Raw genomic sequence first — 44002 nt, forward strand, 5'->3', positions numbered from 1 at the left:
GCTATGCGTTGCGCTCTGCCGTCTCAGTGGGGTCGCATTATAGGGCGAATCGATTTTAACGCAAGCGTTTTTAAACGCTTTTTTGCATTTAATTTTTACCCCAAAGATACCCCACCCAGACACACAAGATACCCACAAAACCCTGTGGATAACTCATTTTTTTGCGCTGTTTACTAAACTATTTACCTTGCTTGTGGTAAGTTGCGGCGCATATTTACAACTCGTTCACTAGGCAACACACATGACAGATATAATAAATAGTATAAGTGGTCTCTTATGGGGTCATATTTTAGTGTACTTATTAATAGCCGCTGGGCTATTTTTTACCATACGTCTTGGTTTCATCCAATTTGTACAATTCCCACACATGATTAAAGTCATGTTTCAAAGTCGCCAAGGGTCAGATGGCGGTATTTCCTCTTTTCAAGCTTTCTGTACTTCTTTAGCCGCCCGTGTCGGTACCGGTAATATGGCAGGTGTTGCAGTCGCACTTTATTTAGGTGGTGCTGGTGCTATTTTTTGGATGTGGTTAATTGCTTTGATCGGTATGGCCACTAGTTTTGCAGAAAGCACATTGGCTCAAGCTTACAAAATACGCGATGAAGAAGGCAACTTCCGTGGAGGCCCTGCTTATTATATGGAATACGGACTTGGCAAGCGCTGGATGGGCATCGTGTTCTCACTATGTTTAATTTTAGCCTTTGGATTAGTTTTTAATGCGGTACAGTCAAACTCTATCGCTGCAGCTTTTGAAGTCGCCTTTGGTATTCCTAACTATATAGTAGGTATTGCACTTGTAATTGGTTCAGGCATCATCATATTTGGTGGCCTAAAAACAATTTCACGATTTGCTGAATTAGCAGTGCCATTTATGGCTGCTGCCTACTTAATTGTTGCACTATATATATGTGCTGTAAATTACACTGAGTTGCCTGATGTGTTTATGCATGTAATTAGAAGTGCCTTTGGTCTTGAACAGGCTGGCGCTGGTGCAATTGGTTATGGTGTTATGCAAGCAATGATCCAAGGGATCAAGCGCGGATTATTCTCAAACGAAGCGGGTATGGGTAGCGCAGCTAACGCTGCAGCAACTGCAACTCCTAACCCACCTCACCCTGCATCACAAGGCTATGTACAAATGCTAGGTGTCTTTGTAGATACCATTATAATTTGTACAGCTACCGCTGCTCTTATTTTATTATCAGAGCAATTAGTTCCAGGCTCTAATGTAACGGGTATAGCACTTACACAAGCAGCGCTTGAGGAACATGTTGGTAGCTGGGGTGCAATATTTGTTGCAGTCGCTATTTTGTTTTTTGCTTTTACATCAATTGTAGCTAATTATTCTTATGCAGAAACGAACTTATTGTTTTTAGAGCATAACCATGCATCTGGCATGCTGATCTTCAGATTATTAGTGTTAGGTATGGTGATGTTTGGTGCCCTTGGTGAATTACCATTAGTGTGGACTCTAGCTGATGTGTCTATGGGCCTAATGGCGATTGTAAACGTAATCGCGCTATTTATGCTCTCAGGAGTTGTGGTATGGCTTGCCAAAGATTACAACGCTCAACGACGTGCTGGAAAGTTACCGACGTTTGATCCAAGTAAAAACAACAAGCTTAATAAAACTATTCCGAAAGGTATTTGGCACAAATAACTTTAAAGAGATTTAAGTTAAAAACCCGGAACGGCCATGGCCATTTCGGGTTTTTTATTGTCTAGTACCAATTCACTTAATTAAGTAACCTATATTGAGCTAGATAAACCTGTTAATAGCAAAGCAAAAATTTCGATGTTTAGTTGTTCTATATGAGGAGTTTTTAACTCAACTAGCGTCTGGTTTGGCCTCTCAAAATAATTAATTATTTAAGTGGTCTATTTTGAGGCTGGAAAAACGTGTTGATAGCTAGGCAAAAAATTTGCTATTTAGTTGTTCTAAATGAGACTTTTTTAACGCAGCTAGTGACACGTTTAGCCCCGTAAAATGATTACGTATTATTGCGGATTGGTATTATATTACTAATAGCAGTACCCACCTATTGAGACCCAATTAAACACATTAGCATCATCAAGCTTCTCATATCCCTTATAAGCGATTAGTTAAACAGTTTACATCAACGCTCTTAATACATTTTGTGGCATTGTAATGGTGTTAATAGAAATAAGCTTATGCCGACTTTCACTTATGTATCAAACGAAGCACAGCCACCACTTCCATTTAAGAGCCTTGTACCACTGCTTTTATATAAATAGCTTAATATTAGTACTCTATTGTGAGGTATGAAAATCTTATCGATAGCAAAACTTAAATTTAGTATTTTGTATTTTGTATTTTGTTCTAAATGAGAGTTTTTTTCCGTAGCTAGCGTCAGGTTTGAGCTATAAAAATGATCAGTGGTAATATATTGATGGGATAAGCTTTTGAAAAAGGTGAGACTTAAAGATCTCAAACAAACGTAGTAATTTAGTGTAAGGAATAAGATGCTAGTTTGATAATGCGATTTTATAATTAATGGTTTAATAAAATAATGGTTAAACTAGAATAAACAAGGAAAGTATAAAGTGGTGCCCGAGGCCGGACTTGAACCGGCACGACTTGTTAGTCGAGGGATTTTAAATCCCTTGTGTCTACCAATTCCACCACTCGGGCATCGAGTTTGCTAATTAAAGCGTGTGGAGTAATTATTTGGAGGCGGAACCCGGAGTCGAACCGGGGTAAACGGATTTGCAATCCGGTGCATGGCCACTCTGCCATTCCGCCTAAACATATCAAATAATTTGGAGCGGCACACGAGGCTCGAACTCGTGACCTCGACCTTGGCAAGGTCGCGCTCTACCAACTGAGCTAGTGCCGCATAAAACTTTATCAGTAATTTGTACGTTGGTGCGCGACCATGTCGCGGTAAAACGTTCTGGCAACTGAGTTAGTGCCATAAAATAAGTATTTATCAAACTTTTAATTAACTTGGTCAATAATTAAAAGTGGTGCCCGAGGCCGGACTTGAACCGGCACGACTTGTTAGTCGAGGGATTTTAAATCCCTTGTGTCTACCAATTCCACCACTCGGGCATCGAGTTTGCTATTTAAAGCAAGTGGATAAAACTAATATGGAGCGGCACACGAGGCTCGAACTCGTGACCTCGACCTTGGCAAGGTCGCGCTCTACCAACTGAGCTAGTGCCGCATCATATTAATTCTAATATAATTTTTATAAGTTACATATTGGTGTATGTAACCAAACCACAAAGTGGTGCCCGAGGCCGGACTTGAACCGGCACGACTTGTTAGTCGAGGGATTTTAAATCCCTTGTGTCTACCAATTCCACCACTCGGGCATCGAGTTTGCTAATTAAAGCGTGTGGAGTGTTGATTGGAGGCGGAACCCGGAGTCGAACCGGGGTAAACGGATTTGCAATCCGGTGCATGGCCACTCTGCCATTCCGCCTCAATACTAGGTTAGCTTTAAGATAAACTGGAGCGGCACACGAGGCTCGAACTCGTGACCTCGACCTTGGCAAGGTCGCGCTCTACCAACTGAGCTAGTGCCGCTTTATGTTTATCTAGGGGGCTATGCCCTCTCAACACGGACGCATTCTACAGAGATTATTAAACGCGTCAACACAAAAAATGCTACTTTTGAACTGTTTGATTATTTTTTATCTAAAATGGTGCGTTATTAGACGTTTACAATCAATTTTTGGTCAATTCTCCCCATGCTGCAACTAAATATTGCACCATAGAACTAAGCGTTAAAAATGTGGCTATATAAAGCAAGCCATAACTTAAATACATCATCCAGCTATCGTACTGCCAAATTAAACCGATAATGGCTAACATTTGAGCTGCGGTTTTTAACTTACCCATATCGGATACAGCTACGTTACCGCGTTTCCCCTGTTCAGCCATCCATTCGCGTAGCGCCGATATAACAATTTCACGGCTAATAATAATAAGCGCGGGTATGGTCATATACAAAGATTGGTAATGCTCAGATAATGCAACCAAGGCAGCACACACCATTACTTTATCAGCAACCGGGTCTAAAAATGCACCAAAAGGCGTTGATTGCTCAAGTTTACGGGCTAAATAGCCATCAAGTATATCTGTGATCGAAGCCAGCCAAAAAATAAAGGCAGCAACAAAGAATGCCCATGAATAAGGCATATAAAATATCACCAAAAAAATGGGGATAAGAAAGAGTCTAAACGTTGTGAGTGTGTTTGGAATATTCCACATAACTACTTGGATATGTCTTTTTTTCTATATTCGCACATAGGGCTAGCCCTTGTCATGCAAATGGTTAAATATCTTCTCAGCCATGTCAGGACTGATCCCAGGAACTTTCTTTAGCTGTTCTATATTAGCAGCTTTTACGCCTTGCATGCCCCCTAAATATTTTAATAATGTTTGTCGACGCTTTGAACCAACGCCATCTATTTCTTCTAGTAACGACTGAGTGCGTTGTTTTTGCCGCTTATTACGGTGCCCTGCAATTGCAAAACGATGGGATTCATCGCGTATATGCTGGATCAAATGAAGCGCTGGTGCATCAGAATCCATAGGAATTGTTTTACGCCCGCCATCTATAAGCAAGGTTTCAAGACCCGGCTTACGGCTAGTGCCTTTTGCAACACCGACTAATAGCGGCATTTTTGTATGCGGCCAGTTTTCGAAGTATTGCTCTGCTCTACCTAATTGACCTTTACCACCATCGATAAAAATAACATCGGGAATTTTCTCCTCATCAACCAACTTGTTGTAACGTTTGTTTAGTGCAAATTCCATAGCGGCGTAATCATCACCACCGGTAATACCGGTCACGTTGTAACGACGATACTCTTTATTGTTAGGGCCTTGAGAATCAAATACAACACAACTGGCCACTGTGTTTTCACCCATGGTGTGACTGATATCAAAACATTCCATGCGATTAATATCATCAAGACGCAAAGTAGCCTTTAATTGCGCATAACGCTTGTTTATCGAGTCTTGAGTGCTTTGCTTAACCGTAATGCTATTTAATGCATTTTTATTCGCTAACTGTAAGTACTGTGCTCGCTCACCACGGGTTACCACTTTAAGCGATACCTTACGTTCACTAATTTGGGTCAAGGCTTCACCTAGTGCATCACTTTCTTCTATTTCAAATGGTAAAATGATTTCTTTAGCAATGCGCCCTGTCGCACCTGGAGCTAAATAATATTGACCTAAGAAAGAGGTTAAAATTTCTTGCTCTTGTGAGTCTTTAGGCACCTTTGGAAAATAAGTTTTACTACCCAGCACTTTATGATCGCGAATCATTAATAGATGAATCCCATTTAAACCGTTTAAATGGGCAAAGCCGACCACATCCATTTCCGCAAAATTGCCAGAGATAGATTGCTGCTCCTGCATTTTACGCAGCAACATAATTTGGTCGCGAACTTTAGCTGCAAGTTCAAAATTAAGCTGCTCACTGGCTTTTTCCATTTTAGCAATGAGATCGGCTATTACTTCATGAGATTTACCAGTTAAAAACTTGCGGACATAATCAACTTGCTGCGCGTATTCATCTTCAGAGACTTTATTTACACACGGCGCAGAGCAGCGTTTTAATTGATACTGTAAGCAAGGGCGACTACGCGCACGGTAGTAGGCATCTTCGCATTGACGTACCGGAAATATTTTTTGCATTAAGCGTAAGTTTTCTGAAACCGCCCCCGCGCTTGGAAACGGACCAAAATATTCACCTTTTACTTTTCTGCTACCACGATGAAAGGCTAAGCGAGGATGCTTATGATTAGTGAGCAGTATGTAAGGGTACGACTTATCATCACGTAACAGAATATTATAACGTGGCTGATATTTTTTAATGAGGTTGTTTTCGAGCAGTAAAGCTTCTGTCTCTGTATTAGTAAGCGTGACTTCAATATTACAAATATTACTTACTAAAACACGGGTTTTACTATCGGTTATATTACTACGAAAGTAACTACTTACCCGCTTTTTTAAACTTTTAGCTTTACCGACATAGATAACTTGGTTGTCATTATCGAGCATGCGATAAACGCCAGGCTCACTCGATAATGTTTTTAAAAACTGGACATGATCAAATTCAGACATATATACCGACTAGTAAGAGATATCTATATCAATCATTTTGTAACGTATGGCTAAATGAGTAAGCTCTACATCGCCTCCTACGTTAAGCTTTTCAAACATGCGATAGCGATAACTGTTTACTGTTTTAGAACTTAAATTTAAGCGATCAGCAATATCCTGTGCTTTTTCACCTTTGGTGATCATCAGCATAATTTGTAGTTCACGCTCGGATAGGCTTTGAAATGGGTTTTCATCGGTACGCCCGGTTACCTGCGCAAGTGCAATCTGTTGCGCTATTTCTGGAGCAATATAGCGTTGTCCTGCATGCACACAGCGTATAGCGCGAACCATTTCATCAGATCCAGCACCTTTGGTTAAAAAGCCATGAGCACCAATTTGCATGACCTTACTTGGAAATGGGTCTTCGCAATTAACAGTAAGCACAATAATTTTTACATCAGGGCAGTAACGGCAAATCTTTTTAGTTGCCTCAAGCCCGCCCATACCAGGCATGTTCATATCCATTAACACTATATTTGGCGCATGCTGACGACAAAACTGCACAGCCTCTTCGCCTGTTTTAGCTTCACCTATTACTTTAAAACCACGTATATCATCAAGAATACGTCTGATCCCTGTGCGCACAAGTTCATGGTCATCAACTAAAAGTACGTTAATCAATAGAACACCCTCACTAGCCTAATAAGATGCAAGTTAACAAAATTAATTTTCAACATTAGCATAGATACTACGAAACCATAACTAATATTATGCTTTCGTAATCGGTCTTTATGACCGATATGATTAAAAGCGCATTTACCTATAGCAGGTAAATACGCCCCAATGATTTATGCTGACGCTTTTTCACTAAAACGGTCTACCCATAAAGCAATAATACCATCGCCAGTTACATTACACGCAGTGCCGAAGCTATCTTGCGCTAGGTAAAGTGCAATCATTAGTGCCACCGCACCTTCGTTGAAACCAAGCATGCTAGTTAATAAACCTAACGCCGACATTACTGCACCACCTGGGGCGCCTGGCGCTGCAATCATCACAACACCTAACATCATAATGAATGGCAACATAGCCATTAATGAAGGTACTTCCATGCTAGGCGATAAAAACATCACAGCCATAGCACAGGTAACTATTGTAATTGTTGAACCTGATAGATGAATAGTGGCGCATAATGGCACTGTAAAGTTAGCTACATCCTCTTTAACGTTATTTGCTTTACTTGATTGCAAAGATACTGGAATGGTTGCCGCACTCGACATAGTTCCTAATGCAGTAAAGTACGCAGGTAACATATTTTTAATTAGCTCAATAGGATTACGCTTAAGTAATAGGCCTGAGGTAATGTATAAAACACTCAACCATAACCAATGCATCACTAATGCAGCAACAAGTACTACACCAAATGCTTGTAATGTATCAACAACGGTGCCTGCTACGGTCATTTCAGCAAATACACCCGCAATGTAAAACGGTAATGCCGGAATAATTACTTTTGAAAGTAAACCATCAATAATATCGCGCCCCTGATCCGACACAGTTTTTAATGTGTCTAAGCCAAGCTGGCTCATACCAATACCAAATACAAATGCTGTAACTAAAGCAGTCATTACACCCATTAATGGTGGAATTTCTAAGTCAATAAAGCTTCCTACTTCGGTCACTGCTTCAGCTTCAAATGAAATACCGCCGCTTAAAAACGGAATAACCGCTGTTACTAATAAAAACGCCAAGGTACCAGCTATAATTGTTGAGCCATACGCAAAACCCACCGTTTTTCCCAGTAGATGCCCTGATCCTTTAGGAAGCCCGGCAATCCCAGAGGCAATAAAAAATAAAATAATCAGTGGAATTGTAAAACTAATAAGCTGGCCGATAAGCTCTTTTACTGTGTATAAAAGCTCAACGCCAGTTAAGGGAATGTAGAGCCCGACTAAGATACCGGCCACAATACCGGCAATTAATTTTAAGATTAACTTCATGGTGATTACTTTATTGAATTTAGATAATGTGTTTTTACCATGTTTTGAATAGTTTGTGTCAATAAACTGTTCAACCGCAGTTCATTTGCACAATTAACCAACAAAATATAAGTGTGATGTGTTGATTTGTTTAAATAACGACTACATAAAGAAAAGATAAAGTACAAAGTTAAAAACGAACAAATGATTTCAAGTTCGCCTTTTTAATAACTAAAAAATTAACAGATTGAGTTTTTAGTTCAATCCGTTATAAGCGGAATTAATATATGTTATAGCCAAAGCTTACTTTAACTTTTTTTATCTCACAGTAAAGTAGGCTTATAAAGTTAACAGAATAGCTGTTAACGTGTTGATCAGATTGTACCTAAAGGAACATTATGTCTACTATTTTTGAAGATAACTCACTAAGCATCGGTAACACACCGTTGGTAAAACTTAACCGTGTTACAGGTGGGAATGTATACGCTAAAGTTGAATCACGTAATCCTAGCTTTAGTATCAAATGCCGTATTGGTGCATCAATGATTTGGGAAGCTGAAAAATCAGGTCAACTAACCAAAGACAAAGAACTTATAGAGCCAACATCAGGCAATACGGGTATTGCATTGGCATTTGTAGCGGCTTCTCGCGGTTACAAGCTAACGCTTACAATGCCAAACACCATGAGCTTAGAACGTCGTAAACTATTAAAGGCACTCGGTGCTAACCTAGTGCTCACAGATGGCGCTAAGGGCATGAATGGCGCTATTACTAAAGCCAAAGAAATTCAAGCAGCAGATCCAGATAAATTTATTTTGCTACAACAGTTCGAAAACCCGGCAAACCCAAAAATTCACTTTGAAACAACGGGTCCGGAAATCTTTAATGCACTCGATGGCAAAATCGATTTCTTTGTTGCAGGTGTTGGTACAGGCGGAACGATTACAGGCGTTAGTCGTTATCTTAAAAAAGAAAAAGGCTTAAATGTAAAATCAATCGCTGTAGAGCCAAGCCACTCGCCAGTTATTAGTCAAACGCTTGCTGGTGAAGAGGTAAAACCAGGACCACATAAAATACAAGGCATTGGCGCAGGCTTTATTCCTGGGAATTTAGACCTATCAATTATTGATGGCGTAGAACAAGTGTCTAATGATGAATGTATCGCAATGTGTCATGAACTAATGAAAAAAGAAGGGATCTTAGTCGGTATTTCATCGGGTGCAGCCGTGGTTGCAGCAAAACGTATTGCTGAGCGTCCTGAAAATGCAGATAAAAGCATTGTGGTTATTTTACCAAGCGCAACAGAGCGTTACTTATCAAGCCCCATGTTTGATGAAGAGTTTTCCGAGCAAGAGCTTGTTCAGTAATCGAACAACACTATTAAAAAAGGATGTTTTTTAACATCCTTTTTTATTGCTTTTTTAATAAGTTAACACCTATTTAGTCCTATCCTCTTTACATCTCCTCCATTCCATCACACACTTTATGTATGAGTAATCAACCTGACCAAATATGAAAACAATTTTAACTTCTTTTGTGCTCATTTTTAGTATTTTGATCGTTGGCTGTAATGACAATACTAAACCTAAAGAACAGTACATTGACAATGACCGTCCAGGCGATACCGCCACAGTGTATTTTGATGCGCTTTATAATCAACATAACTTGCAAAAAGCCAGTAATTTCGCAACGCCTAAGCTAGCTCGCATAATGAAATCTTACGGTACAGCAAAACAATTTGCCCGTAGTCTTATTAATTTACAATTCGATGAAGTGGTAATTGAAATTGATATGTCAAATTCAAGCCTGCGAGAACAGTACGGTAATCACGCTAAGATAAATATTGTATTTACTGGTTATTTTAATGGAAAAAAAATTGATGACTTTCGCAGTATCGAAATGCTAAAAATAAAAGGTAAATGGTACGTAGATAAAATCATCGCCGATCCTTACGGGCGCTGATCAACGTTCAATCTAAAAATATATAAAAAAGCCTTAAATTATAAGTTTAAGGCTTTTTTAGTGCTTGAGTACAATGTTAGAAATCTTCAGGTTTAAAATTATCTACCGCAATAGCCTGCATTCGTAATTTATTAGCATGATGCATAGCTTCAGCATCTAACTTAGTAAGTAACTCATGCTCAAGAGCGTACTCAATAGCTTGTTCAATATCAAAAGTTGCAGGTACCTTACCTTTTCGTTGCCACTGCTTTAAATGTTTAAATTGATTTTGCATGTCGTGCATCGCTAAAAAAGCATTTTCCATCACTCCAGTGCCTGCCTTCTCATCGATGTAGCACAAATGAGTAAGCCTGTTTCGAAACACGCCTGGTTGAGTCATGTGTTCACAAATACTTTGTGAAGTGGTATCACTTGGTTTGTGATAATGATTACCTAACGGAAACACAATGCGTTTAAGGGCAAAGTTAACCACCGGGTTAGAGAAATTTTTAAAGAAACCGTCAAATGCTTGACCTATTTCATATAATGACGTCTCTATTGCATACTTAACAAAAGGTAAATCAGCTTGTTGACGCCCTTCATCTTCAAAACGTTTTAACACGGTAGAAGCAATATACAAATGACTTAATACATCGCCTAAACGTGCCGATATCATTTCTTTGCGTTTAAGTTCACCACCTAACATCAACATTGCAACATCTGTTGTAAACGCAAGTCCTCGGCTCATTCTCCCTAACTGTTTATAGTAGGCCGCGGTTTCTCCGCACACAGGTGCTTTGGCAAAGTGGCTGCGAGTTAAACCATGCACTAAAGCCATGCTTGCATTGCCAATAGCAAACACTATGTGGTTCATCAATAGACCATCAAATTGCTCTAATGCCGCGTCATCATCTTCCATTGAAGCCGCTTCCATTTCTTTTAATACAAACGGATGACAACGAGTAGCGCCTTGGCCAAATATCATTAAATTACGAGTTAAAATATTAGCGCCCTCAACCGTAATCGAAACCGGAATACCCATATAGCCATGTGCTAAATAGTTATTAGGCCCAACCTGAATCCCTTTACCTGCATGAATGTCCATCGCATCATTCATTACTGTTCGACCCATTTCGGTCATATGGTATTTTGCAATAGCTGTTACTACTGATGGACTTAGTTTTAAATCAATAGCACCAGCTGTCATTAACCTGCACGATTCCAGCGCATAAGTTAGGCCACCAATACGTGCTAACCCTTCTTGAACCCCTTCAAATTGACCAATTGACACACCAAACTGTTGTCGAACAACAGAGTAAGCCGAAGTCATTTTAGCCGCTAAATGCCCTGTTGCAGTGCTTAGTGCCGGTAACGAAATACCACGCCCTGCACTTAAACATTCAACTAGCATGCGCCAACCTCGTCCTGCCCCTTGCTGACCACCTATAATCCAATCAAGCGGAATAAATACATCTTTACCGTACGTTGTGCCATTCATAAACGCCATATTTAGGGGGTAATGCCGCTCGCCGGTTTTAACACCTGGGTGATCGGTTGGAATGAGTGCACACGTAATGCCAAGCTCTTTTTCATCGCCTAACAACCCATCTGGATCGTACATTTTAAATGCAAGCCCTAACACAGTCGCAACTGGCGCAAGTGTGATGTAGCGTTTTGACCAATTTAAACGCAGCCCCAACACTTCCTTACCATCATGCTCGCCTTTGCACACCACACCAGAATCAGGAATACTGCCAGCATCTGAGCCAGCCTCAGGGCCCGTTAATGCAAAACAAGGCACATCGTCGCCTTTTGCAAGGCTAGGTAGCCAGCGCTCTTGTTGCTCAGTTGTTCCGTAGTGCAGTAATAACTCACCAGGACCTAAGCTATTGGGTACCATGACCGTCACGGCGGCTGTTAAGCTTTTAGTCGCAATTTTTGACACTATGGTGGAATTGGCAATAGCAGAGAATTCAAGACCCCCAAATTTTTCTGGGATGATCATTGCAAAAAACCCTTCGGTTTTTAAAAAGTCCCAAACCTCTTTAGGTAAATCTTTGTCTTTTTGTACAATTTTATAGTCATCAAGCATGGCTAATAAAGTTTCAACTTGATTATCTATAAATGCAGTTTCTTTTTCACTTAACTGTGGACGCGGATAGTTGTGTAATTTTTGCCAATCAGGATCACCACTAAATAGCTCGCCATCCCACCAAACATCGCCTGCTTCCATGGCTTCTCGCTCTGTTTGCGATAATGGCGGTAATACTTTTTTAAACATTTTAAAAGTGGGTCGAGTAATTAAATTAAGGCGGATATCTTTAATTGCAAACACCACGATCACCACAACCAGCAATATAATAAATACTGACATAAACACATTCCTTTACAGTTATAAAAACATTGATTTAATTATGACCGATCTTAATTTAAATACAATGGGCTGTCAGAGGAGTGCCACTAAATGATGAGCCGATTCTATTGTAATTAAAATATAACGATAAAGTAGAGTTACGCATTTATTACACACAGCAAAAAGCCCACAAAGTGTGGGCTTTTTACTACTTAACTGGTTTTAATTTATGCGATTAAACGCTTAATTAAAACTGAAAACGCATGTTAGCAAAGTAAGCATCGTTATCTGAGTCATCTGCGTTGTTGCCGTAACCCACTTTTAAACCAATGTTTTTATTGATGAAGTGTTGAGCACCAAAGCTGTAGTTGTCTTCTTTATCGTAAGATGCAAATACAGAAGTCGCTTTAGAGAAGTAGTAGTTTGTTTCTACGTTCCATTGGTCATCTGCTTCGTCAAGGCTTACAAATGTACCTTCTACTGTTAAGTAGTTACCTTGTTGTAAATCAACAAAGTATTTAGCAGCTACTGAACGAGAATCAAAATCATCATCTGATTCTACAGTGATACCTACGTAATCTGTATCGTTTAGCATGTGGTTGTATGCTAAAGAAAAGAATGTAACGTTATCACCATCTTTTTGATCAACAAATCTTACTTTTGCAAGTAAATCTGGGTTAAAGAAATAACCAGCAGAAAGTGTGTATGACTCGTTGTTAGAGTTGTAATCAGCATTTTGATAAGACGCACCAACAACAAAATCTTCAACGAAGTATTCACCGCCAATAGCAGTCACATCGCCAAAATCGTCATCAGCGTAGCCACCAAATACGTTGCTTTGCTTATTGATGTATTCGAATTGATCGTATGGACCTAGTGTGCTCTTTGGAGAGAAGTAGTAAGTAGAGTCCACGCTGATAGTATCGTTGTTATCAGTATCTGTGTAGTTTAAGTTACTGATTGATTGATAGCTATCTGCAGCGTGTGCAGCACTTGATAATAAAAGACCTGAAATAATAATTGCTAACTTTTTCATAATGAAACATCCCTATGTACATTGTTTTTGTACTTTAACTACATTGCTAAAGTGGGGGTATGCTAACGCCGCGAAACTGAACGAAAACTGAATCAAGCAATTGTATTTGTTAGGGAATTTGTAAGAAAGTGTTGGAGTAATTTATGTTAAAGTAATCGCAACAAACTGTAAACAATTACTTTAATTTTACACCGATTTTTGTTTGTTTCTATAATGAATACTGGCTAATTATCCTATAAACATCATTTATGTTATCACCAGCTTTAAAGTCTTTGCTGATAGGGTTTGGATCAGATCCAACCCAAATTTTCAGTTCTGCATCTAAATCAAAGTGCCCCGCACTTTCTTTGCTGAACTTAGTTATCTTAGAGTAAGCAATACTGATCATTTCCATTTTAGAACCAGTCACACCTTGTTTATCTAATAAAATTAGTCGCTTATTAGTAAAGATAAACATATCACGAACTACTTTATACGCCTTTTCAACTCGCTCACCTTCAATAAGCGTATTAGCCAATACTTTTTCTAAATCGGCATCATCCACTTCACTGGCGTTACCCATTAAACCACTAAATAATCCCATTACAGTTTCTCCTGTTTAAATATTTGATTTTCTAGAGTATGACCATTTACTAACTGCCTATACTGCCAATTATGTTGGTGGCAAAATTGCAATAGCGCGATGTCAAGTGAATCGCTAGTTGGTTGATACTCAATCACATACTCTTTATGTTGGCTCATATAAACACGACTCACACCCTCAATTGCTTGCAGTTGTTGCTCCACATTTTGATACGCTTCACTTAGCATTAAGGTATAAAAGTGCTTATCAGTATTCGCCGCTTTAGTTTGATGCTCGCTTAATATGCCTTTATCTAAATGTAGTACTTGGGAGCAAAGTCGTTCTAGTTCAGTTAAATCATGAGAGCTTAAAATAAACGTCGCTTGAGACGACAGCTCAGACACCAGCTCTCTGACCTCTCTGGCATGAATCGGATCAAGCCCTGCGGTGGCTTCATCTAACATTACAATTTGCGGTGAACCAATTAATGCTTGTGCTATGGTTACACGCTTGCGCATACCGTGAGATAAGTCCCCTGCGCGGTTTTTTGCAACCTCGCTAAGACCCACTAAATCTAATACTCGAAGTGCCTCTATTTGGCTTTGCTTGGTGCCCATACCTTGTAGCTTGGCATAAAAGCTAAGTTGTTTATCTATATTAAAACGCGGATCTAGCTGTGCATCTTGTGGTAACGCACTCACTTTATTAAATAAAGCCGCGCTACCTGGTTTATTGCCGAGTATTTCAAGCTCACCCATGCTAGGTGCGATATAGCCACACAATAAACTAAATAAAGTGGTTTTCCCTGCGCCATTAGGGCCAACTAATGCAACTGGCGCGCCTTTTTGAATCTCAAAATTCACATTATCAAGAGCCAATTTTGAGCCGTATGATTTACTTAAATTACGCCCTGTTATTAATGATTTCATAATGAGCTCCTTGCAAAAATACGTTGAGCAACTGCAAGTAACACCGCTGTTTGCACTAAAGGAATAGCCAAAGCGCTCAATAACGGTAAGTTTTGTCCAGCTAATAACTCTATTTGCACACCGGGGAATAAATAATCAAGCACACTTAATGCGGGTAGTTGCCACTCCAGTAATCCAACAATAATGCCACCGGCTGTAAAATATAAAATAGCTAATACAATTGCCAGACGAGAGGAACTCGCAAAAGTATTAATTAAGCTCATTAAGGCTACAAACGGCGAAAAAGTAACTATGAGTATTAAAAATATTGAAACAGCACGACCAAGGCCACCAGCAAGTAAGCTCGGCTCGCGAAACCCGAGCACCGCCAATGTCGCTATAAGCGTGATGCCAACTAAACAGGTTAGTACCGCTAACTGTCCTAAAAATCGACCAAAGAGTATTTCAAAGCGCGTTGAGCGTAATGATAAAAACCTTAGCGTACCGCGCTCTCTGTCACCGACGGTTTGATCACTACAAATAAATAAGCTAAAAACAGGAAAACTATACAAAGCAATAAGCCAATACATAGCAAATTCGGCTTCAGGCCAATCAAGTAACTTACTTAATCCAATAGAGCCGGAAATATCACGGGCTATTTGTTCAAAATCTGGCGAGCTGATTATGCCTACAGCTTGGCCTATGGGGTAACGTAAAATAACAAGCCACACTAGCGCAAAAGCCGCCAGTGCAATAAGTCCTCGTTTAGTTAAAAACATACGTACCAGCTCAAAACCCGCGATTTGGGTTAAGCGCCCTACGTTAATAGGTGATGGTGTTGCCATTGACTATCCTTAATGACGTTGTTCATACTTTAAAATAAGCGTTATTTAACAACACTAAGTGTAAACACGTTGAATTGCTAGCAAAAAAAAGCCTACTCAGAGGTAGGCTTTGTAACAAATAATGTAATTTAACCAATTAATAATTATAAATGTTGCTCATAAATAACTAATGCTTGCTGTAAGTCGGCAATTAAATCTTCAACATCTTCCAAACCAATATGCAAACGAATAACAGGTCCATGCTCCCACCCTGTTTGCGAGCGCAGCCCTTTCATTGATAAGTTTGCCGTTACTAAGCTCTCGAAGCCCCCCCACGAAAAGCCCATTTTGAAATGTTGTAGGCTATCTAAAAAAGCATCTATGGCGTGTTGATTACCCGCTTTCATTACAAACGAAAATAAACCATTACTACCGTCAAAATCGCGTTTAAAAAATTCATGGCCTGGGCATGTTATAAACGCAGGATGGCGAATATGATCCACCAGCTGATGTTGCTCAAGCCATTTTGCTACTTCTAGCGCGGCTTTTTCATGCTGGTTTAATCGCACGGCCATGGTACGCAAGCCTCGTAGTGCTAAATACGCATCATCGGCACTAGTGCATTGACCTAATAAGTAAGACTGCTCGCGTAACGTAGGCCAATATTTTTTATTAGCTACAGCAACGCCCATCATCACATCAGAATGGCCAACAATATATTTTGTGGCGGCTTGAATACTAATATCAACACCATGTTCAAGCGGACGATAATGCAAGCCATTGCCATAGGTGTTATCAAGCACTGTCATTACATTATGATCGTTTGCCACTTTTACCATGGCGGGAACGTCTTGAACTTCCATGGTAATTGACCCCGGAGACTCTAAAAACAACATTTTGGTATTGTCTTGAATGTACTCTTTTATGTCTGCACCAATCATTGGCGGATAATAGGTCGTACTAATACCCAACCCAGCTAATATCTTGTCGCAAAAATCACGAGTTGGCTCGTAAACAGTGTCCACTATTAAAATATGATCACCGGACTTTAAAAACGATAACAGAGTTTGGCTTATCGCTGCCGCGCCACATGAGTATAACGCACAGCCCTCACCGCCTTCGAGTTCGGTAATAGCCTCTTGCAGAGCAAAATGAGTGGTCGTCCCTCTGCGGCCATAAAACAAGGTTTTGTCGCCACGTGTTTTAGCCGCTTCTTTAAGCTCACTCACAGAATCAAATACAATCGTTGAAGCGCGCTGTATCACTGGATTAACTACGCCATGGGTGTACGCTTTTTTGCGCCCTGATGACACTAATTGGGTATTTTTATTTTTGCTCGACATGATTCATCCTTCTATCTGAGTACGCCAATATTCAATTAAATAACGCGAAATCGAATCAGCTCTAGGTAGCTTTAAATGCTCCCCCTCGTGTTGCCAATCTTTAAATTGCGCAAGTTCTTGGCGAGAAAACCATCGTGCATCTTCAAGTTCATCTTGCTCTGTGCTTATTTCATCACTGCTTGCTGTGGCAATAAAACCAAGCATAATTGATGAAGGAAACGGCCAAGGTTGAGAAGCAATATACTCTGCTTTTTCCACGGTAATGCCCGCTTCCTCTTTTACTTCTCGGATCACGGTTTGTTCAAGGGTTTCACCTGGATCGACAAACCCGGCAAGCGAGGAATACAGACCTTTTGGCCAAGTTGCTTGGCGACCCAATAAGCAGCGTTCAATCCCATCAGAAAATGTTTTAGTTACTACCATAATAACGGCTGGATCGGTACGCGGAAAAGTTTGGTGCATACAGGCTGCGTTGTCGCATAAACGTGAATGCCCCCCTTCAACTAAGTGATTTTTGGTACCACAGCGACCACAAAAACTATGAGTGGCATGCCAGTAACACAACCCACGAGCAAGCGCTGCATTTGAGCCATCTTCAAGTGCTACTTGAGTACCATATTGACGAATATCTGCAAACTTGGCATCACCAACAATCGTTGCTAATAACGACTCTTCGAGTTCAGTTACGTCTAGCGCAAATACGGCATTATCCTGTTTATTTGATCCTAAAAGAATAGCCTGCGTTAAATCTAAATGCGCCACTTGTTGGTAAGCTAAATACACCACCTCAGGGCTACTGTTAGCAAATAAGGTGTGATTGCCTTTAACTAAAAGCCATAAACTGTCTGCTGTTTTTTTTGCGTCTACCCAAGTAGGGTCTTTGCGCGCATTTGAGCCTCTGTCTAATGGCATATTACTGTAGTTAAGCATGTAATTCCTTGATACTAATTGAATCTTAAAATTACCATACTCATCCACTAAACCCAATTTATTATCGCCATAAAAAAAGCCTAAATTAGGCTTAATTAATCTATGCACCCGTTGTATTAAATACTCTCATGATCAACGCAAACATTCTGCTCAAAAATAAATCAAAAATACAATACTTATACTTTTTAAAGTAGTAGCTGTTTGTCAATTAAATGAAATTGCTCGGCACTTTGCTTAAGTACCTCTGCGGTTAATTTATCAGCACCGTATACATCACACGGAACATCATATTGATTTTTTAAATGCCCAAGTAATAATGCAAAGTCACCGTCACCCGAGAGTAAAATAACTTTATCAAGCTGCTTCCCCTGCTCTAGCATATCTATGGTTATACCCACATCCCAATCGCCTTTGGCACTGCCGTCACGGCGTTGAATAAAGGGTTTTAGTTTTACTTCAAAGCCAATAGCGCGCAAAATATTTTGAAACTGATTTTGCTTTTCATCACCTCGGTATATTGCATAAGCGAACGCACATTCTATATCGTATTGTTGCTCCATCATTCGCCAAAAGGCATTGTAATCAAAGTTTTTACCGTAGCTTTCGCGACAGGTGTAATAAATATTTTGTACATCGACAAAAATACCTACACGAGGTTTACTGCTTTGTTGTGAGGTCATTCTTATGTCCCAATGAGTAATACTTGCAATTGCGTGTTAAGTAACCTAAATTAGTTACCAAACCCAACGTAACCAAATACGGTTACATTTAACAATGTAACCAAATTTAGTTACATATAAATAATCTATCTGGATTTTTATGATTGGTGTGATCAGCGGCGATATTATTAAATCGCAAAAAATACCTAAACAACAATACGATGCCATGCTTTACCAGCTAGAGCAAAGTTTACGTGCAAATTGCAATAAAACAACATCTTGGGATATTTACCGTGGGGATGCATTTCAACTGCAACTCGATAAAAGTGAACAGTTAGTTACCACCGCTATTCTTATTTATCTACAGTTAAAATCTGCCGGCTATGAATTGCGCCAAAGCATGGCGTTGGGGCACATAGATAACCCTAGTACGAGTATAAAAACTGCTACAGGCTCTGCGTTTACTCTCTCTGGTCATGAGCTAGATAAAATGACAAACCAGCGTTTTACATTTGCTATTGCAGATCAATCGGTTGATGAGAGCTTTAAGCTAAACCTAGCGTTTGTCGATGTATTACTGTGTAAAATAACCCAAAAACAAGCAAATGCTTTGTATGTATATTTAACCCATACTAATAACAACCATGCAGCTTTAGCTAAAGAGCTCAACACTAGCCGCGAAAACGTTACTAAGCTGCTTAATCTTGCTAACTATCAGCTGATAGAACGATTTATTTCACATGCACAACAACAGCTTAGAAGCATACAGCAAGGACATGACTAATGGAATTTTCACTATTACTCGTTGCACTGATTATTGGCCACTTACTCGCTGATTTTTATTGGCAACCCATGAGTTGGGTAAACGACAGAAACACCCGTCATTTTAAAGCAAAAAAACTTTACTACCATGTATTGGTTCACGGAATTACCAGTGCAGTCGTTGTGGCACTTTGGGAATATAGTTTTGGCTGGCAACAACTAAGCAGCGTATTACTGGCGACCGGCATTATTATGATCAGTCACTACTTTATTGATATTGCGAAATCGTATTCAAATAAAGGCGTAGTGCCTTTTTTATTAGACCAAATTGCACATATCACTGTCATTATTGCGATAAGTATTTGGCTAACTGACGATCAGCAATTTGCTGACAATGTGATGGCGTTATTGTGCAACGATAAAGTGCTGTGGGTTATAGCTGGTTACCTTATTATTTTAAGTCCCAGTGCGGTATTTATAAGAATGATGTTAGAGCGTTTAACTAATCACTTTTCTAGTGATGGTAGCCTCCCCTTAGCAGGACAAAGTATTGGTATGCTTGAAAGAGTACTTATGCTGACATTTATTTTATTAGATCAGTTTGCAGGGCTTGGGTTTTTAATTGCCGCCAAATCCGTGTTTAGATTTGGCGACTTAAGTGCCAGCAAAGATAAACAACTCACTGAATATGTGATGCTAGGAACGTTACTGAGCGTTAGTGTTACTTTATTTGTAGGATTAGCAGTTAATTATTTAATCGGTTAGTAAAGCTTTAAAATAGGCATTAAAAACGCGCTACCAGTAAAAGTAAGCGCGTTTTTTATTAAAACGAACTAAACCTAATTAGTCGTTATTTGCTGGACGACGACGGCGCTGGCCATTCCCACCTACCGATTGACGCTTTGCCCAAGGATTTTGTGCATTCTCGTCTGTTTTTGCTGCAGGCTTTTTAGAGCCACCACGACGAGGGCCTGTACCATTGCCACCATTGTTAGGCTTTTTGCTATTAGGCTTGCTGCTATCTGATTTAGGCTTATTGAATGGTTGTTTTTTCTTTGGCTTTTTAGCCGGTAACGGGCGTGCATCGAGTGCGCGCTCAGCAACAGGGTTAGCCGGTTCAAAACCTTCTTCTTCAGCACGTGGAATTAGCTCGCCAATAAAGCGCTCAATGCCGTATAAATCTACTGCATCGTCAACCGTTACAAACGAAATAGCATGCCCTGATGCTCCCGCACGACCAGTTCGGCCAATACGGTGAACATAATCTTCATATACATTAGGTAAGTCGTAGTTTACAACATGCGGTAATTCAACAATGTCTAAACCACGTGCAACAATATCGGTTGCCACTAATACGCGCACTTCACCACTTTTAAAGCCCTCTAGTGCTTTAACACGCGCGCCCTGAGATTTATTGCCATGGATTGCCGCACCAACAATATCATCGCGTTCAAGTTGCTTAACTAAACGATTAGCACCGTGTTTAGTACGACTAAATACCAGTACTTGTTGCCAATCGTTGCTACGAATTAAATGGCTTAATAGGGCCGTTTTACGTGCTTTGTCTACTGCGTATACGCTTTGCGTGACACTTTTTGCGGTGGTGTTTTTAGCCGCAACAGAAATTTCAACGGGGTCGTTAATTAACCCTTTTGCCAGCGCGCGAATATCATCCGAAAACGTGGCTGAGAACATTAAGTTTTGACGCTTTTCAGGCATTTTTGCAATTAGGCGTTTAATATCATGGATAAAGCCCATGTCTAACATACGGTCAGCTTCATCTAAAACCAGCACTTCAACGCTATCAAATTTAACCGCGTTTTGATTGTGTAAATCAATTAAACGCCCTGGTGTCGCCACTAAAATATCAACCCCTTTGCGCAGGCGCTGCATTTGTGGGTTAATTTTAACACCACCGTAAACAACAAACGAACTCACGTTTGAATGCTTAGCATATTCTTCAACATTTTCACTTACTTGCAACGCAAGCTCACGGGTTGGCGTTAAAATAAGCGCACGAACATGATTACTTTTTGCTTTAGTACCCGACGATAAACGCTCAATAAGCGGCAAAGTAAAACCAGCGGTTTTACCGGTACCGGTTTGCGCTGCGGCCATTACATCGCGACGTGCAATAATTGCTGGAATAGCTTGAGCCTGAATAGGCGTTGGCGTTTCATAGCCCTTTTCTAAAACCGCATTAACTAAAGACTGTGATAAACCTAAACCATCAAAACTCATATAAACTCTCTATTTCAAATTAGGCCAAAGTGGCCAGTTGCGCGCATTATACCTTTAGTGGCTCAGAATGCATGCCATTATTTACTTTGTGCCAAATCAATAAACACAAATACTAAAAAAGCGGCTAAACAGCCGCTTTTTATTTACCTGGCATTACAAATGCTAAAAGATTATTTTACACCTAACTCACGTAAACGCTCTTGTAAGTAGCTATCTGCTGTGTAGCGATCAGATAACACCACATCTGGACGAGGGTGTAAAAATAATGGTAATGAAATACGTGATTTGGTTGTTGCTTTACCCGATGGATTAATTACACGGTGAATCGTTGATGGGAAGTAGCCACCCGATGCTTCTTGTAGCATGTCACCAATATTAATAATTAAACTACCAAAATCACATGGCACGTCTAACCAACCGCCATCGGTTTTTTGTACTTGTAAGCCTGGCTCATTTGACGCCGGTAATACGGTTAATAAGTTAATATCACCGTGCGCAGCAGCACGAATAGCACCAGGCTCTTCATCACCTGTCATTGGCGGGTAATGTAAAATACGTAACAACGTTTGCTCAGATTGGGCAATCATATCTTTTAAATCGATAGAGAACTTAGCACGCACTTCTTCAGGCGCTTCAGCCTGAACCCAGCTTAATAATGTTGCCGCAAATTCATTAGCTAAACGGTAGTACTCACGCACATCAGCTTCTAATTGTGCAGGAACACGGCCTTTAGGGTAAACATGAAAGTACTCTTTAATGTCTTTTACCGTATGGCCTTTAGCTACTTCTGATACCGACGGTGGAAAATAACCATCTTGCGTTTCTTTTGAAAATAAAAACTCATGCTTTTGCTCTGAGTTAAAAAAGTCTTGCCAATTTTCATAAATAGACTCAACTAAAGATTGCGGAATAGGATGGTTTTTTAATACGCCAAAACCAGTATTTCTCAACGATTCAACAAATTGCGCAGCCGCATCGTCCGCTTTATAATCAACTGTAGGTAATTGCATGGTACATTCCAGTAAGTAGGTTGTTAGAAGCCATTTACTAATTCGCTTAAGCCACAGGTCTACACGAAATTAGTATTACATTCAAATATAGCTTAACTACTTAATTCAAGTAATAAAGGCTGCATTTTTATGCTGTGCGAGGATAGACAAACCCCCTTGAAATTATAAGGACATATGTCCGCACTCAGTAAGCAAGCCTTCTCAGCCTTGATCAAGATCAAAATAACGCTTGTATTGAATTTTCACCCCATCGTACCAATCTCTTCCTTATCAGCGTTACACACTATATCAACTTTCTAAGGCCTCTACATGCGACAAAAAGTTTCTTTTAAAAGCGGTGAATTAGAACTCGCTGGACAACTTGAACACCCCTCTGGTGAAGTGAAATTTTATGCCTTATTTGCTCACTGTTTTACCTGCTCTAAAGATGTAGCGGCTGCAACACGAATAAGTCGCGCGCTCACTCAGCAAGGCATTGCTGTATTACGCTTTGATTTTACTGGGCTTGGTAATAGCGATGGTGACTTTGCCAACAGTAACTTTTCATCAAACATTCAAGACTTAGTGGCTGCAGCCAATCACTTAAGAACACACTTTAAAGCACCTCAGTTATTGATAGGCCACAGTTTAGGTGGTGCTGCGGTGCTGAGCACATACCCGAAGTATCGGCCATTACGACTATAGGTGCGCCATCAGATGCCCAGCATGTTACTCATAACTTTGCTGCTCATTTAGATGAAATAAACCAATTGGGTGAAGCAAAAGTGTGTTTAGCCGGGCGAGAATTTACGATTAAAAAACAATTTATAGATGACATCGCTAAATACGATAACAGCCATATAAGTAAGCTTAAGCGTGCTTTGTTAGTTATGCACTCTCCTATTGATGCCACCGTGAATATTAGTGAAGCCGAAAAAATTACGCCGCTGCTAAGCATCCAAAAAGCTTTATAAGTTTAGATAATGCCGATCACTTACTCAGCAATAAAGAAGACGCTAACTACGCAGCTGATGTTATTGCTACGTGGGCTAATCACTATGTTGAATACGATAAAACACCCTATAGTGCAAAATTAACTAACGGCAGTGTATTAGTTGAAGAAAAAGATCATAAATTCACTCAGCACGTGAGTACTAAAAACCATACATGGCTTGCTGATGAGCCTACTGATGTTGGTGGTAAAAACTTAGGCCCAGACCCTTATGATCATTTACTCGCTGGGCTTGGAGCTTGTACTGCAATGACACTTCGCATGTATGCAAGTCGCAAAGAGTTGCCGCTAGAGCACATAAAAGTAGAGCTCAACCATACCCGCAATTACAACCAAGATTGTGATGATTGTGAAAAAACCGGCAATCTAGAGGCCATCACCCGAAAAATCACCCTGATAGGTGATTTAACTGACGCTCAGCGAAATCGATTACTCGAAATAGCCGACAAATGCCCTGTGCATAAAACGCTACATAACAGCCCTTTGGTGGTTAGTGAATTAGTGGGGTAACTAAAACAAAAATAGCGCAGTAAGCCCTGCGCTATATTTAGGATTTTAATTTAAAAACTGACTGTATCGTTTAATTTTCTAAAAACGCCGCTACCTCTTTACTCATTCTATCCACCAGCCATTTAGGCCCGCCATCGTACATATCGTTGTGACGTGATATTTCTATCAACGTTTGCGTAACAGGATAAACGGTTAACTCTTGGTCGGTTAAAAGCACGTTTGCATCGGCTGGATAATCACTACCGCGCAGTGTGAGCACGCGTGTGTTTTTATTGCGTGGCAATAACATGCGGCGGTGATCGAGCGTAATTAATTGGCTTACTTCACTTGGATAAATAGCTGCATACAAGGCTGAAATATCTCCACCATTTGAGTGACCAAATAAAGTGAGTTTTGTAAAATCATACTCAGGGTATTTAACACTTAGCTCGTTGACTAAAAATTTGAGGGTTACAACACCCCGGTGCCAATTTTCCATACGAGTAGTTAGGTATGGCTGCGCACGATTAAGTGCAGGGTCACTTTTAAGTTCATGTGCTACCGCAATGCTTAAATAGCCTTGCGCATTAAATAACTTACTCGCAAAGGTGTATTCATCGTGGCTAATGCCATACCCTGCATTTACAAATACCACTGGGCATTTTAATTGCGCGCTGCACTTAAGGTGGTTAGCTGGTAGGGTAATATTTACAGGTATAGAGCGATTACGACTTTCATCAATGATTGCATCGTCTTGGGCATAACTTGATGATGCAAATAGCGTAGAACTTAAAGTCAGTGCACTTAACATTAAGCGCTTTTTTATAATTTTTAACATGCATTCCCTTGTATTACATATACATTTTTAACTAACATTAATTTTTATTATAAAGGTTAGCGCGCGCCTTTGCTAATTTGTGCGATAATAGCGATTATTGTTTTACTATTATCGCAAAAGAATCCATTCATGAAATCATATAGCAGCATTGAACAACGCATCGACATTCTCCAAAGCAGAATTGAAGCCTACCAAGAAGAAATTAAAGTGTTACAAGCCGAGCCGAAAAGTAACAATGAACGGATTATTTTTAAGTTCATTGAAACCGGCAGTACAGGTAAAACCAAAGATTTTGTGAGAGAGCTGGGAATTAAATCGCCGCGTGATAGCTTATATTCATCTGGTGATGTAACCAAACTGATTAAAGGTGGCGCTGATGATATTTCGCCAGAGCTATTGAGCATAGCCCGTGCACTTGCTAGCGCGCGCAACAAAAATGGCCCTGCTTGCTAATAGCAAATATAATAACGGATTAGCCGTAAGCTCTTGCGGCTAATCAACCAGCTCGATATCAAGTCCAGCTAATAAATTTAACGCTTCAAGCCGTTCAAACTTTGCATTACTCACATCATTGCTTGTTATATCAATATTAAATTGCGTTGCGCTAACAAAGTTTGCTTTTCTCAAATTAGTTTGATGAAACAGGCTGTCTCTAAAGTCAGTATCCGAGAAGTTGCTTTGAGCTAAGTTAGCGTGCCTAAAATCAACATCTTTGGCAAAACAGTTCGTCATTGTTAAGGCTTTTAACTGTAATTCAAAAAACGAACTATGGCTCAGCTCACACTGTTTAAAACTCACCGGTGACGTTAGCGCTAATTGCGGCCAATTTACTTGTCCCCACATTATGCTATTGAGTTTACAATTTGCAAAGCTCACCTCTTCTAGTGAGCTGTAATTCCAATTAAGCTCAGTCAAATTACAGTTAATAAACTCACACTCTATAAACCGACAGGCATTAAACTGGCTGTGACTAAAATCGCAATCAATAAACTGACATTGTTCAAACTCAATATCGCTAAAGCGCTTTGCATTTGCTGTAAAGTTTAAAAATGGCTGATCGAAATAATGACTATCTTTAAATAGCTCACTCATAAATATAAAGCACCTAAATTGGGTTATGCCAAACAAAAAACCCCTTAGGTATTTAGCCTAAGGGGTTTTGATCTAACTAAAGACTATGGTTTAACTAGCTTTATTCTGCGCTTGGTAATTCTTTCTCAACTACACTAATAGCAAGCTCTGTCAGCGAATCGCTGTTTGCTTTGCTAGGCGCATCGGTTAATAAACACGATGCTTGTGTGGTTTTAGGGAAAGCAATAACGTCACGAATGTTATCAGTACCACATAGCAACATAACTAAACGGTCTAAACCGAACGCTAAACCTGCATGCGGTGGTGTGCCGTATTTAAGTGCATCAAGTAAGAAACCAAATTTATCTTGCTGCTCTTGCGCTTCAATACCTAAAATTCTAAATGCCGCTTCTTGCATATCTGCATTGTGAATACGTACCGAGCCACCGCCCACTTCGTAGCCGTTTAATACCATATCGTAAGCATCTGAAATAGCCGCTGCTGGGTTTGCTTCAAGCTCACTGGCACTAATATCTTTTGGTGCAGTAAATGGATGGTGTACAGCGTGTAGTGTGCCTTCGTCATCTTCTTCAAACATTGGGAAGTCAACAACCCAAAGTGGTGCCCAGCTATCTAAATTAGTGATTTCTAAATCAATACCAATTTTTAAACGAAGTGCGCCCATGGCTTCATTTACGGTGTTGCGTTTATCCGCACCAAATAAAATGATATCGCCTGTTTGTGCATTAGTACGTTCAAGTAACTGCGTGATCACGTCTTCATTTAAGAATTTAGCGATTGGCGATTGCACGCCCTCAACGCCTGCATCGCGGTCATTTACTTTCATCCATGCTAAACCTTTAGCACCGTAAATACCGATAAACTTAGTGTAATCATCTAGTTGCTTACGAGAAAGTGATGCGCCACCTGGTACCGTTAGTACTGCAACACGGCCTTTTTCATCGTTTGCTGGGCCTGAGAATACTTTAAATTCTACGTCTTTTACTAAATCGGCTACATCAATAAGCTTCATTGGGTTACGTAAGTCTGGCTTATCAGAACCATATAGGCTCATTACCTCAGAGTAAGGCATAATTGGGAAATCACCTAAATCAACATTTAGTAATGACTGCCACATTTCACGGATCATTTTCTCTGTCATGCCACGTACTTGATCAGAGCTCATGAACGAGGTTTCTAAATCTATTTGAGTAAACTCAGGTTGACGGTCAGCACGTAAGTCTTCATCACGGAAACATTTAACAATTTGGTAGTAACGGTCAAAACCCGACATCATCAACAATTGCTTAAACAACTGTGGTGACTGTGGTAATGCGTAAAAGCTACCTTTATGAACACGACTCGGTACTAAGTAATCGCGAGCACCTTCAGGCGTTGCTTTAGTTAGCACTGGCGTTTCGATATCTAAAAAGCCATTTTCATCTAAAAAGCGACGTACAAAGCTGCTTGCTTTAGCACGTAATTTAATGCGGTCGCTCATTTCTAAACGACGTAAATCTAAGTAACGGTATTTTAATCGACGCTCTTCTGAGTTCACTTGGTTAAAATCAAGTGGCATAGGCTCAGAGCGGTTAATAATAGTTAAACCCGTGCCTAAAATTTCTACTTCGCCGGTTGCCATGTCTTTATTTACTTGGCTGTCTGGGCGAGCGCGTACAATCCCTTTTAACTGAACACAAAATTCTTGACGAAGTTTGTTAGCTGTTTCCATTAATCCTTCAACTTCCGGATCGAATACAACTTGTACTAAACCTTCTCTATCACGTAAATCGACAAAGATAAGTCCGCCAAGGTCACGTCGTTTGTTGATCCAGCCACATAGTTCAACTTCCTGATCTACGTGAGTTTTATTTAGCTGTCCGCAGTATATAGAGCGCATAGTTTTCCTGTCAGATAAAAGGCATATAGCGGTTAAACACCGTTGTTTTAAAAGTTTTTATAAACACCAAAATGAAAATAAAACCGCTAGCAATTCAAAATAATCAAATTAAGCCCTGCATTATACCCAAGTCGGTTGAAGATGCTAGGGCGTGTTTACCTTTCGGGGTTGAATTTACAGCGCACCGTTTTGTTATTTGTTACACTACAAGCACTTTATAACAAGGCTTTTGTTTGTATGCTTTATATTGGATGCCCGCAGTGGTCGAGCAACGCATGGAAAGGAAATTTATTTTCACGCCAGTGTAAAAATGCCGATATGCTTAGCGAATATGCGCAGCATTTTAATTCGGTAGAAGGTAATACTAGCTTTTACGCCGACCCCTCACCTGACACTGTATTACGATGGGCTGCCAGTGTACCTGATGAGTTTAAATTTACCTTTAAATTTCATCGGCGCTTTAGTCACGAACTCCAACTTACTAACGTGCAACATGAGCTAACTAATTGGCTTAATTTATTCGGCCCTCTATTTGAAAAAACAGGGCAAATAATGCTGCAATTACCTAAAGCGTTCGCGCCACAACATTTAGCTAAGCTTGCCGCTTTTATTGAGTTACTTCCTAAAGAGCTAAACTATGGGGTTGAGGTACGCCACCCTGATTTTTTCAAAAAAGGTGAGGCCGAAATCGCACTTAATCAGCTTTTAATGGCACACAATATAAATCGCATTGCTATGGATACTCGGGCGCTCTTTGCGGTAAAGCCAACCACCGAAGCGCTAATAGACGCACAACAGAAAAAGCCGCATTTACCAGTGCACGCTATTGCAACGGGCTCGCAGCCTATGGCGCGCTTTGTTATTGCTGATTTAGAAAACGATTATAAGACCTTTTATCAACCTTGGCTTAGCAAAGTAACCCAGTGGCTCGATGAGGGCAAAAGCCCCTATGTGTTTTTTCATACCGCTGATAACCGCGAAGCGCCGCTGCTGGCTCGCCAGTTTTGCCAAGATTTGGGGTATAATCACAACGTACTCAATCCATTTAGTGGCGAAAAAGAAGCCCACCAGCAAGTACTTTTTTAAAAATAAATTCAAAATACAGAGACAATAATGAGTGAATACGCACGTTACTTTACCGGCTACCCTGCCAATATCGTTGAGCAAGTATTAGGACTAATAAAAGCAGGGAAGGTAAGTGAGTATTTACTTAAAAAGTACCCGCAGGCGCATCGTATTACCAGTGACAAGTTACTGTATAGCTATGCTACTGAGCTTAAAAAGCAGTATTTAAAAAACGCCCCGCCATTTGGCCGCGCTGCGTTTAAAAAACAAGGTGATATGGTTACCAATGCGCTCGGTACCCACACGTACCGTATGCAAGGTAAAACCCGCAAGCACGATTTAGCAATAAACAGCGATTTACTGCGCGCGCCAGAGCCATTATTAAAAGCATTAGTGGTGCACGAACTCGCGCATTTTAAAGAAAAAGACCATAACAAAGGCTTTTATAAATTATGCTGCCATATGGAGCCGCAGTACCATCAGCTAGAGCTGGATTTACGGATTTTTTGTGTGGCTATTGCGATGGGTGAGAATCTTTATGATTAGGTATGTATTTATTTCTACTTTAAACCTATTAGAGTTTATAGGTGACTTAAGCTCTATCAATATTTTACTTTTAAAAAGGAATTAAAATGGTTTTAAGGCAAGTTGGCTACTTTTTAGAATTTATATTAAAGATTCAACCAATACTTTTTTAATTATCAGTACATTCGCTGTTTATCTAAGTTTTAAAATGCTTTCCAATGCAAAAGCATCAAGAGTACATGAAGAAAGAATGAAGTTAGCAGAAGTGAAAATGAATATTAGGGCTTTGTTTGAAAAAGCGATGGATAACCTCACTGATACATATGATCAACATAATATAGTTTGTATGAAATTAGAAACCTCTTTTCCTAAATTCGCTTCTTTAAATGCAGATAAACTTAAAGAAATGCTTGAAGTATCAAAAATACAAAAAAAAGAGATGGAAGAGACTTATAGAAACTATATCGAAAATGTTGAAAGTTCGATTGTTTTAGAGGACTCAATAAAGTTTCTTTTGCAACTTCAAGGTAGCTATTGTGCTTCGCCTAGGCATAATTTATCTACTGAAAAGTATTTTGATGATATGTTAAAGAGAGCTGAACATTTAGAGAAGTTTCATTCTAACAGTAGAACAGACCTTTTTAGAGATAAATGTGACTTTCACAATTAGATATTTGTTTTAAATCAAAAAACGCGATACGAAATCGCGTTTTTATAATTTACTGATAGCTACACACTGACGGCTCAAAAGCTCGTTGGGTTTCGTTTCACTCAACCCAGCCTACGTAAAAACGTTAAAGCCCTAATTCGGCCATAAAGTCGTCGTCGCTATCATCTTGCTTTGGCTGTTTTGCTTTTTCTTTATCCGCTTTTTGCTTGGCTTCGTTTGCGATAATGTCGTCTGGGTCTACAGCTTCTACAATGTCAAAATCGTGAAGTTTAATAAACTCTGTTTTATCCATCGCTAATTCTAAATAGAAGATATTTTGATTGCGAGTCGTAAACGTTACACGGCGAGCTTGCGGGCGATCCATAGTGGTATCAACCGATATTTGCACTTGCTTATTAATAGCCATCATTTTTGGCTGGTTTTGGGTAATAGAGGTATGCAGCTGTTCACGCACTTTTGACGTGAAGTCGCCCACTATTTGGTTCATCAACTCACCCATCACGTTTGAAACGTCATCAGATAAGTGACTATGTGCGATTTCGTCTTCTGGCATGCCCATATTGCGCATGTAATCGCCATAAATTTCCATCGCCGCTTGCGCCGTAAAGTTGGTAACAACTAAGCCGGTAAAGCCCCCGTCAAATAAAACAAAACAACCTATGTCTGGTCGCATACATGTGCGGGTAATTTTTTGCACCATGGCTGAATAGCTGATCTCGTTGCCGCTGGCTGATGAAAGTACACCCGTTACTGAGTGGCATAATGTTGCTAATATATCGTCGGTACTAATAACCTTACTTTTGCTCATTTAATAATCTCTTTTATACTTATTCTTCATAATTCTAGTCAAGCTACTGAATTTATCACTGACTATCCAGCATAAAATGTTAAAATAGCACTATTATTTTCAAAGAGACTGCCTTCGTGAGTATAAAAGACAGTATTTATGCCTCTGAGCAACAAGTAAAAGACTTTAGTTTTGATCAAAACGTGGTTGAAGTATTTCCCGACATGATCCAACGCTCGGTACCCGGTTACGCCACCATAGTAAGTACCATGGGAAAATTAGCTGGTGAGTATGCTCAGCCAAATTCAAATTTGTATGACCTAGGCTGCTCGTTAGGGGCGGTTACCCTAAGTATGCGCCGTAATATTCAAACTGATAGCTGTCATATTATTGCTGTAGATAACTCACAAGCCATGGTGGAGCGTTGTAAGGTCCATTTACAAGGGTTCAGATCTGATGTTCCTGTAACGGTTACATTAGGTGATATTAACGAGCTTGATATTCAAAATGCCTCAGTAGTAGCGATGAATTTTACTCTGCAGTTTATTCCACCTGCGCAGCGCAAAGCGGTACTTGAAAAAATATACGCTAATTTAAAGCCCGGTGGCGTTTTGCTATTAAGTGAAAAAATTAAAGCCGAAAACGAGCAATGTGATAACTTACTGATTGACTTGCACCACGACTTTAAACGTCATAATGGCTACTCTGAGCTAGAAATAAGCCAAAAGCGTACCGCCATTGAAAACGTAATGCGCCCCGATACACTTAGCACACATACACAACGTTTAAGCGACATTGGTTTTAGCCAAACGCAAGTGTGGTATCAATGTTTTAATTTTTGCTCAATGGTAGCAATTAAATAATTTAGAGAGTGACACATGTCTGCATGGTTTAACCAATTTTACGCTGCTATTGCACAAAGCCCACTTAGCCACTGGCTAGAAACCTTGCCTGCGCAATTAAAGCATTGGCAACAAGAGGCCAGCCATGGCGATTTGCCTCAATGGCAAAAAGTACTAAAAAACTTACCTGAGGTATCAACAAACCAAGTTGATATTGTCAGCAAAGTAGCAATAGGCGCGCCTGGCGAAATGACTGAAGGCGAAAAAAAGCAAACCACGCATTTATTAAAACGCATGATGCCTTGGCGAAAAGGTCCATTTAATGTGCACGGTATCGATATTAATACAGAATGGCGCAGTGACTGGAAATGGGATCGACTCCTACCGCATATTGAGCCATTAAAAGGCCGTACTGTATTAGATATTGGTTGTGGCTCGGGATATCACTTATGGCGTATGCGCGGTGAAGGTGCACAGTTTGTGGTGGGTATTGACCCATCTGACTTATTTTTGTGCCAGTTTCAGGCAATTAAACACTTCAACCCTGATGAAAACGTGCATTTATTACCATTAGGTGTAGAAGCCCTGCCAGAGCTTAAAGCATTTGATACGGTATTTTCGATGGGAGTACTTTATCACCGTCGCTCACCTATCGACTTTTTAGCGCAATTAAAGGCACAGCTTCGCCCTGGTGGTGAGCTAGTACTTGAAACTTTAGTTATTGAAGGCGATGAAAACACCGTTTTAGTACCGACCGACCGCTACGCAAAAATGCGTAATGTATGGTTTATTCCAAGCACTGCGGCATTAAAATTGTGGATGGAACGTGTTGGCTTTAAAGATGTGCAAATTAAAGATTGTGCTATTACAACGCTCGACGAGCAGCGTAAAACTGACTGGATGGAAAACGAATCTTTAGTTGACTTTTTAGACCCTACTGACACCAGTAAAACCATTGAAGGCTACCCTGCTCCACTTAGAGCGATACTTACAGCAAAAGCCTAATTTGTAGTATTAATTTTTATTTTCATGTTAAAAAGCGCCATTGGGCGCTTTTTTTGTTTACTAATGCAACAATTAGCGGACAAGTGTCCTTGTCTTTAAAATCAAATATAGATTTCAACTAGCCGCGCTCCTGCAATTGTTGTAAAATACGCGCGTTTCTAAGTAAGCATCAAAACAACTATTTTGAGGAAAACCTGTGAGCGAACAAAAACAGTCTCTAAGCTATAAAGACGCGGGCGTAGATATCGACGCTGGTAATGCACTTGTTGAGCGTATTAAAGGCGTAGTTAAAAAAACTCGTCGTCCTGAAGTGATGGGCGGAATTGGTGGTTTTGGCGCACTTTGCGAAATTCCTGAAGGTTATAAGCAACCTGTACTTGTAGCAGGCACTGACGGTGTTGGCACTAAGTTACGTTTAGCAATTGACCTTAAAAAGCACGATACCGTAGGTATCGACTTAGTTGCGATGTGTGTAAATGATTTAATAGTACAAGGCGCTGAACCCCTGTTTTTTCTAGATTACTATGCAACGGGTAAACTAGATGTAGACACAGCAGCCGACGTAGTAACCGGTATTGGTAAAGGTTGTGAAATTTCAGGTTGTGCCCTAATTGGTGGCGAAACAGCTGAAATGCCAGGTATGTATGATGGTGAAGACTACGACATGGCAGGCTTTTGTACCGGTGTGGTAGAAAAATCAAAAATTATTGATGGCACTAAAGTAGCCGCAGGCGATCAGCTAATTGCGCTTGCTTCTAGTGGTCCACACTCAAACGGTTTCTCACTAATTCGTAAAGTATTAGAAGTCTCTAACGCTGATACTAACCAAGTGATTGATGGCAAAACCTTAGGTGAGCACCTTTTAGAACCAACACGCATTTACGTTAAGCCATTACTTGAGTTGTTTAAGCAAGTAGATGTGCATGCGCTTTCGCATATTACTGGTGGCGGTTTTTGGGAAAATATCCCTCGTGTATTACCTGAATCTGCTAAAGCGGTTGTTAAAGGTGATAGCTGGCAGTGGCCTACTGTATTTAGTTGGTTGCAAGAAAATGGCAATATTACCACTCACGAAATGTACCGCACATTCAACTGTGGCGTAGGTATGGTGTTAGTTGTACCTGCAGATCAACTTGATAACAGCATAAACATTTTAAAAGATCTTGGCGAAAACGCATGGCACCTTGGTGAAATTCAAGATGCGGTTGCGGGCGAAGAGCAAGTTGAAATTGTAGGTGGTGCTGCGTAATGGCACCCACTCGTCTAGTAGTTTTAATCTCAGGCAGTGGCTCAAATTTACAAGCCATTATTGATGCCTGTGAAAGCGGCGAGATAAACGCTCATATTGCGGCTGTTATTAGTAATAAAGCAGACGCATATGGGTTAGAGCGTGCAAAAAGTGTAGGCATTGCTACGCAAGTACTGAGTCATAAAGAGTTTGACTCACGCGAAGCTTACGATGCCCAGTTAATGCATATAATTGACTCTTTTGAACCAAATCTAGTTGTATTAGCTGGGTTTATGCGTATTCTAACTCCTAGCTTAGTGCAAAAATATGTTGGAAAAATGTTGAACATTCATCCATCTTTGTTGCCTAAGTACCAGGGGCTGAATACCCACCAAAGAGCAATTGATGCAAAAGACGACGTTCACGGCGTTAGTGTTCACTTTGTAACTGAAGAATTAGATGGCGGACCCGTTATTCTTCAAGCTAAAGTGCCTGTATTAGCAAACGATACAGCAGACACGCTCGCTAAACGTGTGCATGCGCAAGAGCACATAATTTATCCTTTGGTGGTCAAGTGGTTCAGTGAACAACGACTTACGATGGAAGCAGATTATGCAGTTCTTGACGAAAAACAACTTCCTGCACACGGCGCGCACTACCCAAAATAAAAAATTAAGTGCTTGGCTACTATGTGCGGGCACTTTATTACTTCCTACCAGCCTGATTGCAGGCGAGTTAACCCAGTACCAAGCTAGTTATGATATTTTGCGCAAAGGCACTAATCATGGCAAAGCCGAGCGTGAACTAAAAAAACTCGATAATAATAACTACCAAGTCACTTACCACAGCGATATTGAATGGATGATTTTCTCTGACTCACGTCAAGAGTCATCAACCTTTAGCTTTATGAATGATAAAGTAGAGCCTATTGATTACACGATGATCCGCACAGGCACTGGGCCTGACAAAAAGTATGAAATTAACTTTGACCGTCTAACCAAAACTGTTACCAGTAACACCAGCGATTACCCGTTAAAATGCCAATGGCATGATAACTTCCAAGATGGTATTTCTTATCAAGTACAAGTTCGTGAAGGTCTTAAAAAAGGCAAAACCAACTTCTCGTTTCCGTTGGTTGATAAAAAAGGTAATTGCCGTGACTACGACTTTGAAGTGGTAGAAACCGAAATGATTTCTCTGCCTATAGGTAATGTAGAAGCAGTGAAAGTTAAACGCTTATACGATAACGATAAACGCCAAGCTTTAGCCTGGTTTGCCCCAGAAATGGATTACATGCTAGTGCGCATGTGGAAGGGTGAAAAAGGTGTGGAGCAGTTTGAAGTGCAAATGAAATCGTTTACCGTGATCAACCCACCTGCTTTACCTGCAGAAGTGAAAAACGAACTATCACCAGAGTAAATTGCTTACAAGGTGAAAGGCCCAAGTGTGACGACCATAACTTGGGCTTTTCATTTTAATACTTAAATTTAAAACTTTAAGCTGGGTTTCGTTTTACTCTACCAAGCTACATTAATTCACCCATTTTAAATAACGCAAACTCTCCTGGCTGCATTTTTTGCCAGCGCTCATCATTCGTCAAAGGCCTTGTGGCTATAACCGTCACTACATCGTTTGGCGTGGTTTCTTGTTGAAAGTCGACCACCATGTCCGCATCAATCAATGTAGCTTTACCAAATGGCGCACGGCGCGTTATATAGTGTAAGTTATTAGTACAATACGCTAAAACAAATACACCATCGGTCAATAACATATTAAATACGCCCTTTTCACGCAGTGTATGCGAAAGCTTGGCGGCATATCTAAAAACCGACGCCATATTACTTGGACGCTTTGGGTATTTTTCGCGAATTTTGTCAAGTAACCAACAAAAAGCGAGTTCACTGTCGGTGTTTCCCACAGGTCGATAATACTCTGGTTTTAAATCGTGATAATTTGAAAGCTGCCCATTGTGTGCATAGGTTATTTCGCGCCCCCACAACTCTCGGGTAAACGGATGAGTGTTTTCAAGACACACCCGACCACGATTCCCTTGGCGAATATGACTAATAACCGATACGCTTTTAATTGGGTACGCTTTTACCAGCTTTGCTATTTCTGACTGGTAACTTGGCTCTGGATCTTTAAAGGTTCTGCAGCCTTTACCTTCATAAAAAGTAATACCCCAGCCGTCTTTATGCGGGCCAGTATTTCCACCACGCTCCAACAACCCTGAAAAACTAAAACAAATATCCGTTGGCACATTGGCTGACATGCCAAGTAATTCACACATAAAATAAATAAACCTTTAAAAAGCTAAACATAGAATATCGTTCTATTTTTAATAAGCGTACACTGATCATCATAAGTATATTTACTTAATTAAACTTATATTACTACTAGATTAATTGATTTTTTTAATGCTTATATTTTTTTATGATAAGCCAAAATAAACGATTACAGCCAAACTGTTCGTATAACATACAACGCATTGTAATAATCGTACCGATAACTACACTTTAATCTAAGTAATGTACTTGAAACTTAGCGTTACTAGCGCTACTCTAAACGAGGTGGTCTGACCTCTATTAAGGAATTAGCAATGACACTCATATTTACACTTGGTTTAATCGCACTGCTCAGCATTGCGCTTTACCACAGAGCGAGTTGGAACACAGCACTTGGTGTTTCTGCCGCAACATTATTAATTGGTACCTTTGCTGGTGCTTTTGGTTTAATTAGCTGGGTGATCTTTTTAATCATCGCAGTGCCTCTTTCAGTTACTGGTATTCGCCAGCAATACATTATCAAACCTATTTTCACCATCTTTAAAAAAGTAACACCGAGTATGTCTGACACCGAAAAGTCAGCAATCGATGCGGGTACTACGTGGTGGGAAGCGGATTTATTTTGTGGTAATCCAGATTGGAAAAAGCTTCACCAGTATCCAGTTCCAAAACTTACTATTGAAGAGCAGGCATTTATCGACGGCCCTGTTGAAGTTGTATGTAGTATGCTTGATGATTGGGAAGCTACGCATGAGCTGACTGATTTACCTCAGGATGTATGGCAATATCTAAAAGATAACAAGTTCTTTGCCATGATCATTAAAAAGGAATACGGCGGCTTAGAATTCTCTGCATTTGCACAATCGTGTGTACTGCAAAAACTAACCAGTAAATCAACATTGCTTTCGTCAATTGTTGGTGTACCTAACTCGTTAGGCCCAGGTGAGCTATTACAGCACTATGGTACTGAAGACCAAAAAAATCATTACTTACCGCGTTTAGCAAGCGGTCAAGAAATTCCATGTTTTGCACTTACCTCGCCAGAGGCGGGTTCTGATGCAAGCTCAATTCCAGACTACGGTGTAGTTTGTAAAGGGCAATGGAATGGCGAAGAAGTAGTTGGTGTAAGCCTTACATGGAACAAACGTTACATAACACTTGCGCCTGTAGCTACGGTACTTGGTCTAGCATTTAAGTTACAAGATCCTGATGGATTATTAAGCGACGTTAAAGAGCCAGGTATTACCTGTGCACTTATCCCAACAGATACCCCTGGGGTAGAAATTGGTCGTCGTCACTTCCCGCTTAATGTGCCGTTCCAAAATGGCCCTACTCGCGGTAAAGATATTTTTGTACCACTTGATTACATTATTGGCGGTCCAGAAATGGCTGGTCAAGGCTGGCGCATGCTAGTTGAATGTTTATCGGTTGGTCGTGCTATTACGTTGCCGTCAAATTCAGCCGGTGGCATTAAAATGATTGCAGTAGCAACCGGTGCTTATAGCCGTATTCGTCGTCAATTCCGCTTACCTATTGGTAAAATGGAAGGGGTTGAAGAATCAATGGCTAAACTTGCTGGTTATGCTTACAGCTCAGACGCTGCAGTAAGCATGTCTACGGGCGCGGTTGATTTAGGCGAGAAGCCATCAGTTGTGTCGGCGATTATTAAGTACCACCTTACCGAGCAAATGCGCGATTCAACCATTCATGCAATGGACGTGCTAGGCGGTAAAGGGATCATGCTTGGGCCAAATAACTATTTGGGTCGTGGCTATCAAGGTGCACCTATTGCCATTACCGTTGAAGGTGCAAACATCTTGACCCGTAATATGATTATTTATGGTCAAGGTGCAATTCGTTGTCATCCATTTGTACTTACCGAGCTAGGTGCGTGTGAAATTGAAGACCGCGAAGAAGCGCTTAACGTATTTGATAAAGCGCTAATGGGTCACATTGGCTTTACCATGTCTAACCTTGTACGTACTAAGTGGCTTGCGCTTACTGGCGCTCGCTTTACTAGCGTGCCATACAAAGACGAAACTGCAGAGTTTTACCGTATTGCGTCTCGCTTTAGTGCATCACTTGCACTTATGTCAGACATTAGCATGGCGGTATTTGGTGGTTCTCTTAAACGTAAAGAACGTATTTCAGCACGTTTAGGCGACTTATTAAGTTACCTTTACTTAGTATCTGCAACGCTAAAACGTTACAACGACGAAGGCCGTAAAAAAGAAGATTTTGCATTGGTTCAATGGAGCTGTCAGGATCACCTTTACCACTGCCAGCGTGCACTTGCTGATTTAATCAATAACATGCCGTCGGCTCCACTACGTGGTGTTTTAAAAGTATTGTTATTCCCGTTTGGTCGTCCGGTTCGTAAACCTACCGACAAACTTGAGCACAAACTAGCGCAGTTGTTACAAGTTCCTAGCGAAACACGTAATCGTTTAGCAAGCTATGTATACCTTACAAACGAACCGCTTAACCTTGTAGGCCGTCAAGAGCAAACGCTTAAAGACGTTCTAGAAGTAGAGCCATTGTTTGAGCGTGTATGTAAAGAGAAAGGCGTAAAGCTGCCATTCTTCCAGCTTGATAAAGTGGCGCAAATGGGTTTAGAAGCGGGTATTTTAAGCCAAGCAGAAGCCGATAAGCTCGCTGCAGTAGAAAAAGATCGTCTAGACGTGATTAATGTTGATGACTTTGACCCTGCAGATTTACTTGCTGGCAAAGCAGCGCGTAATAGCAAAGCTAAAGCTAAAAAGGCAGATGCTGCTTAACTTTACTAATAAAAGCTAAGCAACACACCTGTTATAACCATCCAAACCAGCGCATAATGCGCTGGTTTTTTTTGCGCTAAGGCCTGTTGTAGTAAACACCAAACAACCCCTATTACTAGCAATAAGCAATTTGCTTGATTAAATAAAGCCACAAAACCAACCAGTGCGAGTAATAATACAATTAAGCTAGGAATAAATAAGCTAACAAAGAATGCTGTTTGCTTATTCTGCATGTTAAAAAACACACTGTACTGCTGATATAGGTGACGACAATCAAATTGTAGTGAGCTACTAAATAACACCACAAAGGCAAGTGACAAAATACTGAATATAGCAGCTAAATCAGCGCGCTCTTGTAACAACACCTTGGATGCCATAAATACACATAGTAATAAAGCTCCTCGCCATATCAAAGCCCAGCTATTATGCATAAAAAATAACAGCCAAAAGCCTGTAAGTGAATTCAACTTTAGCTTAGCTGTAGCATTAAAAGGGACCATCAAGGTACTTAGCGCAAACAACAGAACAAAGCCGCTATGATAAAGCAATGGACTGACATCAAGCGGTAACGTTGCCCAAACTGCGGATAACAAAAAACCATAAACCAGCGCTATTGGCTTGTATAAACATAAAATGCCGAGCACAAATTGCAATAGTAAAAACAACCAGAAATGCGGCACTCTAAGCCACTGACTCACACTAAGATCAATCGCGATAATGAGGCTCGCAATCAACCAGCCATTGCTTAAAAGTAAAAGCTTTATACCCATAAAACCAAGCCAATATCGCTTCACCAATGTTTGTTGAAAGGCACGTTGAGCGCTGTTTTTTATAGCAGATTTCATTGCGCTCAACATGACACTTTGCAACAGCAAATACAGCCAAGCCATCTGTGCACCATACTGCGGTGCATCGCTGCTATCGATAATTTTTCCCAGCCCTAAAAACAACAGTAAAATCATACCAAGCATGGCAGAGCCAAGTACCACTAGAAATAACAAGCCAAAGTTTTTAAGTTGCAACAATAATTGCGTGAGTTCAGTTTTGTAAGCCTGATAACGATAATCCATAAAAGAGCGATATTGCCCGATTGATTGTTTTAAGTTTGCAATCATAACGGTATACACTCAAAGCCACGCTCAATAAATGGCGCTGGTTCATGGCAGGTGATGACTATTTTCCCATTTGGCTTATCTATTAGATATTCATCAAGCAGTACTAATAAATACTGAATACTGGCTTGATCAAGTGCTGCGCTGGGTTCGTCTAGAAGTAAATAAGGTGCATCACGCATAAGCGCTAAAATTAACTGGCATTTCTTTTGATTACCTGACGACAGCGCATCAAAACGAGTATTTAAAAATTCATTGAAATTAAACCCATCTATTATTGTCGTTGGCCAATCACAATCCAGCGTATTCACGGACAAGTTAATAATTTGCTTTGCCGTAAGAAAGTCAGGTAAAGCAATACAGTCTGAGGCTATAGCAACTTGTTTATGCGGTTCGGTTAATGCTTTTTTAGAAAATAAAATCTGCCCACTTTGGCGCGTTTCGAGCTCTGCCAACATCAACAACAACGTTGTTTTACCTTGGCCATTAGGCGCTTCAATGCATATTTTAGGTGCACAAAACTGCACACTATAGCCACTGTACAATACGTTTTCAGCAAACTGTTTATGTAACCCAATGACTTATATCATAAATACTCCCTGATTTTGAAAGTGAATTATAACTGGTTTTCTATTTTCGTGGGCTACATGGTTTGTAACACTTTATTGCAGTTCGAATAGGCTAATTACTTGCGTTTAAAAAACGTTCGGTTAACACTAAAAGTCTATAATTATAATCCAAGGAATGTATCTATGAAAAAAGCCCTCAAATTTGCTTGTATTACCTGTGCAGTATCAATTGCATTAACAGGTTGCAGTCAATCTAATAATTCAGCCTCTACCCCTGTGGCAACTGAGCAAAAACAACAAGTAAAAACCTATAACGCTAAAACCTTTTTTGATACAACATCTATCATGGGCAGTAGCTTTTCCCCGACTGGCGATAAAGTTCTAGTTAGTAGCGATGAAAGCGGTATTTACAGCTTGTATGAAGTTGACATAAAAACAGGTAGCAAAACGCGCCTAACCAATTTTGAAGACAGCACCTACCCTATTCGCTATTTCCCAAATGATGAGCGTGTACTATTTACCAAGGACTCAGGCGGTAATGAGCGCTACCATGTTTATGTGCGTGAAGTTGATGGTTCAATCAAAGATTTAACTCCAGGGGAAGAAACCCGCGCGAGTTTTGCAGGCTTTACTAAAGATGGCAGTCAGTTTTTTATTACCAGTAATCAACGCGATGCCAAGTTTATGGACTTGTATCGTGTAGATAGCAAAACCTATAAAGTCACGCCCGTTTATCAAAACACACAAGGACTAGATGTGGGCGCAATTAGCCCCGATGGACGCTACATTGCACTGTCTAAAAATAATACCAATAAAGACAGCGATACGTTTATTCTTGATACCTATAAGAAAACCCTCAAGCCGCAATTAATTTCAAAACACGATACACCAGCACAATATACGCCTGAGACCTTCTCTGTAGACAGCAAATATTTATACTACTCAACAGACGCTAAAGGAGAGTTTTCAGAGGTGTGGCAATATGAGCTCGCCACAGGCAAGCACAGCCCAGCATTAAAAGATGATTGGGACGTTAGCTTTATTTACTTTTCTAAATCTGGGCGTTACCAAGTAAGCGGTGTAAATGCTGATGCCAGCACAAAGGTCACAGTAAAAGACACGCAAACAGCGGATGAAATTGCCATGCCTAAATTACCTGCGGGAAATCTACGTGGTGTGAATTTCTCAAGCGATGAGAAAACCATGGCGTTTTATTTAAATTCAGATACCTCACCAAGCAACTTATTTGTTTGGCAAGTTGGCAGTAATGAAGCCAAGCAACTTACCAACACATTAAGTGAAGATATAGATCAAAACGACTTAGTAGAGAGCACCATTGTGCGCTTTAAAAGTTTTGATGATTTAGAAATACCGGGCGTATTATACAAACCAAAACAAGCCAGCAGCACCAATAAAGTACCTGCACTTATTTGGGTGCATGGCGGCCCAGGTGGGCAAAGCCGAACTGGTTATAGCGCAATGCAGCAACATTTAGTTAATCATGGCTATGCTATTTTTGCCGTCAATAACCGCGGTAGCTCAGGCTATGGTAAAACATTTTTCCATTTAGACGATAAAAAACATGGCACCGATGATCTACAAGATATTGTCTACGGTAAAAAACACTTACAAAGCCTAGATTGGGTCGATGCAGATAAAATCGGCATCATGGGTGGTAGCTACGGCGGCTTTATGACCGCAGCCGCGCTTGCCTTTGAACCGGAAGAGTTCAAAGTAGGTATCAATATTTTTGGTGTGACTAACTGGGTACGCACACTGAACTCAATTCCACCATGGTGGGAAAGCTTTAAAAAGGCGCTATACGATGAAATGGGCGATCCTGCCACCGATGGTGAACGTCACCGTGCTATTTCACCGCTATTTCATGCCGATAACATCACTAAGCCTTTAATGGTTATTCAAGGTGCTAATGATCCACGCGTATTACAAATTGAAAGCGATGAGTTGGTTGCTGCGGTTAAAGCTAATGGTGTGCCAGTAGAGTATGTATTATTTGATGATGAAGGCCACGGTTTTAGCAAAAAAGAAAACCGTATCAGCGCCTCCAACGCCTACCTAAACTTTTTAGATACTTACTTGAAAGAACGCTTTGGCCCACAAGGGTAATTGTAAGCCAATTTATATTAAAGCCTGCTGCGTTTTCATGTACGCAGGCTTTTTATTGCTTGGTTAATCTAGGTTCCAGTAAAGCGAGCGCCAAACCAAATACAGCAGCAAAAATACCTAAAAACTCAAACCAACTATTGCCTGCATGTGGCATAGTCCGCGAAAGCTCATTTGCAGTATAAACACGTTTACCTCCCTCAACCTCTTCAACAAATGATTCACCGACATACTCATCCATTAACTTAAAACTTGGTACCCTTCTGGCCAGCATTTCCCGATTTTTCTCATCTCTTTTTTCTCGATTCGACTCAATAATATAATTGCTCCAATGAGTAAAAACATTCAGAGGTTCACCTGTTTTGATCACACCTTGTGATTTATATTCGTAAAAGCGCTCATTGAACACATAGTTTTTATGTCCTGCATAAAACAATGCACAACCAATAGATATTAAAAACATTGCGAGATAAATAACCTTACGCTGTGTGGCTGAGCTCTTTACTGCTTTACTTTTATACCACAGCTCTACATCTGGTATTTGCATCAGTCTAACTTTATCGTGACTCGATACTAGTGGCTTCATAAACTCATCAATTGAAAGATCTAATGCTATCAATAAAGCTCTAAATATTTCATTGGAGGGAATTGATTTATCGTTTTCAAGCTTGGATAAATAACTCTGCTCTATACCCGCTTGCTGGGCAAATTCAGGTTGGCTCAATTTTTTATTATTTCTTAGCTGCTTTAATTGCTGACCTAATGTACTCATCTTAATGCTTCCTTTTTTAAAGTGAGATTAGATTCTTGGTAATTCATGCAGAGATAAGAAGCTGAATATTAAAGAATAGCCAAGAATATTAGCAGGTTAGTATAGAAGAGTCGAGCTGATAGCTGATAGCTGATAGCTGATAGCTGATAGCTGATAGCTGATAGCTGATAGCTGATAAAAAATTATGTTAGGATTTATTAATAAGGAAATTATTTATTGCTTGTTATTGAGGAAATAACAAGTGGCGGAGTGGACGGGACTCGAACCCGCGACCCCCGGCGTGACAGGCCGGTATTCTAACCAACTGAACTACCACTCC

Annotated in this window: 38 protein-coding genes, 9 tRNA genes and 1 pseudogene; 17 read left to right on the forward strand and 31 right to left on the reverse strand. The window is 40.2% G+C overall.

All coding sequences use genetic code 11. From position 1 onward, the window contains the following. The first annotated feature begins 241 nt into the window (after positions 1–241). Positions 242–1660: a sodium:alanine symporter family protein gene (locus MTF66_RS36015; RefSeq protein ID WP_138623056.1), complete on the forward strand. Its 1419-nt coding sequence runs from the start codon at positions 242–244 to the stop codon at positions 1658–1660. A gap of 906 nt (positions 1661–2566) precedes the next feature. Here MTF66_RS36015 and MTF66_RS36020 read toward each other — a convergent pair. From MTF66_RS36020 to MTF66_RS36075, 12 genes are all read right to left on the reverse strand, one after another. Continuing rightward, positions 2567–2653, reverse strand: a tRNA-Leu gene (locus MTF66_RS36020). A gap of 37 nt (positions 2654–2690) precedes the next feature. Beyond that, positions 2691–2764, reverse strand: a tRNA-Cys gene (locus tag MTF66_RS36025). A gap of 18 nt (positions 2765–2782) precedes the next feature. Next, positions 2783–2858: transfer RNA gene (locus tag MTF66_RS36030), tRNA-Gly, on the reverse strand. Between the two features lie 128 nt (positions 2859–2986). Beyond that, positions 2987–3073: transfer RNA gene (locus MTF66_RS36035), tRNA-Leu, on the reverse strand. Positions 3074–3112: 39 nt separating this feature from the next. Then, a tRNA-Gly gene (locus MTF66_RS36040) sits at positions 3113–3188 on the reverse strand. Between the two features lie 64 nt (positions 3189–3252). Next, positions 3253–3339 (reverse strand) — tRNA-Leu (locus MTF66_RS36045). A gap of 36 nt (positions 3340–3375) precedes the next feature. Then, positions 3376–3449, reverse strand: a tRNA-Cys gene (locus MTF66_RS36050). Positions 3450–3477: 28 nt separating this feature from the next. Beyond that, positions 3478–3553: transfer RNA gene (locus tag MTF66_RS36055), tRNA-Gly, on the reverse strand. A 141-nt stretch (positions 3554–3694) separates the two neighbouring features. Next, entirely contained in the window at positions 3695–4240 is a 546-nt protein-coding gene (pgsA, locus tag MTF66_RS36060) for a CDP-diacylglycerol--glycerol-3-phosphate 3-phosphatidyltransferase (RefSeq protein WP_036933597.1), read from the reverse strand. A gap of 42 nt (positions 4241–4282) precedes the next feature. Beyond that, a complete protein-coding gene (gene uvrC / locus MTF66_RS36065; protein ID WP_248530167.1) occupies positions 4283–6106 on the reverse strand; it encodes an excinuclease ABC subunit UvrC in 1824 nt (607 codons plus the stop codon). A 9-nt stretch (positions 6107–6115) separates the two neighbouring features. After that, a complete protein-coding gene (gene uvrY / locus MTF66_RS36070) occupies positions 6116–6766 on the reverse strand; it encodes a UvrY/SirA/GacA family response regulator transcription factor (protein WP_010391483.1) in 651 nt (216 codons plus the stop codon). Between the two features lie 167 nt (positions 6767–6933). Further along, positions 6934–8085, reverse strand: a complete 1152-nt coding sequence (locus tag MTF66_RS36075) for a dicarboxylate/amino acid:cation symporter (protein WP_138571035.1) — start codon at positions 8083–8085, stop codon at positions 6934–6936. Positions 8086–8462: 377 nt separating this feature from the next. Between MTF66_RS36075 and cysK the strand changes: the two genes are divergently transcribed. Together cysK and MTF66_RS36085 are read left to right on the forward strand one after the other, a co-directional pair. Then, positions 8463–9431, forward strand: coding sequence for a cysteine synthase A (cysK, locus tag MTF66_RS36080; RefSeq protein ID WP_138623461.1), 969 nt, complete (start codon positions 8463–8465; stop codon positions 9429–9431). A gap of 145 nt (positions 9432–9576) precedes the next feature. Then, entirely contained in the window at positions 9577–10026 is a 450-nt protein-coding gene (locus MTF66_RS36085; RefSeq protein WP_010391478.1) for a hypothetical protein, read from the forward strand. A gap of 76 nt (positions 10027–10102) precedes the next feature. On the opposite strand, the gene MTF66_RS36090 is transcribed toward MTF66_RS36085, so the two are convergent. The 8 genes from MTF66_RS36090 to MTF66_RS36125 all read right to left on the reverse strand — a co-directional run bounded on the left by MTF66_RS36090 (position 10103) and on the right by MTF66_RS36125 (position 18641). Beyond that, entirely contained in the window at positions 10103–12379 is a 2277-nt protein-coding gene (locus MTF66_RS36090; RefSeq protein WP_138623460.1) for an acyl-CoA dehydrogenase, read from the reverse strand. Positions 12380–12605: 226 nt separating this feature from the next. Then, positions 12606–13394 (reverse strand): putative porin, encoded by a 789-nt coding sequence (locus MTF66_RS36095; protein ID WP_010391475.1) that lies wholly within the window; start codon positions 13392–13394, stop codon positions 12606–12608. Positions 13395–13602: 208 nt separating this feature from the next. Beyond that, positions 13603–13977 carry a PH domain-containing protein gene (locus MTF66_RS36100; RefSeq protein ID WP_008111597.1) on the reverse strand — a complete coding sequence of 125 codons (375 nt, stop codon included), beginning with the start codon at positions 13975–13977 and terminating at the stop codon, positions 13603–13605. Next, on the reverse strand, positions 13977–14885 hold the full coding sequence (locus MTF66_RS36105; protein WP_138623458.1) for an ABC transporter ATP-binding protein: 909 nt from the start codon (positions 14883–14885) through the stop codon (positions 13977–13979). Before MTF66_RS36105 ends, MTF66_RS36100 begins: the two co-directional genes overlap by 1 nt. After that, a complete protein-coding gene (locus MTF66_RS36110) occupies positions 14882–15709 on the reverse strand; it encodes an ABC transporter permease (RefSeq protein ID WP_138609296.1) in 828 nt (275 codons plus the stop codon). The genes MTF66_RS36105 and MTF66_RS36110 overlap by 4 nt, the downstream gene beginning before the upstream one ends. A 143-nt stretch (positions 15710–15852) precedes the next feature. Beyond that, a complete protein-coding gene (locus tag MTF66_RS36115) occupies positions 15853–17031 on the reverse strand; it encodes a cystathionine beta-lyase (protein ID WP_138623456.1) in 1179 nt (392 codons plus the stop codon). A gap of 3 nt (positions 17032–17034) precedes the next feature. After that, entirely contained in the window at positions 17035–17961 is a 927-nt protein-coding gene (nudC, locus tag MTF66_RS36120; protein WP_131690793.1) for an NAD(+) diphosphatase, read from the reverse strand. Between the two features lie 185 nt (positions 17962–18146). Continuing rightward, a complete protein-coding gene (locus MTF66_RS36125; protein WP_054202185.1) occupies positions 18147–18641 on the reverse strand; it encodes an NYN domain-containing protein in 495 nt (164 codons plus the stop codon). A gap of 139 nt (positions 18642–18780) precedes the next feature. Here MTF66_RS36125 and MTF66_RS36130 point away from each other — a divergent pair, with 139 nt between their 5' ends. Together MTF66_RS36130 and MTF66_RS36135 are read left to right on the forward strand one after the other, a co-directional pair. Continuing rightward, on the forward strand, positions 18781–19404 hold the full coding sequence (locus tag MTF66_RS36130) for a hypothetical protein (RefSeq protein WP_138623452.1): 624 nt from the start codon (positions 18781–18783) through the stop codon (positions 19402–19404). Continuing rightward, positions 19404–20147 (forward strand): DUF3307 domain-containing protein, encoded by a 744-nt coding sequence (locus MTF66_RS36135; RefSeq protein ID WP_138623450.1) that lies wholly within the window; start codon positions 19404–19406, stop codon positions 20145–20147. The genes MTF66_RS36130 and MTF66_RS36135 overlap by 1 nt, the downstream gene beginning before the upstream one ends. A 78-nt stretch (positions 20148–20225) precedes the next feature. On the opposite strand, the gene MTF66_RS36140 is transcribed toward MTF66_RS36135, so the two are convergent. Together MTF66_RS36140 and MTF66_RS36145 are read right to left on the reverse strand one after the other, a co-directional pair. Beyond that, positions 20226–21623 carry a DEAD/DEAH box helicase gene (locus MTF66_RS36140; RefSeq protein ID WP_138623448.1) on the reverse strand — a complete coding sequence of 466 codons (1398 nt, stop codon included), beginning with the start codon at positions 21621–21623 and terminating at the stop codon, positions 20226–20228. A gap of 170 nt (positions 21624–21793) precedes the next feature. Next, entirely contained in the window at positions 21794–22633 is an 840-nt protein-coding gene (locus MTF66_RS36145; protein WP_138596418.1) for an isopenicillin N synthase family oxygenase, read from the reverse strand. Between the two features lie 309 nt (positions 22634–22942). Here MTF66_RS36145 and MTF66_RS36150 point away from each other — a divergent pair. Next, a pseudogene (locus MTF66_RS36150) lies at positions 22943–24134 on the forward strand (alpha/beta fold hydrolase). 70 nt (positions 24135–24204) lie between these two features. Here MTF66_RS36150 and MTF66_RS36155 read toward each other — a convergent pair. Continuing rightward, positions 24205–24951, reverse strand: a complete 747-nt coding sequence (locus MTF66_RS36155) for an alpha/beta hydrolase (protein ID WP_248530168.1) — start codon at positions 24949–24951, stop codon at positions 24205–24207. Positions 24952–25080: 129 nt separating this feature from the next. On the opposite strand from MTF66_RS36155, the gene MTF66_RS36160 reads away from it, so the two are divergent. Continuing rightward, positions 25081–25404 carry a hypothetical protein gene (locus MTF66_RS36160; RefSeq protein ID WP_248530169.1) on the forward strand — a complete coding sequence of 108 codons (324 nt, stop codon included), beginning with the start codon at positions 25081–25083 and terminating at the stop codon, positions 25402–25404. A gap of 39 nt (positions 25405–25443) precedes the next feature. Here MTF66_RS36160 and MTF66_RS36165 read toward each other — a convergent pair whose 3' ends face one another. Further along, positions 25444–26043, reverse strand: coding sequence for a pentapeptide repeat-containing protein (locus tag MTF66_RS36165; protein WP_248530170.1), 600 nt, complete (start codon positions 26041–26043; stop codon positions 25444–25446). Between the two features lie 100 nt (positions 26044–26143). After that, positions 26144–27922: an aspartate--tRNA ligase gene (aspS, locus tag MTF66_RS36170; RefSeq protein WP_248530171.1), complete on the reverse strand. Its 1779-nt coding sequence runs from the start codon at positions 27920–27922 to the stop codon at positions 26144–26146. A 237-nt stretch (positions 27923–28159) separates the two neighbouring features. Between aspS and MTF66_RS36175 the strand changes: the two genes are divergently transcribed. The 3 genes from MTF66_RS36175 to MTF66_RS36185 all read left to right on the forward strand — a co-directional run bounded on the left by MTF66_RS36175 (position 28160) and on the right by MTF66_RS36185 (position 30182). Beyond that, positions 28160–29008, forward strand: a complete 849-nt coding sequence (locus tag MTF66_RS36175; RefSeq protein ID WP_248530172.1) for a DUF72 domain-containing protein — start codon at positions 28160–28162, stop codon at positions 29006–29008. Positions 29009–29035: 27 nt separating this feature from the next. Continuing rightward, on the forward strand, positions 29036–29533 hold the full coding sequence (locus MTF66_RS36180; RefSeq protein ID WP_248530173.1) for a M48 family metallopeptidase: 498 nt from the start codon (positions 29036–29038) through the stop codon (positions 29531–29533). Positions 29534–29762: 229 nt separating this feature from the next. After that, on the forward strand, positions 29763–30182 hold the full coding sequence (locus MTF66_RS36185) for a hypothetical protein (RefSeq protein WP_171043284.1): 420 nt from the start codon (positions 29763–29765) through the stop codon (positions 30180–30182). 124 nt (positions 30183–30306) lie between these two features. Here MTF66_RS36185 and MTF66_RS36190 read toward each other — a convergent pair whose 3' ends face one another. After that, positions 30307–30990, reverse strand: coding sequence for a DUF3334 family protein (locus MTF66_RS36190; RefSeq protein WP_010391441.1), 684 nt, complete (start codon positions 30988–30990; stop codon positions 30307–30309). Positions 30991–31106: 116 nt separating this feature from the next. Here MTF66_RS36190 and cmoA point away from each other — a divergent pair, with 116 nt between their 5' ends. The 5 genes from cmoA to MTF66_RS36215 all read left to right on the forward strand — a co-directional run bounded on the left by cmoA (position 31107) and on the right by MTF66_RS36215 (position 35463). Then, a complete protein-coding gene (gene cmoA, locus MTF66_RS36195) occupies positions 31107–31832 on the forward strand; it encodes a carboxy-S-adenosyl-L-methionine synthase CmoA (protein WP_008111640.1) in 726 nt (241 codons plus the stop codon). Positions 31833–31847: 15 nt separating this feature from the next. Next, on the forward strand, positions 31848–32816 hold the full coding sequence (gene cmoB, locus MTF66_RS36200; RefSeq protein WP_010391439.1) for a tRNA 5-methoxyuridine(34)/uridine 5-oxyacetic acid(34) synthase CmoB: 969 nt from the start codon (positions 31848–31850) through the stop codon (positions 32814–32816). A 196-nt stretch (positions 32817–33012) separates the two neighbouring features. Further along, positions 33013–34065, forward strand: coding sequence for a phosphoribosylformylglycinamidine cyclo-ligase (gene purM, locus MTF66_RS36205; protein WP_055011761.1), 1053 nt, complete (start codon positions 33013–33015; stop codon positions 34063–34065). Then, positions 34065–34712 (forward strand): phosphoribosylglycinamide formyltransferase, encoded by a 648-nt coding sequence (purN, locus tag MTF66_RS36210; RefSeq protein WP_054202175.1) that lies wholly within the window; start codon positions 34065–34067, stop codon positions 34710–34712. Before purM ends, purN begins: the two co-directional genes overlap by 1 nt. Beyond that, the gene (locus MTF66_RS36215) at positions 34666–35463 is read left to right on the forward strand and encodes a DUF3108 domain-containing protein (RefSeq protein ID WP_041709110.1); all 798 of its coding nucleotides are present in this window, start codon (positions 34666–34668) and stop codon (positions 35461–35463) included. Before purN ends, MTF66_RS36215 begins: the two co-directional genes overlap by 47 nt. Before the next feature lie 106 nt (positions 35464–35569). On the opposite strand, the gene MTF66_RS36220 is transcribed toward MTF66_RS36215, so the two are convergent. Continuing rightward, a complete protein-coding gene (locus tag MTF66_RS36220; protein WP_008111650.1) occupies positions 35570–36334 on the reverse strand; it encodes a class II glutamine amidotransferase in 765 nt (254 codons plus the stop codon). Between the two features lie 309 nt (positions 36335–36643). Between MTF66_RS36220 and fadE the strand changes: the two genes are divergently transcribed. Continuing rightward, positions 36644–39106: an acyl-CoA dehydrogenase FadE gene (fadE, locus tag MTF66_RS36225; protein ID WP_010391432.1), complete on the forward strand. Its 2463-nt coding sequence runs from the start codon at positions 36644–36646 to the stop codon at positions 39104–39106. Positions 39107–39111: 5 nt separating this feature from the next. On the opposite strand, the gene MTF66_RS36230 is transcribed toward fadE, so the two are convergent. Together MTF66_RS36230 and MTF66_RS36235 are read right to left on the reverse strand one after the other, a co-directional pair. Then, on the reverse strand, positions 39112–40221 hold the full coding sequence (locus MTF66_RS36230; RefSeq protein ID WP_138623436.1) for a DUF6136 family protein: 1110 nt from the start codon (positions 40219–40221) through the stop codon (positions 39112–39114). Then, the gene (locus MTF66_RS36235; protein ID WP_248530174.1) at positions 40218–40745 is read right to left on the reverse strand and encodes an ATP-binding cassette domain-containing protein; all 528 of its coding nucleotides are present in this window, start codon (positions 40743–40745) and stop codon (positions 40218–40220) included. Before MTF66_RS36235 ends, MTF66_RS36230 begins: the two co-directional genes overlap by 4 nt. A gap of 225 nt (positions 40746–40970) precedes the next feature. Here MTF66_RS36235 and MTF66_RS36240 point away from each other — a divergent pair, with 225 nt between their 5' ends. After that, positions 40971–42914, forward strand: a complete 1944-nt coding sequence (locus tag MTF66_RS36240; protein WP_055011757.1) for a S9 family peptidase — start codon at positions 40971–40973, stop codon at positions 42912–42914. A gap of 52 nt (positions 42915–42966) precedes the next feature. On the opposite strand, the gene MTF66_RS36245 is transcribed toward MTF66_RS36240, so the two are convergent. Both MTF66_RS36245 and MTF66_RS36250 read right to left on the reverse strand, forming a co-directional pair. Further along, entirely contained in the window at positions 42967–43683 is a 717-nt protein-coding gene (locus MTF66_RS36245; RefSeq protein ID WP_008111733.1) for a helix-turn-helix domain-containing protein, read from the reverse strand. Between the two features lie 242 nt (positions 43684–43925). Next, positions 43926–44002: transfer RNA gene (locus MTF66_RS36250), tRNA-Asp, on the reverse strand.

The sequence above is a fragment of the Pseudoalteromonas sp. 2CM39R genome (assembly GCF_023161845.1).

Bases quoted from the DNA above. Each gene is read 5' to 3' on its own strand.
- MTF66_RS36015 (WP_138623056.1), top strand. From the start codon at position 242: ATGACAGATATAATAAATAGTATAAGTGGTCTCTTATGGGGTCATATT.
- pgsA (WP_036933597.1), bottom strand. From the start codon at position 4,240: ATGTGGAATATTCCAAACACACTCACAACGTTTAGACTCTTTCTTATC.
- uvrC (WP_248530167.1), bottom strand. From the start codon at position 6,106: ATGTCTGAATTTGATCATGTCCAGTTTTTAAAAACATTATCGAGTGAG.
- MTF66_RS36075 (WP_138571035.1), bottom strand. From the start codon at position 8,085: ATGAAGTTAATCTTAAAATTAATTGCCGGTATTGTGGCCGGTATCTTA.
- cysK (WP_138623461.1), top strand. From the start codon at position 8,463: ATGTCTACTATTTTTGAAGATAACTCACTAAGCATCGGTAACACACCG.
- MTF66_RS36085 (WP_010391478.1), top strand. From the start codon at position 9,577: ATGAAAACAATTTTAACTTCTTTTGTGCTCATTTTTAGTATTTTGATC.
- MTF66_RS36090 (WP_138623460.1), bottom strand. From the start codon at position 12,379: ATGTCAGTATTTATTATATTGCTGGTTGTGGTGATCGTGGTGTTTGCA.
- MTF66_RS36095 (WP_010391475.1), bottom strand. From the start codon at position 13,394: ATGAAAAAGTTAGCAATTATTATTTCAGGTCTTTTATTATCAAGTGCT.
- MTF66_RS36100 (WP_008111597.1), bottom strand. From the start codon at position 13,977: ATGGGATTATTTAGTGGTTTAATGGGTAACGCCAGTGAAGTGGATGAT.
- MTF66_RS36105 (WP_138623458.1), bottom strand. From the start codon at position 14,885: ATGAAATCATTAATAACAGGGCGTAATTTAAGTAAATCATACGGCTCA.
- MTF66_RS36110 (WP_138609296.1), bottom strand. From the start codon at position 15,709: ATGGCAACACCATCACCTATTAACGTAGGGCGCTTAACCCAAATCGCG.
- MTF66_RS36115 (WP_138623456.1), bottom strand. From the start codon at position 17,031: ATGTCGAGCAAAAATAAAAATACCCAATTAGTGTCATCAGGGCGCAAA.
- nudC (WP_131690793.1), bottom strand. From the start codon at position 17,961: ATGCTTAACTACAGTAATATGCCATTAGACAGAGGCTCAAATGCGCGC.
- MTF66_RS36125 (WP_054202185.1), bottom strand. From the start codon at position 18,641: ATGACCTCACAACAAAGCAGTAAACCTCGTGTAGGTATTTTTGTCGAT.
- MTF66_RS36130 (WP_138623452.1), top strand. From the start codon at position 18,781: ATGATTGGTGTGATCAGCGGCGATATTATTAAATCGCAAAAAATACCT.
- MTF66_RS36135 (WP_138623450.1), top strand. From the start codon at position 19,404: ATGGAATTTTCACTATTACTCGTTGCACTGATTATTGGCCACTTACTC.
- MTF66_RS36140 (WP_138623448.1), bottom strand. From the start codon at position 21,623: ATGAGTTTTGATGGTTTAGGTTTATCACAGTCTTTAGTTAATGCGGTT.
- MTF66_RS36145 (WP_138596418.1), bottom strand. From the start codon at position 22,633: ATGCAATTACCTACAGTTGATTATAAAGCGGACGATGCGGCTGCGCAA.
- MTF66_RS36155 (WP_248530168.1), bottom strand. From the start codon at position 24,951: ATGTTAAAAATTATAAAAAAGCGCTTAATGTTAAGTGCACTGACTTTA.
- MTF66_RS36160 (WP_248530169.1), top strand. From the start codon at position 25,081: ATGAAATCATATAGCAGCATTGAACAACGCATCGACATTCTCCAAAGC.
- MTF66_RS36165 (WP_248530170.1), bottom strand. From the start codon at position 26,043: ATGAGTGAGCTATTTAAAGATAGTCATTATTTCGATCAGCCATTTTTA.
- aspS (WP_248530171.1), bottom strand. From the start codon at position 27,922: ATGCGCTCTATATACTGCGGACAGCTAAATAAAACTCACGTAGATCAG.
- MTF66_RS36175 (WP_248530172.1), top strand. From the start codon at position 28,160: ATGCTTTATATTGGATGCCCGCAGTGGTCGAGCAACGCATGGAAAGGA.
- MTF66_RS36180 (WP_248530173.1), top strand. From the start codon at position 29,036: ATGAGTGAATACGCACGTTACTTTACCGGCTACCCTGCCAATATCGTT.
- MTF66_RS36185 (WP_171043284.1), top strand. From the start codon at position 29,763: ATGAAGTTAGCAGAAGTGAAAATGAATATTAGGGCTTTGTTTGAAAAA.
- MTF66_RS36190 (WP_010391441.1), bottom strand. From the start codon at position 30,990: ATGAGCAAAAGTAAGGTTATTAGTACCGACGATATATTAGCAACATTA.
- cmoB (WP_010391439.1), top strand. From the start codon at position 31,848: ATGTCTGCATGGTTTAACCAATTTTACGCTGCTATTGCACAAAGCCCA.
- purN (WP_054202175.1), top strand. From the start codon at position 34,065: ATGGCACCCACTCGTCTAGTAGTTTTAATCTCAGGCAGTGGCTCAAAT.
- MTF66_RS36220 (WP_008111650.1), bottom strand. From the start codon at position 36,334: ATGTGTGAATTACTTGGCATGTCAGCCAATGTGCCAACGGATATTTGT.
- fadE (WP_010391432.1), top strand. From the start codon at position 36,644: ATGACACTCATATTTACACTTGGTTTAATCGCACTGCTCAGCATTGCG.
- MTF66_RS36230 (WP_138623436.1), bottom strand. From the start codon at position 40,221: ATGATTGCAAACTTAAAACAATCAATCGGGCAATATCGCTCTTTTATG.
- MTF66_RS36240 (WP_055011757.1), top strand. From the start codon at position 40,971: ATGAAAAAAGCCCTCAAATTTGCTTGTATTACCTGTGCAGTATCAATT.
- MTF66_RS36245 (WP_008111733.1), bottom strand. From the start codon at position 43,683: ATGAGTACATTAGGTCAGCAATTAAAGCAGCTAAGAAATAATAAAAAA.